This is a genomic window from Pseudophaeobacter leonis (assembly GCF_002087335.1).
Taxonomy (GTDB): Bacteria; Pseudomonadota; Alphaproteobacteria; order Rhodobacterales; family Rhodobacteraceae; genus Pseudophaeobacter; species Pseudophaeobacter leonis.
On record NZ_MWVJ01000122.1, the window covers coordinates 1 to 50,358 of the forward strand.

The window sequence follows — 50,358 nt, forward strand, 5'->3', positions numbered from 1 at the left end:
TGACCTGAGCCCCAAAACCTCCTGCAGTTTTGTGTAGAGTCCGCCCAATTGAAGGACGGACAAATGAAGACGAGATTCACCGACGAACAGATCATCCAGATGATCAAGGAACAGGAAGCGGGTGAGAAGACTGCTGACGTATGCAGACGCTATGGGATCAGCCGGGGCACCTTCTACAAATACAAATCGAAGTATGGCGGTATGGAGGAGTCGGATGCGAAGAAGCTCCGGGCGCTGGAAGCCGAGAACGCGAAGCTGAAGACGCTGTTGGCCGAACAGATGCTCGACAATCCAATGCTGCGGGATGAGAACTCAAAAAAGTGGTGACGCCCGATGACAAGCGGAAGGCGGTGGTTCACCTGATGGCAATTCATCAGGTGAGCCAGCGTCGGGCGAGGTCTGCTTTGAACGTGGATCGGTCAACGGTGCGGTATCAGTCGCGTCGGGACGATGACACGGATCTGCGTGATGCCATAAAGGCTGTCGCCAAGGAGCGTCGCCGGTTTGGCTATCGGCGATTGCATGTGATGGTCGAACGGCGGGGCTGGCAAGGGAACCACAAGAAATTCCGGCGGATCTATCGCGAAGAGAAGCTGCAAGTGCGGCGCAGAGGCGGTCGAAAGCGTGCTCAGGGCACCAGAAGACCGATGGTTGTGCCGGATGGGCCAAACCAAAGGTGGTCGCTGGACTTCGTATCAGACGCGCTAACGGATGGCCGCCGCTTTCGCACCCTGGCCGTGGTTGATGAACATGCGCGAGAGAACCTGGCGCTGATCGCCGATACGTCGCTGTCGGGCTTACGGGTCTCTCGGGAACTGGACCGGGTCATTTCCGAACGTGGGATACCGGGAACAATCGTTTCCGACAATGGCACGGAATTCACCAGCATGGCCATTCTGCGATGGGTGCAAGACAACGAGATCGACTGGCACGACATCGCACCTGGCAAACCACAGCAAAATGCCTTCGTCGAAAGTTTCAACGGAAAGCTACGAGATGAATGCCAAAACGAAACGCTCTTCGGATCGTTGGCCAAAGTCAGATCAACGCTGGAAGCATGGCAGGAGGACTACAACACCCACAGACCACACTCGGCGCTCGGAAACCTGATGCCCAGAGAATTCGCGGAGAAAAGAACGATGGACAAACTGGCCGCCTAAGGCCATCAAACCAACCCCAAGGACTCTCCGCGAGGTGGAAGAAACTTGGGGCTCAGGTCACTGGGTATCGATCTGACTGAGATCCACGGGATGGGCCTTCACTATCACTCAAACTGGTTGGCGAATGTGGGACTGCCCGCGCAAACTCTCAACATCAAAATGGTCCGCCTGCGTGCAACACAAACAGCGCGAAGCGAAGCAATATGGCAGCAACTTGCAAAAGAACTTCGCCCGCTTTCCAATAAGGAAACCCTTCTCCCTGAATGAGACAGCGCCTATGGGTCAGGGCCGATGCTGGGCTGGCTGGTTGGACGTGAAATAAATCCCCACATTCCTGTGCTGGACAAAGCAGGCCGGACAGACGGCACATGGTGCCGCACTGACTTTGAATGGGTGTGAGCGATGCGCAGTTAGCGGAGTTTGCAAAGTCCGGTCATTTTGCTTTCCGAAAATTCCACGAACGACCCTACCCTGTCCTTTCAGGCTTCTGGTAATGCCAAATCTCAGGAACCTCATAGCGGACGTTCACAAACCATTGTCTTTTGGGTTCAATCTCGCCGAATGCATGGGAGAGTACTTACTTAACTCGCATCAAGAAGGAACCCTGTTGGTGGCCTCCTCGCCATTCACAGACCCGTGCTTTTGGGTAGTCGACTACAGCTCTGCGACGCGTACCAATGTGAACGTTGCCCGAGTTCCATCGTCGCAATTGCCATGCTTGAAGGTGAAGGCTGCGGGACCGCACCGCAATACATCCGTGCTGTTTTAAATGTTTCAACAAATCCCCTATCTTCCAACGCGTTACGGAATGCGATGGCTGAACTGGGCAAGTCTAGAGTTACATCATAAACATCAAGGGATGCCGCAGCGGCGCTCAACAATGTGAGTGCTGTTGCTGTATCCGGGGCCGTAACTGGCCCAATCTTGGCGCCGTCTTGGCACAGGCGGATGGTTGCAAACCCTGAAATCTCTCCGCTTTGAGTATACACAACCGTTTTGCGAGTCGCAGCACCCTCTGACACCCATTCCGCCAGAAACCGAGCGCGGTCATATCCGTTTGCGCGCTGGTCGAGGGTTGCAATTGCTACAAAATCACGCGCGGCGTCAAAGTCGCGGATCCCGTCGGTCGCTCCCCTTGGGGCTTTCCCCTGCAGGCGCGTGGTGGCGCCGGTTCGGACAAAGCCGGATTTGGCATAGTTGGGTTCTTGTTCCGCAACCCCATCCAAACCGACACAGCGCTTCCCGGCGTGGCACAAGGCGTGACGCCACAGCGCAAACCCGACCCCCTGGCCGCGAAATTCTGGTTTACACAGGTACAGACCAAGGAAAGCCATTGTGTCACTGTGGTTCACCACACTGATTGCGGCAATGATTTCACCAGCGACACGCGCAACAAAGAAGCCGTTTGGGTCAGCGGCCAAGAAAGCCTGCGCATCTTGCAGGCCAGGGTTCCAGCCTTCTTGTGCGGCCCAGATAAGCACTGTTTCAAGGTCGGCCAATTTTGCGGTGTCAAAATGCACTCCCTTCATTGTGCCAATGCATCCTTGAGTGACAGGGGCGCCGAAGTCTTGTTGCGTAAATCCAAAGAGGTGACGAGATCAAGAAGATGGTTGCGCATCAATTCATCCGCACGTGGGCCGTCCTGATCCGCAAGAGCAGAAACCAAAGCATCATGCGCGTGACTTTCACACATTGCGGTCCGGCGCTGCCAATAGAGGGCTACAATGAGAGAAGACCGCGAGATCAACTGCGTGATGAAGGCCTCAATCGTGCTCTGGTCAGCGATGCGGGCAATTTCGATATGAAACTGACCAGACAGGTAGAGCGCCCGGCCATGGTTGCCGGCCGCCATGGCTTCGTGTTCGGCGTCGATATGCACCTGAAGCTTGGCAATGTCTTCTGCGGTGGTCCGTTCCGCGGCGGAATGGGCGGTTCGGGGCTCCAATAGTGCGCGGGCCTCAAACACTTCCCGTGCCTCCCGGAGGGTGGGTTGCGCCACATAGGCACCGCGATTGCGCTTGTGCTCGACCAGGCGCTGAAGCGAAAGGGCCTGCAAAGCTGAGCGCACCGTTGTTCGGCTAACGCTGTAGATGCTGGCAATTTCATCCTCGCCCAGTTTTGTACCTGGGGTTAGTCGATGTTCGTGAATCGCCAATTCCAACTGGGCAAACAATTGCTCTGTCGTAAGCGGGGCTGTGGTCAGTTTGGTCATGTCTCATCCTTCGGGATCACCTTGGGCTGGCCATGGGGAATAGGCAACCGATGATAGGCGTCAACTATGTTTTCAAGATTGTGTACAATTTTGCGCACAAAAAATAAGATCCCTCCGCCGCAGTCGCACAAATAACCGGCAATCTCAGTTTTGCCGTCCGCAAAGCAGCGGAAACGCTGGATGGAGGTGCTCATCCCAATCTTAAGCTTGTTTGAACACGGCGAATTCAGATGAGCGATGGGGTGGATATGCGCGGCAGATATGATCTTGAGTTGGTTGGTCTGACGAAGAAATACGGCGACACGCTCGCGGTAGATAACATCAACCACCTTTTTCAGGGTGGCTCCTATGTCTGCCTGTTGGGGCCATCGGGCTGCGGCAAATCCTCAACCCTGCGCATGATCGCTGGCCATGAAAAGGTGACAGAGGGAGCTATCGTTCTGGCGGGATCTGATGTCTCACATCTTATCCCGGCCAAACGCGGCACCGCGATGATGTTTCAGAACTATGCTCTGTTCCCGCATCTGAATGTCCGTGACAACGTGGCGTTTTCCCTGCGGATGAAGGGCGAGGACAAAGCCACGCGTGATGCCAGGGCAAATGAGCTGCTAGAGCTGGTCGACATGACGGGCTTTGCGGATCGCCTTCCGGCGCAGCTTTCGGGTGGCCAGCAGCAACGTGTGCGGCTGGCACGGGCGCTGATCACGCAGCCCAAGGTGCTTTTGCTGGATGAGCCGCTGTCGGCTCTTGATCCGTTTTTGCGCATCCGTATGCGGGCCGAACTGAAAAAGCTGCAGCGCGAACTTGGGATCACTTTTGTGCATGTCACCCACGGGCAGGACGAGGCGCTGGCGCTCGGCGATGAGCTGGTGGTCATGAACAATGCGATGATCGAACAGGCGGGCAGCGCGCGCGAGGTCTGGACTGCGCCAAAGACTGAATTTGTGGCCCGGTTTATGGGCGGCCATAACGTTATCGCGCTGGACGGGGGCAAAGTGGCCTTGCGGGCGGATGATGTGAAGCTGAGCGATCAGGGGCTGCCAGCAAGGGTGACGACCATCGAATATCAAGGCGGCCATGCGTGGATCGGTGTTGACCCAGGACGCGGCACACACGGCGCTCAGAAATCTTCATCTGGGTAGGCAGATGAAACAATGCAGGAATGTCGACGCGATGAGCTCAGAAGGTTCCCGTTGCGGCCTCCTTCCAGATCAATTTGTTTAGGGTCAGGTCAGAAACCGCACGGCGCAGGCGCCCATTCTCGCTCTGTAACCGCTTCAGTTCCTTGAGTAGTTCCGTGCCCCGTCGGTGCTTCAACTTACTGCAACTTACTGCAACTTGGCGACAATCTCTTCGAATTGGGGTCTCTTAATAGCCAACTCAGGTCCTTCGCTTTCCTAATCATAGAGGCGGACCACTTCAAAGAGGGAGGCTCAATACATCACCTGATCCTGAAAAGTCTCAAAGCTTGTGAACGATGCCTGTGTCCCTGTGGCGGGCTTGCCACCAAAGGGGTCACTGGGCATATCGCCGGCCCAGGTGTTTGATGATGCAAGCGCCGCGATTTATGTTGTGGTAAAAGTCATTTTACGCATTGTTTCTATTCTATTTCGGAAACTGGAAGTTGACACCAGCATAGACACCCCATTCCCTCTTTCCGTTTCCGCCGGATGCCACTGAATATTGCGGCTCGGCAAAGTAGTTGATGATAACGCCGGGATTCTTGACCACGCGCCCCAAGCCAAGACCAATCGGAATGTTGTAATTGTCGGTCTCGAAGTCATAGGTCCAGATCGCGGCCGAGCGCAGGTACCACCCATCTTGCAATTGCTTGATGATCATCGGTTGAAAGGCTGCGTTGTTGACATCTGCACGGCTATCCGCGCCGGCAAAGCTGGCCTGCCAGGTCAACAAATACCCCCACTGAAGCCCGGGTGTCGCTGTGTTAAACAGGACGTTGGCCAGTCCAGCAGACCATTTCCCGGTACCAAGAGCGTCGCTCGTTGCTGTCGGGGCTGTCAGCTGTGGCCCGATACCAAAGCTCAAATTCGGATTTCCGGTATCGATCAAATAGGCGGCAAAGACGTTGAAATCGCCAATCCCTGTCTTTTTGCCGCCAGAAACAGGGTCAGGGAAGTGATTGATCGGTAAAGTGGCCCGAACCAGCCAGTCACCACCAAAAGCGGTCACCGGCAATGCCCCTCGCAGGAAAAACGAATTGGCATTTGCGCCGGAGCCCGTCATCGACCCGGTAAACTGGTTCTGAAGATTGAATGCCTTCACGGCGGCAAGCGGGTTATTGGCCTGTGCTAATGCCGCCGAGTCCGTTCCCTGAGCGCTGGCCGGTATCGCAAGACCCAAAACGCCCAGAACCAAACTGGCTACCAACAGCGGTTTTCTAATGGATTGCATATTCTGGTTGCCTTCAAGGCAGCCCCACGGGGCCGGCAAGAAAGCGAACCCTGTATATATCATCGGGCACGCGTCCACCAAACTGTATCCGGCGCGCCCTCGAAAGATGCGCCGGATTTTCGAATTACTTTTTCAGAACAACTTCACCTGGCTGCCAGGCTTTGTCGAACCACGGCTGGGTCGGGCTATAAACGCGCCACAGGATATTCCACCCCTTACCGGGAATGGTTTGCAACCAATTGGCATCGCCTTTGGGTTTTTCGGGGCTAAAGGTGATATCGTAAGAGCCGTCGGCATTCTTGATGATGGCTTCATCAATGCTCGACACACCCGGATACATCTGATCCGTCTGCATTAACGACCGCGTCTGGTTGTCGTACAGGGTGACATCCCAGAAGTTCTCCATCGGCACGTCAGGTGCTACATGCATCGTATAGGTCTTGGCACCATCAAACGGATTTCCGTCCGCGTCGCGCGCACCGATTAGATACTGAGACCCTTTGCCAACGCCGGGGTTAACCATCGCAGGTGTTATGCCTGTTGCATAAAAATGGAACCGTGCGCGGTTGTTGCTCAGGCTCGCGTCATTGCGCAGGAACTCATAGTTGCCTCCGGCAAAGCCCACTTCCCATGTTTCGCTGTTCGGGTAGTATTGTACATCTTTGTCGCGGTTGTTGAAGACGATCGCGCGCATGGTGGCGGTGCCGATTTTCGCCGCATCGTCAAAGATTTTTGACATACGCGCGTCCGGTTCAAACGGCTTGCCCTTTTCGATACCAAGAGAGGCCAGCAGGCCAATGGTTTCACTGTCATGCGAAAAATGCGGCTCTTCCTGAACAATCTCGTTCACTTCTTCAAAGAAACCGGCGTCCTGAGCATGAAGCGTATTGAACGATTTTCCCGATACGTTGACCCAGTTCACGTCTTTTGGTTCGGAGCCCAACGGGTACAGTTTGAAGTGTTCTTTCATGTTGTCTACAACCGGCTCATGTTCGAAATTCTGCATGAAGCCGCGCATTGCTAACCAATGGCCATAGGTTTTGGACTGTTTGACGATGTACCCCTCTGGGATGTCACCCGTGTAGTCCGGTCCAACCAGAAGATATTTTCCGCCCTTGCCCTTGTCGTCACCCGCGTTGCCGAAATCGGTGAGATAGCGGAACCATGCGTCGTCGATGATGCCCAGCACATTCGGCGGTGTCTCCATCACCATCGGGCCGTCTTTCAGATCGATCCACATAAAGCTGTAGACCACCGTCGTGTTGCCAGTCAGCAGCAGCCCGCGGGGATCGAGGCGGCCTTCAAAAATGATCATGGTTTCGTTGTCAGGGCCGAACTCGCGGATACCCTTGCGGAACCCTGCCAGAGACGCAGCCGGCACATGGGCGATCATCATCTCGACGGCTCGGCTGAGGTCCTGGTAATCCCAGATTTTCTGCGCGGTCTCATTGGTGGGGATACCGTCAAAAAACTCCAAGGACCCGAGGCTGGACTACATTTTGTCAGGCGTCAGCACATTTGCGGGAATGTCCGTGGTCATTTTATAGGTCGGGGTTTCAGCAAATACCGGTGTCATGGCCAGCGCTGTTGCGCCTGCGGCCAGCCAGAGAAAATCGGGTTTCCTAATCGTCATTTTAGTCTCCATTTTTCGTGCCAGGGGCACTTAAAATACTTCTGATGTTGGTTTCTATTGTATCCTCAGGATTAACGGCGTTTTGGTCAGTTTACGCCAAATGCCCATATGCGATCAGGTCATGTGTTGGCTCAGCCATCGTCAAAGCGGCAAGCTGAAGGTCAGCATGAGGCCTTCCCCTTCGACGCGGTTTTTCACGTTGAATTCTTTGAAACCACGAAGATTTGCGAAAACCTCGTTGCCGCCAACATTGAAGGTATAGCTGATTTGGGAACCCATCCCGAACGTGCGGCCTTTGAAGTCCCCCAACAGAGGATTCTGGCCACGGTCGGCTGTGAGCTGTTGAAAGGCAAATCCCACCAGCCCGATCGACATCCTGTCGGAAACAAATTTGGAAACGCCCACGTCCAGGTGCGCATCGATTCCGTTTTGGTATCCCGTGTCTGAATTTTTGAAATTATAGGTAACTCCGACCGTCGCCGAAAATTCCCATCCAGTATTCGGATTAAGAAAGGTATAGGCCCCACCAATGTCGATCGCGCCATGCCCCAGCCCAAGGTTCGAAAGTCGGTTTGCATCATAGCTACCAACAGGGATGTTGCCGGTCAGATAGGCCATCCAGTTGTGGACGCCCTCGTTCCAGTACAATTGCGCGGTTGGATAAATATCACTTATGCCCGACACGCTGTGCGCCGCGGCCGAGGTTGTGCCGCCGATGGCCACATTCGCCGAGACATCGTTCTTGGCAGGAATAAACGCGAGCGAAAAGCTTGGGCGAGCCCCCCAAATCGTCGTGTCGGGTGTGTAGGACGGCACAATGAACTGCCCCAGATAATCCGCATCAACCCCCAGTTTTAAGTTGCCGCCAAAGCCAAGAGGCCGCGATCCACTGCCTTGGGCCGAGTAGCGATAAGTCACGAGCGCAAGCCGCCAGCCGGGTTCTGGCGCCAAGGCGGCGAAGCTGCCGTATTGGCCCGGTAGCCAGAAGCTCGTGCCGCCCTCGTCTGCCCAAGCGGCATCCAAATTGACAAACCAAATTGAAAGGACGGCGGCTTTCAGGCAATAGCGTTTCAGCTTTGACAACTTCATCATCTGCACAACTCCCAAACATCATCCCAGCCGAATTTTTTGCAACGCAAACTCGGGCTTTCCGCAAGAACGATAGCAAATCCAGACCGTCAGTTTGGTCAGATTGCGACACGATCCATCTGGCGGTCGCATGCGCTGGCCTTTTGAAGCCGTGTCGGGAAACAAAAATTCTCAGACTGGCGTGCTCTGACCAAACTGCAGTTTTATATCAGGTATCTTTGGAGTTAAGTAATTGATTGGGGGAGTGATTTGGGACGCGGAGCCAATAACTTAAGGCTCAGTACAATCGAGCAGATTGTGCAAGCCCATGGTCACGGCCGCATCCCTAGACTTGAAGATGTGGCAGAAGCTGCCGATACCAGCGCTCGATCGCTGCAACGCTTTCTTAAAAATAAAAATATAACTTTTACACAGGTTGTCGAGGCCATTCGTCAAAAAGAGGCAAAAGCCCTTTTGAGCGAAACAGATCTGTCTGTTGCAGAAATTGCCCGAAAAATTGGGCAGGGCGATGTAAGCAACTTTGGACGTTCTTTTCGAAAATGGACAGGTCAGTCACCAGCGAGGTGGCGCAAAAAACGTCGAAGCACGCAAAGTGAAAGGTGATATCTCGTAGGCGCAACTGATGTGGCGCAAAATGACCAACACCGACTGTCCTACCCGATTAAACACAAACCGACTATTTATGTTTTAGAACCTACAGATCAAGCAATATGCTATTTCGACTAGGGCAAGTGCTACAGTTGATCCGGGGTCTCTGGCTTGAGGTGACCTATGATCCGCACATTGTTTTTGGCCTTTTTCATTTTCCTGACCCACGCACTGGCCTTGTCTGGCCAGTCCCCCGATGATCCTGCAAAGACCGAGCACTCGGCCGTGACTGAGATCCTGAACACGGCCTCAACCGTTCAGATTTCACCGATCCTTACGGATAGCCCGCGGCGGACAATCGAAACCTTTTTTCGGTTACGCACAGATATTTAGAGAAGGCAGTGAGCAAATACACTGAGACCCGAACGGTTGAAAACTACGCTCAGGTTCATTTGCTGAACAACCAGTTCATTAGCTTGATTGATACCAGCCTTGAACCGGCAGCCAAACGACAAAAGGCGGGATCTGAAACCTCTTTCTACCTGCTGGATGCTCTTGGACGTGTCCCTGAAATCAACCTCAAAAACATTCCGGATATCGAAGCGCTCGACGATCCGGAAACCGCAAAATACAGGCTTCCGGGCACCCCTTTTCACATATCCATGGTTACATCGGGGTCTCGTACCGGGGAATTTCTGTTTGCTGCAGAGACCATCCGGTCAGCCCCCCGATTTTATGAAGGCATCCGTAGCATGAAACTGCGCAGTGCACTCCCGATCAAAAGCTGGAATGGCATGTCCCGACAGATATCAGGGCCACTCATTCCGGTTTCTGCACTCTCCGATTTACCGGCCATTTTTACTTTTGGGATATTGGATACTCCTGTGTGGAAAGTCCTCTTGGTCATGCTTTCAGCGGTCACTACGTATGTGGGGTTGCGTTTCTGGCACCGTATTTTGACACAAAAACTCCCACAAAGCGCACGTAATACACCGCGCTATCGCATCCTCAGTCCGGTCGCGCTGATGTTGACAACCCTTCTTCTGGAGAAGCTGTTTGAGTACCAGATCAATATAACGGGGCGGTTTTACGATCTGCAGATATTCCTGCTTGTCATCGCGTTCTACATTGCTGCCACATGGGCCTTCTGGCTTTCGTCACGGGCCTTTTTTGACACTGTCATTCTGGATCCGACCTTCCCCCGGCAGTCGCTTGATTCCAGCATGGTCAGCCTTGTTGGCCAGATCATCGGTCTGATCGGTGGCCTCCTCATAGTCGGCTATGGGGCAAGCGAACTCGGGGTGCCCGTCCTGAGCATGCTTACCGGTCTTGGGATTGGCGGGATTGCCGTTGCATTGGCCGTGCGTCCCACCCTTGAGAACCTGATTGGTGGGTTTGTGTTGTATCTGGATCGTCCCGTTCGTGTCGGCGACTACTGCACCTTCGGGGATCAGAACGGCACGATTGAATCGATTGGTGGACGGTCGACGGCCATCCGCGCCTCGGACCGGACGCTGATTACCATTCCCAACGCCCAGTTTGCAGATATGCACCTTATCAACTGGGCCAGATGTGACGAGATGCTGATAGAAGAGGTCATCGGGCTGCGGTATGGTACCGATCCTGACCAACTCCGGTTCGTTCTCGCCAAAATTCGCGAGATGTTTCATGCCCACCCCAGGATCAGCCCCGCCACCGTGCGTGTGCGCTTTTCTGGTTTTGGCCGATCTGAGTTGAACATTAGTATCCGGGTGTACGCCCAGACCCGCGAATGGAATGATTTCCATGCCATTCGTGAAGATGTCCTGTTTCGAATTGTTGATATTGTCGCAGGCGCGGGCTGCGAATTCGCATTGCCCACTCAGACTCTGTTTATGGAAAAAGAACCCGAGCGCGATACGGATCTCGCCGAAAAGGCCACAAAAACCGTTGCCTCGTGGCGGCAACACAAGACGTTTCCTTTCCCCAAAATGTCCGCCGAACGGGCCAAAAAGCTTGAGGGTACCCTTCAGTATCCGCCGCCGGGGTCGCCGGACTCGACCACATCTGATGAAATCATGGAAGAAGGGTCAGAACGCTTGTCTTTACACCTCGAAGACGTGCCCCCTTCTACGGAAACTGAAAGAGAAGGATCGCCCCCCTAAGGGGCCGCTGCGGACCCGGAGCATCAGCGCCGGGCAGGGGGGATGCAGGGATTCCTCCGGTTTTGCAGCCATCTGCAATACGAAAAATGGCCGAAGAGGAAACTCTCCGGCCATTTCTTTTGACGTTAACAGGCCTTAGTCCACCAGTTCGATCTCACCTGGCCGCCAAGTCTGATCAATCCAACTCTGTTCGGGTCCGTAGATGCGCAGCGCGAGCCACCAGCTTTTGCCCGGAATGGTCTGCAGCCAGTGCCCCTCTTTTCCCTTGGGAGCCTCAGGCGCGAAATAGATGTCATAGGATCCATCCGCGTTTGTTTCGATCCCGTGGTCTGGCTACCCAATGTCGGGAATTGCTGATCGGTTTGAAGTTGTGACCGGGTCTGCGTGTCATACATCGTCAACGCCCAGAAATCCTTGGCCGGAACGTCCTTTGGCATCGTCAGCTTATAAGTTTTGGACCCGTCCAATGCCTGCTTTTCCGAATCCACCGCGATCAAAGCGTAGTCTGACCCCTTACCCGCAACTGTGACGGCCATGGCAGGCGAGACAACGATATAGCCAAAGTGGAACAACGCACGCGCCTCAAGGTTGTAGGCCCCATCCTTCAGGAAGGCCGTGTCCTTGTTCGCATATGCCATGATCCACGCGCTGTCCTCGCCGTAGGTCATGTTGCCGGGATCGCGCGGGAAATAGCTGATTGCACGGGCGGCTGTATTTCCGATGGCCGCCGCGTCGGTCAGGATTTCTTTCATGCGATCATCGGGGGCAAAGGGCTGGCCTTTGACGATCCCAATCGCCGCCATCATACCTTTGGCTTCTGGGCCAAGATAATCGTCTGGTTCACCCTGTATCAGATCATGCAGCTTTTCAAAAAAGCTAAAATCGTTGGGCACAATTGTGTTCATCTCTTTGCCAGAAACATTGATGAATTCTGTCGTGGGCGGGCTATCCTTGGTCGACAAAGGATAGACTTTCATTGTGTCACGAATGTTGGCCGAGGCCGCCGGGATCGCCTCGTCCAATGGCAGGGTTTTGTCGAGATACCCGCGGGGAAAGACCCAAACGCCGTTGGTTTTGGATTTCACCACGAAATAGCCATCCGGTACGTCGCCGTCGTAATTGGGTGGCAGCACAAGGAATTTGCCGCCTTTGCCTTTGTCCGGGCCAGCGACGCCCAGATCGGTCATATAGCGAAACGCCATGTCATCCAGTACGCCCAGCATTCCGGGTGGCAGGTCGATCACGGTGGGGCCGTCTTTTTCGAGATCAAGGAACCCCGTCGCATACATGGTCGAGGTGTTGCCTGTCAGCAGCAGGGTTGTGGAATCCATCAGGTTGTCCCAGATGGCGATTTTGTTGCTGGTATCTGCCCCGATCTTCGCCTGACCTTCGCGCAGCATGTAGGCCGAAATCATCGGGATCGAGTTGATGAAGACATTGACCGCACGCGAGCGATCAAGAAAGTCATAGCTCGCCGCGACACTGGCCGCATCGGGCACACCATCAAAGAACTTCATCGTTCCGATCGAAGTATCAACACTGTCCGGCGCAGTGAGTGACGCCGGAATATCGGTGGTCATTTTCATCTGCGGCGCTTCAGCCAAGGCGGGCGTCAGTGTTAAAGTTGTCAGTGCTGTTCCGCATAGTATGTGTTTCAGCGTTTGTCTTATCTTCCTGCTTCTCCCTAAAATCCACAACGAGCATGTCTCAATCCAAGTATGCACCACCCCTAGCGCTCATTTTGGTCAGAACGCGCCAAGCAGGCCCCCCGGTCAGGTAACAGTGGCGAAATGGTCTGCCCTGTGGGAACTTGGGTCTCCCCAAAAAAAGAGGGCCGCAAAAATTACGGCCCTCTTCATTTGCACGGAGTCTGCGATCGGGATCAGTCGATTTTCTTGATCGGTGTCATCGGGAAGGTTTGATCGAAATAGCCCTGTTCGGGACCATAAAGCCGCAGATAGACGAAGAACGACTCGCCCTCGTTGGTTTGGACCCAGTTGATTTCCTTACCCTCTGGCGCCTGGGGGCCGAAATACAGATCAACCGACCCATCGTCATTGGAAATGAGACCTTCGGAACGGGAAGACCGGTCTGACCGTTGCTGTTCGTTACGGATGATCAGGCGGTTCTTGATGTCGTAGACCGTCACCGACCAGAAGTTCGCAGCAGGGGGATTTGGTCCAACGTTCAGCGTATAGTTTTTGCCGCCCATCAACGCATTTCCGTCCACATCATAATAGGACCCCAGATAGGCCGAGCCCTCGCCGGGAGTGCGTGACACCATGCCCGCTGATGTCGTGGTGGCCTCAAACCCATAAGACGCCCGCTCGTTGAACATCGAATAGGTTTCCAAATCAATCTTTGGGTCCATTCCTGCCATTGCGTCTTCAAACCTCGAGCTGTCGCCGTAAAGCGATGTTGGGAACATCTCGCGCGTCTTGTTAAAGGAAATCGCCTGCGACATGGCCATACCCACATCCAATGCGCTCTGTAGGATCTCTTTCTGCGCATCCGAAGGGGCGAATGGCTTGCCTTTTTCGATGCCCAAGTCCTTTAGCCACCCATAGAAGAACCGATCACGGTCAGCCATCGATTCACGCTGAACATAGGTGTTCACCAGTTCCCAGAACCGCATGTCGCGCGGCTGAGTATTCAGCTCGATATTGTCTCCCGGTTTGGGGGTGTATTTGACAAATGTCGTCTCAGGTGGGGTGCCGGCCTCCGACAGCTTATAGGCCTTTACTGCCGTCCGCAGGGCGGTGGCCTCGTCGCCGGTACCCAATGCGCGGTAAAAATAGGTCACCCGGAAGGTGTCAGACTGTACAATTTTCCCGTCAAAGTCTTTGGGGTAATCCTGACCGGGCCCCACCATAAGCAGTTTCCCCGGAGTTCCGTCAATCTCGTGGATTGGTTGCATCCATGCGTTGTCGATAACGCCATAAATGGCACCCGGGGGCAGATCCAGAACAATGGGACCGGTCTTGGACAGATCCGACAGTGCAATGGTGTATGGGGTTGTGACATTGGCGGTCATAAACGGGTAAACACCATTATATCCGTCATAGAGACCAAAGAAGATATCATCCTCGGTGAAATCCATGCCGTTTGAGGTCTTCATGTTGCTCAGCAAGGCTGGATACAACGTTTCGAAATTCATCATCGGCATCGCCCAGGTGACCAACTGGGTCGCGCGCTGTTCCAATATCCGGCGATGCAGGAACTGCGCCGTGTCCTTGGTAATGCTTTGCCCCTGAAACTCCAGCGCACCCGCATAGGTTTTTTGAACCGTGGTTTTGTGCTCCTCGGCAGTGGCAGGAAGCGCCAGCGCCAGCATGGCAGCGCCTGTCAGCAGACCCGCAAGGCGGGAAGGTTTGGTATGTGTCATCTAAAAATTCCTCTCAGATATGTTCGTTGCGAAGGCCCGCACGCGCCCATCTGTACATTCAGTCGACTGGTTCAATTTCACCCGGCACCCAGGTTTTGTTCAGCCAAGGTTCAAGCGGGCCATACATGCGTAAAATGATGAACCAACTCTTTTCGGGAACGGTTTGGATCCAGTTGCCTTCATGGCCTTCGGGGGCTTCGGGTGCGAAGTAAACATCATAAGACCCGTCCGCATTCTGCTTCATGTTCTCGTTGTAGCTGTCCAGAGCCGGGAAGGTCTGGTCGGTCTGCAACATAGAGCGCGTTTGGGGATCATAGGTGGTAACAGACCAAAAATCCTTGACCGGAACATTTGCCGGCAGGTGTAGTTTATAGGTCTTGGATCCATCCAGAACCTCACCACCTTTGGCCATTCCGGCGATCCCGTAATCGGAACCCTGACCCGGCTTAGTCACTGCCATGGCCGGTGTCACAACAACTGCGCTATAGCGCATCCACAAACGCGAGTCGTAGCGGCGTGATCCATCAACAAGAAACGTCGTGTCCTTGTCGGCAAAGGCCATAACCCATTCACTGTCCGGTCCATAGATGCGCTGATCTGAATCCTTTGGCAGCACCGTGTTGGCACGCGCATAGCCGTTGCCGATGGCGACAGCATCGGTCAGAATGGCTTTCATCCGGTCATCAGGTGTAAACGGCTTACCTTTGGCGATGCCCAATGATGTCAGCAACCCGCGTGTTTCAGGATCATGCGTTCCAATCGGTTCCTCCTGAATCAACTGGTTCAACATTTCCCAATAGCTGTAATCGTTCGGCGGAACCGCGTTGTAGCCATCGCGTCCCGACATGCTGATGAAATCTGGCGCCGGAGGATTGTCGGCCATAGACAGTGGATAGATGCGCAGATTATCTTTCACGCCCTGCGCGGCCTTCTCTACACCATCGCTGATATAGGCCCGCATGAATATCCAATTGCCAAATGTCGATGGGCGCACAACATGATAACCAGCAGGCACATCGCCATCATAGCCCGGAGGCAGGATCAGATATTTGCCGCCTTTGCCCTGATCAGGGCCCGCAATCCCCAGATCGGTCACATAGCGGAACCACATGTCATTAATTGCCCCCAGCATTCCAGCAGGCAATTCGATCACGGTAGGACCGTCATTGGCCAGATCGGTATAGGTCCAGGTATAAATCGTTGATGAGTTTCCGGTCAGAAACAGAGATTTAGAATCTGTCAGCTTGTCCCAGATCAGAATTTGGTTAGATTTGGTCGCGCCAATGTCGCGCTGCCCCTGTCGCATCGCATATTGCGACACACCCGGTACCGTCGAGACATAGACCTGCACGGCCCGGGCGGTGTCCATGTAGTCGTACAGTGTGTCGATTGTGGCGTTGTCAGGAATGCCGTCAAAAAAGTTCAGCGTACCAATAGAAGTGTCCACCTTGTCCGGTGTCATAATTTCAACCGGAATATCCGTGGTCATTTTCATCTTGGGGGCTTCAGCCATCGCCGTCGTCGCGACTAGGAAGAACCCTATGGCCGTTGTCGAAATTAGCCGCATAATTGGACTCCTTTTCGTTTCTAAACAGATTTTGGGTTTCCCGGCTCATACGAGGTTTCAGAGACGGGAAACTTGATTACGTGCTCGCAAGAGCAACGCGTGAAACCACAGAGAAATTGGGGAGCTAGGGTGGGCAACCTTCTTACTCCGCGATTTCCTCAACGAAGCTAGCACGCGATTTTAGTAAATTTTGGTCAGATTACGCCAAAATCTGTGACCTGGGCTTTGTTGATGGCGTGGATGCCCCACCATACGGATCGGGGCTCTCAATACTGTTCAGGTGACGATCAGAAACGTCTGAAGCAGCATGGCTTTCTGGTCTTAATCGCCTGCCAGGCCATGCAGTTTCGAGCCCTTCTTCAAATCGCTGAAAGCCGAGTTGATCCGGCGTCAGAAATGGGTGACCCACAGACAAGCAGAAAGAGCAATGTTGCAATACATCATTGGGTTCTACAGCCAGAGCGGACGGCATTCATCCCCTGTATTTCGAGAGACGGGGTGCTTGAGATGAGCTGAGAGACCGGACCTTTTTCGGGGCAAGACCAGTGTTAGAAAGGGAACTCCCCCCATTCCGGGGCTTGTCAAACGGAGGTCTGATACGCGTGACTTCCCGGCCAGAAAATTGAGCATGAAAGCCGACATCGGGCTGTGGGGTGTCCCCCCTACGGAGATTTCGGGCGCCTGACAGCAAACCGCAGGAGCTAAAGTGCCATAAGGGGAACGGGAGGAACGGTAATGAAACCGGGGGTCAGCCTACATGTCAGATTGACATTTGCGCACCATTTCGATGCCTTTTAGGGTTCCTGTTAGGTCCACGGTGAAGACATATTCTTTTTCTGGAAAAACGATCATTTTGTACTGGCGCTGGATATCTTCAATAAAGTGCGGGTTGTTTGTTCGAACGTAGCCACCGCTATATCCTGATGTAATGTTGCCTTTCATGCCAGTTGTTTCACCGGTATAAATATCGTTGCCCAGAACGATCGCGACGGCTTTTTCGTCGCCTTTTTTGATGTCGGTTTCTGCCTTCGTAAATACGCCGACATAGCCAAAATCTGTATCCTTAGTATAGCCCATCTGAACCACGTTTTCAACGGAATCGACTTTTTCCATTAGGCATGTGCTCTCTGTAACATTCTTGTAAACGGTCCACCCTTCGACTTTCCCATACTCCTCAAAGGTGTCGGAAGCTGTTGCAGCGGTGGCAAATGCGGCAGCTACGAATGTGCTGGCGACCATGCTTTTAAAGTTCATATGACGTTTCATGTTGGTTTCCTCTCAGGTGAAATCGTTTGGGTCGTGGCGATCTGGTCTGAACGCCATGCGCTGCGGATGCTTCGCGTCTTTAATGATACCGCTGAGCAGAGGGCTGTTTTGGTCAGATCGCGTCAAAACAGGTGGGTGGGGGCGGCCGACCATCTGGCGGCAACATTTTTCCAGGCTGTTCCCTGGCTGATCCCTGGCTGATACCTGGCTGATCCCGGCGATACGTCGAAAACTGCGTCCAAAACTGGACCAGTTCTCACAGTTTTCTATCAGGGGGAAGCCCAGGTCGACGTCGTCCACAAGCCACGCCTGCTCCGCGATATGGGTTCAAGCTACGTCTCAGGTGATCTGGCTGAATGGTTGCAGGAAAAAGGCATAAAGCACAGATGCGGAGCGCCTCATCATCTGTTCCCCGGCAGGTGATTGCCCAGCAATCTGCCGAGAGGGCTCAGACACAGGGCAGGATCGAGCGATGGCATCAGACTTTGAACAACGGCCGGTTTCGCAGAGGTCAATGCAGGCGGAATAGCTAAATGGTGAGATGCTTTAACCCGCGTCACCGTCTCTCAGGCCGACTTGCTCCGCATCACAACTGCGCACGGCATTTATGGCCTTTGAGGTTCCTTTAAGGCTAAGGTTCAAGGCAGAACCATTGCTGCCGGAAATCATCACCTCGTTCCGCTTACCGAGTTCGGTGACAAATTTTGGATTGTTGAAAAACGCATAGCCGCCATAGTGGGTTTTTGTGACGACACCGATATACTCTCCCCCAAAGAGTGTTGCGCCAAAATCAAACCGCAGGGTGCCAGTGACCTTGTCTTCTAAACTGGTCCATGCTGGGTTATACGCGGCAAAAAAACCGCCCTCCCTGTCCGGAACAAAACCAATCTGTACAAGGGTGCCGTCTTCAAAGGTTTTTTCCATGTAGCAGCCGTTCCCAACCTCCGGGTCGATCTGTATGGTCCAACTGTCCGCTCGACCCCACTTTTCGTGTTGGCTCTGGGCCGCTGCGATTTGCGTGTTTGCGAACACGACACCTGCCATCATGACGCCAGACATAAAATATCTTTTTGTTCTCATGAGTTAAATCTCTCGGTTCTTGATTTTGGGCAAGACGACTGGTCGTCGCCTACCGAAGTTGCAGAACATCAGGCACACATTTTCTGCGTCTCTCGGGCATGCTGGATGCACCATCCGCGCGGTGTATGCGGCGCGGTCCGTCTTTTAATTTGATCTGTGGTTTTGCAATTGGCCCAGCGGCGGTAAATGGCCATGGGCTCCGCGATAGTGGTTTGCCTATTTTGCGGGGCTGGCCCGCGACATCCAGTGTTTTACGTCGCATGTTGACGTTGCCATTCACCACAACTTGTACCAAGTCTGTTTCGACAACCGCCTGTTTGGTGCCGATGGTCCCATTTGCCACATTGATGGGCATGCGTAGGCAAACGATTGGGGCGGTGACACCCCGGTCTTTTGAAAACAGCCAGGGCAATATACCTAGACCGGCCAAATCCAGAAGTTGATTGTCAATGCTGCCATTTCTCATCGTCACCAAGCCTCCGCCTGACATAGTGGCAATAAATTCCTTAATCGAAGAATGATTGCCAGATATGTCAAAGCGGGCATTCAGGATACCGCTGGCAGCCTTGTCAAATTTCAACTCATGCAAAATATCGGCGAAATTCCAGCCGCCAGTTGATCCAGACAGCTGGAGGGCCTCTGGAGTCTCGGCCAAATTCACCAAGGCGGTGATGTCAAAGTGGCCCCCGCCAATTTCGAAATTTATTGGCCCCAGCTGTGCCATTTCATCTTTCATTACCAGATCACTTTGCAGGCTGACTTCGCCCCGCCTGCCTTCGATCTTGTGCAGATCAATCTTGACGTCCAAATCCATGCCAGACAGCAGTATCGCCTGGCCAAGCGGTCGCAGGGTAACTTTTTGAAAGGGACCGGGCTTTTCGAGTGTACTATCCGATGTCGACAAAGGCTCCGTCGTCCCTGTTGACGTACCCGTGGCTGACGGGTTTGGATCCTTAAGTACCAAAGGCTGCACAATATTTCCATGTTCTGGCAGGTTCTGGATCGATGCTGCGTTCTGAACTGCCTCTGGATCCAGATCATCCAGTTTCCCAAGCTGCACCGCCGAGGCAATAATGTGCCGGAGGTCGTCGACCCGGATCAGATCACTATCAATTCGTCCCGACAAAAATGGGTGGCTTTCATCAAGATCGAGCTGTGCCGAAAATTCGAGCTGCGATTGTTCGACTTTGATCGTAGCATCCCCATCCCACAACAATCCCTCACTTGCCAATGTGGCATCCAGGTGAACAGGCCCGATTTCAACGGGCTTAAGGTCTAGGGCGGTAAGAAGCGCCGTCCCCGAAGGAACCTCAACTGTGACGTCCAATGATACATCGTTAAAATCAATTGCATTTTCAATCGACCCTGAAACGTTTAAATCCCATAGATCGGTGTTTTGAGACATAGCTTTCAGGTCCGAAAGTTCTAGCTGTTGGCCAGTGCCACTCAAGTTGAACCCGCCTGACACTTTTCCCAGCGCAAGTGAGGTCTGAAACAATTCAGGAGCCAACAAAGAAGCTGCCGGGACATCCAGTATTGCCTCAACGTCAATTCCCTCCAGTTGCAGGGCATCTGCGATGCTCCCTTCAAGCACAAGAAAGGGGGCTTGGGGCGGGCCAATGCGTAGCTCGACGGCGCCCAGCTTCAATTGCCCTTCTGGTGAGCGGGAAATATCCGAGACGACAATCGGGGGAGGGCCTTCACCGTGTGTATCTATCACAAAGCCATTGGTTGCGATCACCATGTGCCGTTTCGGGATCCCACCGGGTTGGGCGATCAGCTGCATATCAATCCCGGTCAATTTGAGGTCCCGGCGCGCGCGGGCGGGTGCCGGGAGGTCATCAAGGGCGAACAAGCTGATCTTGGTGTCAACGCTGACATCATCAGGATTGCCAAGCTCCCCAAGATCCGCAGTCAATTCAAGCGATTGCCCGCCATCAAGTGCTACGCGTACCTTAATGTCGTCGATGCGTTTACTGGTGTCTGTTGTACTGAATTTTGCGCTTATCCGGCCAGTCCCCGTCAAGGTACTCTTCAGCTTGAGCAGGTCCAACAGTTGCCCCACCTCGTCAATATTGGCTGTGACAGAACCGGTGATCCCAGTCTGATCCGACACACCATCAACCTGAAGGTTTAGTTTTTCGAATTCGGCATTGAGCGCAAACCGATCCCCCGGCGAAAAGCTCCCTGTGAGGGAAAGGTCTTGTCCGTTTAGGCGGCCATCTGCCCGCAGTGCCAGAGGCACACTTTGATCCACATTCCCTATCCTCAGAGAGGTAAGGTGAAGGTCAAGATCTAACCCGTCCAGGGCATTTTTGTAGATCAAATTGCTGTCGATAAATTCGACTTTGTGACTTGTAAGAAAGCCATTCAGCTCAGCTTGAATTGTTGCTTTTCCAGCTGAAGGCGTTTTGATATCGGAATTTTCTGGCTCAAAGACAGGCCAGGATGCCTCCCCTTTTTCATCAACCAGTAGAGCAATCCGTGCTCTGGCTACTCGGATATTCTGAGGGTCGAGAATGCCTTTGAACAGGTCACCTGGGCTTACGTCAAAATGAAGGTCCCCAACTTCGGCGAGGTTGACCTCAGCTGGGGATTGGTTCGGAATTGCGAGGCCGCGAATAGACACTTTGATGACAGAGCCTAGATCCACATTTACGCCGTCGCGAATGAATACGGTTTGGCCAGTTTTTGCCGTAACCATCCTTGCAACCAGATGGCCACGAGGAGAATCGAGCAACGATGTTGAGAGCCCAAGCCAGACAACGGTAAATCCGAGTCCCAATAGGCAAGCAGTCAGAATGCAGATTTTCTTAAACCATTTTAGCATAGTGACCCATTTCCTTCAGTATTGACCGATCCATCATTATGCTAGTTAGAGGCTCGCTTCGCCAAGGACGATCGACTGGGACTACAGTGGGTACCTTGGCAAATCATGCCACGCCTCTCCCCTTTTGCTGACGGAATTTCGTGCCATCAATCCACATGTGATGCAGCAGTACAACGAGTTTACACGCAAAGGCGACAGGACTTGGTCTGCGACCCAGCCCCCTACTATTGCCGGTCAATGCATGGCGGGGGGCTTTTTCGCCTGGATCGTTCGAGTATCTGGGAAAAGGTCGTTCCTGTTCCATCAACAGACGTTGAAGCGATCTGGTGCCCCCCCCCCAAGCAGTGGCGACATCGCTCGGGCCGGGATTTTTAGTCCTGTCGGCATTGCAGACTGCGCATTCCATGGTCCAAATTTTGATTAAAAACCTTGTTCTGGATCAATTTTACTTTTTTAGTATCTGATACTCATTCTCTAACTATCGAGCAATTGTACACGGATTTTCGGTCCGGATGCGCCTTGCCAATCAAATGCAGTGAGTGGCGCGTGATAACCAAAATCGGCATCTCGCGCTGTAAAATTGACTTCGATACACTTGGTGCATAGGTTGCGAAGTGGCCCTGGGGGGGGAGATGGACAAGATTTCGACATGCCGAGCGGCCTACCTGATACCGTTCATTGAGGTCCTGCGCGATATTGGCGCCCCGGTCACCCGGGAGTTGGCAAAAGCAAAATTGCCGACAATGGTCGAGGAAATGCCAGAAGATCTTATCAGCAATACCCTTGCTCTGGAATTCCTCTCTGAAAATGAAAAGCGCCAAGGTCTCGATGACCTGGGCTGGCTTTGGGCCAAACAGTTTTCATATTCGACCTTCAGCTCTGAACTGCTGGCTTCCTTGCAGCCCATGTCCACTGTTAAAGCGCGTCTCGACCGCTTCGCCTGCCTGTCTAAACTGGAGGATTCCGATGTCAGTATTGGTGTTATCAAATCGGATGGCCGCGCTGAGGTCTTTTGCGACGCCGTTGCTCCCGATGGGCTGAACGGCATTCACATCTCGGAATGGACCCAGGTTATGGTTTTGATTGATTTGGTTCGCAGTATCACCGGTGAAAACTGGTCCCCTGACGAGATCAGGTTCAAGCTGATTTCAGCGTCTGCGATGAAGCGCGCGAAGCCAACCCGAATACACGGTTCCGCAAGCGATCGGCCCGCACGTCGATCATCATGCCCTTGTCGGTTCTTGCGGCCAGCAAGATCGCTTGTGGGGCGCCACAAGCGCCAGACCCGCGCACCCCCGTGGAATTGGACGGGGTCGAGAATCTGAAACGTCTGATCCGCCCCTATCTGCGTGCAGTAGCACCCAAAATAGAAGTCCTCGCCGAAATCACCGGAACAAGTCCAAGAACGCTGCAACGACAACTGCGGAACCATGGTGTGAATTTAAGACAGCTGATCGAAACCACCCGTTTTGAAGTAGCGAGCGAGATGTTGAGGGAGCCGGGCATTTCGCTGGTCGACGTGGCGATGACGCTTGGCTATGAAAACCAGTCGAATTTCGGACGCAGTTTTCGGCGTTACGCTGGGATCAGCCCAGGTAGATATCGCCGTGAGGTGACCTGTCGGGAATGTACTGCCTGATCTGACGCAAACGACCCCCAAAAGGCCCACGCTGTCTGGCGCCAGCGCTTAAGGACATTTCACCGCTTGTACCCTACGATCCGTGCTGGGATCGCTCCGGTTTCTAGCACGATGCTGATTGCGTAAAGGCGACTGCTACTGAACGTCATGTTTCAGGCTGCGCTAATGGCAAGTCATCACAATCCAGTCTTGAAACCACTTGCAGACCGGTTCCGCGCGGCAAGTAATGGGAACATCAGAATGAAATTAGAAGCGCCAGTTCCAGAAGACCTTGCCGCGAAACTCGGAGCTGAGACAGCTCAAATACGCGGAATTCTGCAAGGCAAAGCTATTGTGCGCCTTGAGGGCATTGCAAATCCTTTGGAGGAAATTAGTTGGCGACTTCGATACCTATAATCAAAGGGAATGTTCTACGCCAATCGCCATGCAAAACGCAAAGTCACTTGGGCGAGGTGACCGCCGCACAAGCCCAAATAGCGCTTGTTCATGGGCCTATTTACAAAAAAGTCAGGAAGACAATCACGCTGGATATCCTTGGGCGGTGAAGGTCCCCCAAGCGCATTGCCAAGGCGTAGCAAACATCACTTTACCCAGATATTCAACTCAACAGATGGCCGGAACCTGCAGCGTATTGATCTCGCAATGCTCGCCCACAGTCATCCAATTCCAATCGCGGTTATCGAAACGCCGAAGTGAAGCATTTTTGAAGCGCAGGTAGACAAGCATTTGTCAATCGTGGTGGTCGAAACATCCAGCGCCGCGCCCAAGAGGTTCTTGTTCACCTCTGCATTCGGCACACCCTTTGGGATCTGGGACGTCTTTGGGCATGGGGTGTTTTTGACCAACGCCCGTTCTTCACCGGCCAGCGGCGTTAACTCAGGAACTGGCGGTGTTTCATCCTCTGGCATAACAACAACCCCAACCCAAAAAGCCACCTTTCGGAAATCCCGCACCGCCCAAAACACCGGGGTGCGAATATACCCACGTGGCAAGGTGCCAGAAGGACCCGCGAGTGTATTTGGAGGGCCTAGCGGCGGCGGGTGGCGAAGGCCCTGGCCAGGGCGCGATAGAAATGGCGGGGAAGCGGCGGGGCCGGTGCGGCGGTTATTTTCGGGTAGAACTTGAAGGCCTTGCGATAGCTGGGGGGCTTATCGGTGAAGGCAAAGATCTTTTGGGGGGCTTTGCGGCCCTTGCGCTCATAAATGCCCGGTGTCATCCGCCCACCGGCCCGTGGAGTAAAGTAGCGCGCCGCATTAGATCGCCGCTTACGTCCGGGAGGTGTCTTGGGCTCATTCTGGGCGGCATCGCCCTGGGCCTTGAGGCCGGACAATACCTTTTGGATCTGCCCTGGCGAGACATTGCCGTGCTTGTTATTGCGGGCATGTTTGGTTGGCACAACGTATCCCGCATTCAGCAGACGTTCCAGCCCGGTCTTGTGCCTCGGCCCGCCTTCCACCTGGCGCAAGAGGTAGTCCTTACGGACGGTTGCAAACTTACGCTGGATCTTGATTTGCAACCGTCTAGTTGCGCGGCGAAAGTAAAAGGCGTTGAGCGTCCAGCGCGTCGGATTGTGGAAGGTCTGGCGCATATGGCACTTGTTCAGCTCTATCAAATCCACTTCCGGTGTCATTCAGGGCAACGGAGGTGGCAAACGGTAGTTGCATCCGAGCCGAGTCCGATAGATCACGCTCAACTTCGCGCAGGTTGGATTGAAGGCTCATTTCCATTTGGATCACAACGTATCAGACATGGGGATATGGTTGAAAGCAAGAGAAGGTCCTGCAATACTTAAAGTTGCTCAGGCAGCGAATTTTTCGGGTCCTGTTCAATCAGGAGAATGCCGCTGTATGCGAAATAGCTTGCAAACAATAAGTATGAATGTTGTGTCTGCACTTTTGACATCGCTTTGCCTCACAGTGTTGGCCTATGCGTTCAGCAGGTTTAATAGTGAAAGTAACGATAATTCCCTAATTGTAATAGGGCTTCCGATAATACATTACTCTTATTGGGAAGGTGGGGAGCTGCAAGATCAAATTATGAAAGAGGCGATTTCAGGGATAAAAGAATCGGGAGTTCAGGAATATGGCTTAGCTGGTTTGGAGTTGTATCCAATAATTTCCCAATTCTCATGTTCGTATTACATTGATCTTCACTTGGATGATGTTGGCTTTGACCAAGAAGCTTCAATGTCTTACTCTGGTTTGGGCGTAATTGGAGGTAGATATCGCGATATAAACGATAGGGAAGGTCAGATGTTTCTTGGGGAGTTTTCCAGATCAGAAAATTCTAGAGATGATGCTGTGCATCGGTTTGAAGCAAAGTCAAAAAATAGGGCTGTTTTGTACACCTATGATCACTGCGCGCAGAACGAAGGGAAGTTTCTTCAAAACTTCTCCCTAACGGGTGTTCCGAAGGATTTGAGGGTAAGGTACGATGTTGAAGAAAGCCCGTATGGTTTTTGGAGCCAAGCATCGCAGCCTATCGTCAATACGATTTACGCCTTTGCATTGACTGGTTTCGTTACGGCGATGTGTGCACTATTTGTTTTGATTAAGATGTTTGTTAGCTTTTGGGTGTCCAAGTTTTGGCGTTTAAACTCAAAACTCCCGGAATAAAAGTTCCAGCGGATTGATGGCAACGCAGGGCATGGTGCGGGATATGATCGGACCTCCCTCACGGATATTGCGATTTTGCGCAGCTCTTCGACGATGCCGAGGGGTATACATCAGGGTTTCGGGTTGTTGCGCAGATTTGTGCATGGGGTCGGTGCCTGCATGTAGCCGCAACAAAGGACTAGGCATTGCGCCATTTCGACTATGGCCAGTGTGGCGGCGTCCTGCGCGGTTTCATTGGATGCGGCGGCACCGGCATTCTGCAGCATCTCGGCTCGGCTCAGCTTATCGACTGCCACCCATTGGGCAAGCTGGCGAAAACTCACCCTTGCCAGACCATCAGAGCGGCGCAGGCGGCGGGCGTCTTTTCGTGGGACGACCATTTCGCCATCAGCAAGTGCGGCATTCATTTGGCGAAGGCGCGTTGCGGCGGTGAGGGCGCGAAGGCTGGGGCCGCGTGCACCGCTTCCACCCGTGCCGCCAGTTGGATCACTGGTGCCACCCGATGAATGCACGGTCTCGAATACCTCTGCATATTCCAAAACTGCGGCACGCGAGGCCGGGTTGAGGATGCGCAGGGTGGTGGGCGTCTTGACGCGCCAGACCCTTGCCCGGTTCAGCACCACCTGACCATCCACGTTCTGGCTGGGTCCGGTTTCAATCTCGGCCGTTTCGATGTCAGGTCTGGCCAGGCGGGTCACTGTGCCATCAGCCAGTTTCGCATGGGTGTCCCAGGTAAAGGGGGGCAGGGTGACTTTTGGTGTTGCTCGGGTTTTGCGCTTTCTGGCCATGAGTCTTTCCTTTCCGGGTGGCGGGGTGCGACGGGTAACCCGCTCCCCATTGTTTTCTATTTTTTTCGATACATAGTTTTTTGCACTTATAGCGCGGGCCTCACCCTCTTCTTCTTCTTCACTCCTCTCTTTTTTTTCAATTAGTTAGAAGGGAAAAAAAGGGAGATTTTGGGGGTGAAGAGGGTGAAGGCTTTGCGCCGAAATTGCGGCTTTTCTCCTATGTCTTCCCCGCCGGACCACGGCGGGGACCGCTTAATCCCTGCTTTGATTGGCCCGTTGGGTGAGTTTTCGCGCCTGTTTCACCTGGGGCGCGGGGTTGGCAGAGGTAGTGGGCACAAGGCAAAAGGGCATCAAAACGCCGGTCCTTTCTCAGCCGGGGGCGCGCCTTTTGGTCTGTTGCCGGTGACGCGCTCCACCAGGTCGGCGGCATCTGGCGCCCATTTTAGTCCTTTCCAATGGGATCTCCCACGCACTGGGCCACGCTCAAAACCCTTTTCGACCATGATATCGCCCACGGTTTTCATCTGGAAAAGCTGACGGCCTTCCTGTTCGCACCAGGCTTCATGCACCTTGTAAAATTCACTGACAGAGAGGCGACCCTTGGCGTCCTTGTGGGTCATTTCAGTCAGAAACACACCGACGGGATCAGCCGATTCAAGCAATTGGATCTTGAGACGGGTCATAGGCTCGGGCAGGGCGACGCCGCGTCGCAGGAAGTCCTGAAAACCTTCGATCAGCCAATTCAGAATGCCGCTGGCTTCCCTGCGTAATTCGGCCTCAACCTCGCCTTGGGAACGCTGTTTGTCCTGCGGCAGGCTGCGCAGGTTCACGTCAAAGGGCACAAAGACCAAGCGGCGGCGAGTGCCTTCGTCCTCATCTTTGATCTTGGGTGTATGGTGCTGGATTGCGCTTAGGAAACGCAACAGCGCGGGATTTTTGAGTTTTGACAACATGAGGGGTCATTCCTTTTGCAAGAATGACCCCTTTGTGATCCGAATGGTGTTTTATTGGCAGTGCGAATGGTGTTGTTCAAGTGCATATAATTAAAGCACAAACACACTATATTCACTGCCACGCACAACATCTGTGACTCATACTCGCAAGGCATCAGAATTCTCTCATATTTGGGTAATTCCCTCGCAATTGACCGAAAGACGGCAAAACTAGTTGTTTCGGGGTAATAAGAGTTGTTGCGCCGCTTGGTACGTATCATTCCAAATTGGTTAATTTGTTTCCCGCACCATTTAACAACCAGAAAGGGTGTCAAAATTATCGGACTGTTTATTGTGAGGGGAAGGTCATGCAGTTGATTTGCGATGGGAGTTGTGGCAATTTTCTTATGCAGCCGCAAAAAACGGTTGCCGGGATTGGAACCCCGCATGTTACACGGCGTCCAAACCGCGCCATTGTTGCGCGGTTTTTCTATGGGTTCGGGCGTTCGGGGCCGCTTCAGCGGGCCGCTCCGTGTGGCGGTATTGGTAACCCCGTTCGTCCGGCCTACCCAGGATTGCCAACTTGGCAGGCCGATGTTGCAGAACGCACACGGAGGTCAGCTATGACCAAGCAAAACACACAGGCGTACTATGTGCGCCGCTCACTCCCCTCAACGTGAACTCTTAACGCCTTGCGCCCCGGAAATGATCGCGCGCGGTCATATCAATTGCGCGCTGGACCGCGCGGTGCAGCTCGTTGACCGACACGGCACGATGTTTCTCCCCGTACATGGGTATCTCTACCAAGCCCTTGCCGCGCTTGATGAATTTGAAAGGACTACGCAGCAGACAACGCGGACTAGGAGGGTGAAAAAATGGAAGCGATCGTATCGGAGAAACAAGAACTTATGTCCATAGATCTGGCCGCGCGTACCTGGTCGGATATTACCAAAGAGGTCGAGGCAGGGTATTTCTCGCATGTTCTGACAAAGACCGGGGGCAATAAGGCCGAGGCGGCAAAATGCGCTGGCATGTCCGTTGAAACCTTCCGGCGAAGGGTGCGGACTTACAGTATTCACACAGTGTTTCACTTGGAATGAAGGCGACGGTCAATTTTTTGGTAAATATATCAGAAATACGGCTCAGAAGGGCGCACCAGAAACCAGCGATTATCGTTGCAAGTGGTCACACCGTTCTGCTGGCAATCTGTGAAGGGTTGGACCGCGAGGTTGAACGCCGCAGCTTTGGCTGCGCGCTAAACAAAGCCAAGGGAAACACGGTTGAAGCTGCCCGAATAGTAGGGATGGCTTTCCAGACCTTTATTCGCAAGTTGAGCCTTCCAGGCCAGCCGGTGACCCACCATGCAGAATGAGGCCCAACGCATGCGCACCGCCCTTCTGGTCGCCGCAAAAATAGTTGCACGAGATGGCGAAGTCTTCCTGCCTGTCTTTGTCAGGTTGGAAAAAGAGGTGCAGGCACAGGAAGAACGCAAAAAGGCTTTCAACCGGGCACTCGCATTGATTGCTGATGAAGCCTCAATCACTCACTAAAGTGCGATCTTTTCCAATGCCAACCGACGCCCTTCCAGCGCCCCACCGTCTCCATAGCGCGGTCGGTTGTATTTGTGCCCCAGAATGTCAGCTCTCACCCGGTCATCCACTTCGGCTGCCAGAAGCGCGGTTTTCCACGTGGTGGCGCAGGGAATAGGCGGCGTGCAACGGCGACTCTTTCAGGTCGTTGTTAGAGAGGTACTTATTCCCCGCCGCCGACCAGGCCCCTGCCTTGTGTCGATACCGGCAGATCCCGCCACGCTGAACGATCCGGCGCGCCGCCTCCAGTGAAACCCCCAGCAAGGGTATTTCCCGCCTAGTATGAGCCACCTTCAATTCCCGGCCATGCGCGGCAACCCGCAAAAACGGAATGTTATTGCTTGTCTCGAAATCTTCCAGGGGGGCATCGGTGATTTCACTTGGCCGCAGCCCTGTATTGATCATCATAAGAAATACGTCCCGCGCTTCATCGTTGAGCCGCGAGAAAGCATCTGGGGCCAGAATTTTATGCGCGATCCAGTCACGCGTGAACGGCGGAACACCGCGTTCGTCTCGGCCCTCAAGGCGTAGCTTGGCAAAGGGGTTGGAAATCTCAGTTTCAGTTAGTTCGGCCCAGGTTCCATAGATTTCTGACAGGTGGCCAAAATCCTTATTGGCGCTTTCGATTTTCATGCCCCCCTCTACGCGGGCAGACCACCACTTGCGAAACTTGAGTGCGTCGGCACGGGTGATTTTGTCCACTGGAACGGGAATAGGCTCCCCCTTCGCATCCTTTCGCCCGGTTACCTCAAGAAAATTCCTGACCGCCCGTTCGCGCGGCAACTTCCAGCGGTGCTTCTGGGCATCGGACTTTTGCAGATGGCGGGTTTTGGTCAGACTGTAATAGTCTTCCAGGATCTCGTTTAGGGTTGGCAAGGTCTCTGGTGCTGCGCCGAGGATAGCTTTGGTGACCACGGTTGGCTCTGTCAAACTGCGGCCATCAGCCAAGGACAAAACCCGGTTTACCAGGTCCACAATATCACCAGCTGCCAGGTCATCTATGGGCTTGTAGGAAAGCCCCCTTGCCTCGGCCAGCTTCCGGGCGATCAAGTAATTTTTGCGCGCACTTTCACTGTCTCCAAGGCGCAGGGCTTCCCATTCGGCCAATCGGGCAGCTTCCACTTGCGCCGCCTTGGCGAGGGGCTCCACCTTGCTATCAGTATGCAAGGCTTGGCGCACTTGCTCTATGGGCCTTCCATCCTCACCGACGACAAGCCCCCGATACCGCTTTGGCACGCGCTTCACCCAATAGAAACGGCCACGAACAGAAACTATCCCCATAGACCGGCCACAATCTCAAATAGAGTGGAGACAGCCCATAGGACGCCAGAAAGCCTTGCGACAGTATATAACATGGAGCAAACCATCAGCACCCCCAGCCCAAAAACGCAGACCGTAAAAACTACCCCGAACACATTCTTGAGAAAAGAGGTCAAACCCAATCGAGGCATACTGCTTAACATCACTACACAAACCGCCCACCGGTAAGCCCATCAAGAGCTGCCCCGGATAAATGTTGATGAATTTGTTGATGTAAATGTTGATGGATTTTGATTTAGGAATCAACGCTCAAGGTAGGGCCGCTTAGGTAAGCCCTTGAAAGCGTGATATTAAAAATCAAAAAACCCGGCACTCAGAGCGCCGGGCTTTTTATACTTTGGCTGGGGTGGTAGGATTCGAACCTACGATCTTCAGTACCAAAAACTGTTGCCTTACCACTTGGCCACACCCCATCAGTGAGCCGCGTTCTAGTGCTAGTTTCGGGGGGGCGCAAGAGGCTTTGTGGAAAAAGTGGGAACTTTTTCTTCGCCTCACTGCCTCCCCCGAAAAATCACTCTCAGCTCAATCCATTTTCCCCGGTTTGGATCAGGACAGCGCCCTGTCGTGCCCCTGCTTCTACTGCCTCATGGGCGGCACAAGCCTCTGATATCTGGTAGACTTTTCGATATTCAAAAGTCAGAGCCCCCGCCTGCAACGCCCTATGCAAACGTGCAATCGTCGCCTGCCTCTCTTCCTGCGTCAGCAGGTAGACCAAGATGATTTCAACCGTCACCGCCTTAAACAATAGTGGCAAAAATGGCAGGCTTGGAGACATCTCACGCGCTGATCCATAGGCCGCGATACGGCCGTTCTCGGCAATGACTTCAGCATCCGTGGCAATATTTGTGCCGAATTCCACCTCAACAATCAGATCCACCGGATTGCCGTCGTTTGCAGATAGGATCTGCGCCGCAAGATCACTGGCGCGGTAATCCAGCACCGCGTCTGCGCCCGCAGACAACGCCCGCTCGGCCCCCATAGCGCCACAGGTCGCTATGACCCGCGCGCCGCCCCATTTCGCCAGTTGCACCGCCAGAATACCAACGGTGCCGGCGCCGCCCTGGACCAGCACTGTTTTCCCGGCAACCTCCCCATGACCAAAAACGGCATAACAGGCCGTCAGGCCAGGGATGCCCAGAATGGCCCCCACTTCAAAGCTCACCTCATCCGGCAGCGTGACCGCCTGCTCCGAGGGGAGCGCGACCTGCTGGGCCGCAGTTCCCCAGGCGCGGCGAAACTGACCGTTCCAGATCCAGACCCTCTCACCAATACGGTTGCTGGAGACGCCCTGCCCAACGGCAGTGATAACGCCTGACCCGTCGCTATGGGGAATGATGAAATCCCATGGGAAACCCTGCAGACCCGGCTGCCCCCGTGTGCGGGTTTTGACATCCGAAGGGTTCACCCCGGTAAAGGCCACATCCACCAGAACCTCTCCTGGCTGGGGGACGGGGCTTGCCATCTCCTCAAGTTGCAATACCTCTGCAGCGGCGCCAAAGGCGCGGTAGGTGATGGCTTTCATTGTTGCTCGTTCCTTGTGAGGTCTGTTTCTAACCCACCGACATCCGCGCTTCTCTGGCTGACAAGCGGCCAGCGCGACGCCTGCGGGCTTAGGCGTCAGAATACAGGTGAATGTCGAGAAGGACAGAGCGGCTGCCACAAAACCGCCAGAGACAAGACAGGGCCACGCCACGTTCGTTTTGCTTCCAGAGCAGCAAGTCCACCGCGCGCAGCGGCGGCCATATGAAAACAGCCTGCCTTAGCCGCACGCCTTAGCCGCAGGAGGTCAAAATCTGCCTGTCCGAATTGCCCCCGCCCTGCGCCCCTGCCCGCCGGACGCGGGAGAGCCAGACGCGGGCCAGCCAGACTCGGGCCAGCCACGCTCTGGTCAGGCAGTTTCAGGCCAGCCAGAGCTCCCCAACATGGTGACCTCAGGGGGCGAGGTCAGGCCGCAGGCACCCCTGCCTGTTTCAGGGCATCAGACCATTCATCGCCGGCTTGTGGGGCCGCAGCCGCGTGTTCCTGGTGGTACTGTGTCAGGTTGAACTTGGGCGAGGCCACCATCAGATTTTGCACCACCTCGCGGGCCTCACCAGCACGACCAGAGAGCTGCAGCGCAATGGCCTTGGTGCGCAGGCTGGCAGGATAGCTCGCATTGGCCTGCAGTGAGCGCTCGGCCAGCTCAATGGCGCGGTCGTAGTTATGCGCCGAGAGATTGGCAAAGGCCGAGACCGAGTCAAAATAGTATTTTTGCGGCCCCAGCGGGGTCAGCCTGCGGGCTGCATCGGTCAGCTCAACCGCCTCTATCGTGCGCCCCTGATAGGCCCAGGTCACCCCCTTCAGCAAGATTGCCAAAGCCTCGTTCGGGTTATCCTTCAGCGCCATGTCATAGGAGTTTTGCGCCTGATCAAAATGAAACAGCAGATGGCTGGAGATCACGCCTTTCAGGGTATGCGCGAGAGAAAAGGAGGGATCAGCAACCAGGGCGGATCTGGCAAATTGATCGGCCAGTTCTGTATCCATCTGACGATTGCTGGAGAAGCCTTTTTGCACCCGCAAAACATGCCAAAAGCCCATCCAGGTCAGAACCAGCGGGTGTTGCGGGTCGCGGTCCAGAAGAACCTTCAAAATCTCCTGCGCCCGGCCAAAGCGGTCCGGGGTCATTTCCTGCATCATCGAAATCGCCGCCATCAAAAGCGTATGCCCCTCCAGACTGGAGAGGGGCTTAAATCCTGCAATCCGAACCGCCTCGCCGACAAGGGTTTGGCCTATCTGCCGGGTCCCCTCGCACAGGGCGCGGCTTTCACCCGCCATCAACTCGGACAGCGGACCTTCAAAGTGGCGGGACCAGATCACCTGCTCCCCTCCGCGTCGTGAAGTTCAATCTCTGCTGACAATTTCTGCCCATTGGCCCGCACAGATCCGGACACCAGGTATTTCACACCCGCAATAGCGGAAACCTCAGCGGGCCGCACCCGTGTCAGATCAAACTGGCGGGAGGCCAAATAGGACGTCACGGTAAAGGCCTGACTGCGCGCCAGGCTGCGCGACAGCTCTTCTGAAATCAGGGATCCCAACGGGGATGCGTCTTCTCCGGGCGCAAGTTGCACGAAGGGTAACACCGCAATCAATGGCAACAAGGGTTCAGGCCGCAGGCGTCGCCCCGCAAGCAGGCCATTGCTCTTTTTGGCGGATCTATTCTCAAACTCAAGGCGGGTCTGCTGCAACCAGCGGGCAAAATTGCCCTCGTAGGGCAGCTCAAACCCCTCCATGAATTCCGCACTGCGCGCACATTCATCAAAGGCGACCTGGTTCAGGACCAGTATGACGCGTTCACGGTTGGCACTTATGACTTCGGCTGCCACCGGCCCCAAATGACGCCTCAGTGTAGAGAGCGCAGTGCGCAAACTGGCCTTGGCCTGTTCAGGCTGCGCCAGGCTCCAAAGAGTTTGTTCCAGAAATGCGCGTGTTCGAACCCCGGATTCAGCGGTGCAAAGCAAAGCAAGTAGAGCCTGATGCTTAGCCCCCAAGGGGATTCCCGTACCATTGCCATTGGCAACACTAAAGGCCCCAGACTGGCCCAACCGAAGTAACACACCCATATCACACCTCAAACCAATTACTCTACGATCAAATTACAGCAATACTTCTGAAAATTGTAAACAGAAATGTGCATTAAGTAATCAAATAAAAATAATTCTCAGGTTTCGCAGGCGAATTAACTATTTTGCAACCTTTTGGTGAATAAGAATCAGATCTCTGAGGCAGCTGATTAAGTGAGGGGAATCCAGGGACTTAACCACCTAGATTCCCGGCAATCAAAATCTAGCCTTCAGACACAAACCTAAAGCTGTCTCCCTGCCGCTCGACCCTCCCAATTCCGCCCTGTGGCAGATGATAGCCAATGAGGCGCATGTGCCCGTGCGATAGCATATCCAGCAGGCGAATGCGGGTTTTAGCCGCCGCCTCCGCATCCTGATCCGTACCAATGGGCCAGCCAGGTTCAGCAAAGCTGACGTGGTGATTACCAATGGCATCTCCTCCGACCATAACGCTTTCGTTAGCTGTGCGCAATTCGAACGACATGTGCCCGGGCGTGTGGCCAAAGGTGGCGTGGGCCGCAACCCCTGGCAGGATCTCTTCACCATCTCTGAACAGGGCTATACGGTCTTCCAGCATCTCCATGCGTCGGCGTGCCCCGACGGCCATCGACGCGCGGTCGCCAGAAATTGCGGCAGTATCGGGATCAAACCAGTAGTCCCATTCAACCTGCCCCATCAGATAGTCCGCATTCGGAAACAACGGGTCGTCAAAGTCATCCAGAACGCCCCAAAGATGATCCGGATGGCAATGGGTAAAGACCACGTGACTCACCTCGTCCGGGGCGACACCAACAGCGTCCAGCGCGGCGCTCAACCGACCCGCTGTCGCCTGAAAGGCAGGCCCGGATCCGGTATCAAACAGAACCACCCGCCCCTGATGCCGCATCAGGGTCACATTGATCGGCGGCTGCATCGGCCCGGCAGCGATGCCCTGTGCCTGCAGGATCTGGTCAACCGCTTCCGGCTCAAGACCGGCAAACAGCATAGAGCGTGGCAGGGTCAGATGTCCGTCTGAGAGGGTCTGCAGCTGCATCTCCCCTAGGGTGAGGCTGCTGACGGCCGCCTCAGCGCCTGCCCAACTATAAGACGGCAGCACCAGACTGGCGCTCAAACCGGCAATGACGTCTCGACGTTTCACGTTCATATCTTCCCTCATGTGGCTTTGGGGGGATGATGCCCCAGATACATTCTCACATGCGAATTTATACCAAATCCACCTAATATACAAAGGGAACAAACGACGCGGTTCAAAAAGAGCTGACAGCACAAAAAGGGCCCGCTGCACGCGCTGTGCACCGGGCCCCTTGAGATTCCGCGCCGCCTCCCCCGTCAGGGAAAGGTCCGTTTGACGCGTCGCAGCTTACTGACGGCTCAGCTCTTTCCACAGGCCACCTTCGACAACCGAGATCACGATATCATCGGCACCACGGTGATCCGAAGCACTATACGAGATCTTGGTATCGGTCAGGGCATCAAAGTAGTCGAGGGTCTCCATACCTTTGACAAAGGCTTCCTGTGTGAGCTCGGGGCCTGCGGCTTCCAGTGCGCGCACCACGGTATCGGCGGCCGAATAACCCAACATGGCAAAGCCACCTGCAGGCTGACCAAACATGGCGTCATAATCCGCGATGAACTTGGCCGGAGCCTCGTCTTTGGCGCGGGCAATCAGGTCAAACCCAACCGGCAGCCGCATAAAGCCCTCGGTCACACCGCCAGGAACGGCGGCAACCACGTCAAGAAAGCCAGCAGAGGTGTTGAGGAATTTGACGTCGCTCCAACCCAGCTTCTTGGCCGTGCCAACCACGGTAATGCCCTGACGCACGCCCAGCGCCATTGCAACAACGTCACAGCCTGCCGCTTTCAGCTTGGTGAGCGAGCCGACAAAGTCCAGCTCGTCTGGCTTGTGGCTGGTTTCAGCGGCATAGCTCAGGCCCAGCTTGGCAGATGTTTCCTTGGCGCTCTCCTGGATTTCCTTGCCAAAATCGGAGGGGTTATACATGGAGCAGATTTCTTTGGCGTCGAATTCACCAGCCAGATAGGTCACACCGGCATCCACCTGATCGTAGTAGCTGGAAAAGCCGATGAATTTGTTCTCAACAGGATCCTGCAGCATCTGACGCGCCGAGGACAGCGGGCCGATATTTGGAATGCCTTTTGGGTCCAGCAGTTTGAAGCCCGCGATATTCATCGGGGTGCCAAGCGACAGCAACATGGCAAAGACCTTGTCGCGGTTCAAAAGCTTGTTGTAGCCCTGCATCGCACGCGGGATCTGATAGCCGTTGTCCTCAACCACAAAGCGGATCTGGCGCCCATGCACGCCGCCAGCCGCATTGACCTCGGCAAAACGCATATTGGCACCATTTGTGGCCGGAACGCCAACAGCTGCAAAGATACCGCTGAGGTCATTGACAGAACCGATTATAACTTCGCTATCGGTCACGCCCTGGCTTTCAGCCTGAACAGCAGAGCCCGCCGCAAGCGCCATCGCGCCCGCCATCAGTGTGCCTGCCATCACCTTGGATGTTAGTGTCTTCATTTCCATTTCCTCCCTGGATTGGTTCGCAGCGTGTTTAGACCACGCCGTCAATACATGTCGTCGATCAATGCCTTGTGCTTTTTCTCCACGAAACTGCGCTTCAACTTCATTGTCGCTGTCAGCTCGTCGTCTTCAGCGGTCAGCAGAACATTGATCAGGCGGAACGCCTTGATCTGCTCTACCCGGGCAAAGTCTTTGTTCACCGCTTCGACCTCCTGGCTAATCTGCTCAACCACCTCCGAGGCTGCGCAGAGCGACGCAAAGTCACTAAAGGGTATCTTCCGGTCCTGTGCAAATTTTTCAACATTTTCCTGATCAATCATGACCAGACAGCTGAGAAATTTACGTTGATCCCCAATCACCACCGCATCCGAAATGTAGTGGCTGAACTTCAGCCGGCTTTCGATCTCGGCCGGGGTGATGTTTTTGCCGCCTGCCGTGATGATGATGTCTTTGATCCTGCCCGTGATGGTCAGGTTGCCCGCGTCGTCCAGACGCCCCACGTCCCCTGTGCGCAACCAGCCATCCGCCGTAAAGGTCTCGGCGGTTTTCTCGTTGTTGCGCCAGTAGCCCTGAAAGTTGTTGTAGCCCAGGGTCTGGATCTCGCCGTCTTCGGCAATCCTGACCTCAACACCGGGAACAGGGCGCCCAACGGTTCCGGGCAGATTGTGTTCCAGCGTGTTGATGGTAGAGATGCCGGCGTTTTCGGTCATGCCGTAGCCCTCGATCAGAGGCACGCCAATGGACCAATACCATTTCAGCAATTCCGGCGAAATCGGCGCCGCGCCAGTGCCGCCACGCCGCATCCGGTCCATGCCCAGCATCCGGCGCAGATTGCGCAGCACCAGAAAATCCCAAAAGGCATAATTGGCCGCCACAGCCGCCGGGGGTTCTTTGCCATACATCACATAGGCCGCCCGCGCCTGCCCCGCCTTGATGGCGCGCCCAAAGGCCCAGCGCCCAATCGGCGTGGCCTCCTGGGCCAGGACCAGCACCCGCGAGTAGATCTTTTCCCAGACCCGTGGCACCGCAAAAAACGTCGCCGGAGAGACCTCCTGCATATTGTCAAAAACCGTCTCGGGGCTTTCGGCAAAGTTCACCGTGCTGGCGGCTGCCAGCGGGAAATAGACCGAGACATTGCGTTCCAGAATATGGCACAGCGGCAGGAAACACAGCTGCTCGTCATCGGGGTTAACGGCCAGAGCCCGCGCCCCGGACTCCATTGAGGCCATCACGTTTTCATGCCCCAGCATTGCGCCTTTTGGCATGCCGGTGGTGCCCGATGTATAGATCAGCATCGCGGTGTCTTCGGGTTTTGATTTGGCAATCTCGGCCTCAAAAGCGCCGGGATTTTTTGCCTCATAGGCCCGTCCCAGCGCGCAGAGATCCTCGATAAAGATACATTTATCCTGATCCAGATCATGCAACCCGTCACGGTCATAAATGATCAACTTGGCGAGGCCCGGCATCTCGCCCGCAACCTCAAGGTATTTGTCCAGCTGCTCATCGTTTTCAACAAACAGGAACCGGCTGTCGCTGTCATTGACCAGATAGGACAGTTGCGCGGCGGAATCGGTTGTATAGACCCCCGAAGCGATGCCGCCAACGCCCTGAACCCCCATATCCGTATAGAGCCATTCGCGGCGATCTTCGCTCAGGATCGAGACCACTTCGCCCCGTTGCAGCCCCAATGAGACCAGCCCCAGACCAATCCATTTGGCCTGCTCCCAGTAGGTGCTCCAGGAGTAGGATTTCCAGATCCCCATGTCCTTTTCACGGTGCGCAGTGCGGTCCTGCAACGCCATGCAGCGGGTTTGAAACAGCTTTGATATGGTATCACAGCCATCCACCAGAATGGGACGCTGGCCAGGTTGGGCATTGTAGGAAACGCCATTGATCTCGATCTGGGCAGGCCCGGTTTGTTTTGTGACATGCATATTCATCTCTCCCCCTCCTAGCGCCATGTTTTCTTGCGTTTCCAGCGTTTCTCACTGCGCTGACCCTCTTCCTGGTGACCCAGGTAAAAGGACTTGATGTCTTCGCTTTCCATCAGGCGGTCAGCAGAGCCATCCATCACGATGCGGCCAATTTCCATCACATAGCCCACATCCGCGAGATCCAGCGCGATACGGGCGTTTTGCTCAACCAGCATCATGGTGACATGCTCTTCAGAGTTGAGACGGCGCAGAATGGCAAAGATTTCCTGCACCAAAAGCGGCGAAAGCCCCAGGCTCGGCTCGTCCAGAAGCATGATCTGTGGCCGCAACATCAAGCCGCGCCCAATCGCCAGCATCTGCTGCTGCCCACCCGACAGGGTACCCGCCTCCTGATCCCGACGTTCCGCCAGTATGGGAAAATAGTCAAAGACCATTTCGCGGTCGCGCTCGATCTCGGCCTTGTCGCTGCGCGTATAGGCCCCGAGGCTGAGGTTCTCATTCACCGTGAGCAGAGGAAAGACCTCGCGCCCCTCGGGAACATGCACAATGCCCTGTTCGACAATGCGATGGGGCTCTTGGCCCTGAATGGGCTGGCCTTTGAACAGCACCTCGCCCTTTTCAGGATCCATAATGCCCGAGATGGTTTTCAGCAGCGTTGACTTACCGGCGCCATTGGCCCCCAGCACGGTGACGATCTGGCCTTTGTCGACCTTTAGCGACACGCCCCGGATGGCCATGATCGGCCCATAAAAGCTCTCGAGGTTTTTGATTTCCAGCAAAGGTTCACCCATTACACCGCCCCCGCGCCCAGATAGGCCTCAATGACGGCCGGATTGGCCTGCACTTCTGCCGGCGTTCCTTCGGCCAGTTTGGCGCCATCCGCCAGGGCCAGCACGCGGTCAGAAACCCCAGAGACCAGCCCCATGTCATGTTCCACCATCAAAACAGTGATCCCCATTTGCTTGCGGATGTCGTCAATCCACCAGCGCATATCCTGTGTTTCCTCAACCGAGAGACCCGATGCCGGCTCATCCAGCAGCAACAGGCGCGGCTGTGAGGCCAGGGCGCGACCCAGCTCAACCACCTTGCGCACCCCGTAGGGCAGCCCGGCGATCATCTTGTTGCGAAAGGGCTGCAGATCAAGGAAGTCGATCACTTCCTCCACCGCTTCCCGGTGGCGTTTCTCTTCGCGCTGCACCCGTGGCGTAAAGAACAGCTCTTCCAGCATGGTTGTTTTACGATGGCGATGCCGCCCGACCAAAAGGTTCTGCAGCACCGTGGCGTGCTCAAACAACTCGATATTCTGAAAGGTACGGGCAATGCCCAGATCCGCCACCTGATCCGCATCGCGGTCCAGCAGGTTGTTGCCGTCAAAGGTGAAGCTGCCAGCAAAGGGCTCGTAAAAGCGCGAGATCAGGTTAAAGGCGGTGGATTTCCCAGCGCCGTTGGGGCCGACGATGGCATAGACCTCCCCCTCCTCAACCGAAAAGCTGAGATTGTTCACCGCCACCACGCCACCAAATTTCAGCGTCGCATTTTTGATTTCCAAAAGGCTCATCTCAAACGCTCCGTCTTCAGGTAGGATTTCTGGCGGCGGAACATGTCCTTACGCGCAAAGGGAAACAGCTCGAACCAGGTGCGGATCTTCAGCCATCGCCCGTAGATGCCCATCGGCTCAAACAGGATGAACAGGATCAGGATCATACCAAAGACGCCGGTCTCCAGCCCCGGAATAGCCACGCCGCTGCCAACAACTGTGTCCTTTAGCATCGACAGAGCCTGCGGCAGGAAGGCGACAACAACAGCGCCAAAGAAGGCCCCATGGATAGAGCCAAGCCCGCCAATCACGATCATCATCAACAGGGTGATGGAAATCACCAGCGAGAAGGTTTCGTTGTTGAAGTTGCCGGCATAGTATCCCATCAAGGCCCCGGCCCAGCCGGTGATCATGCAGGACAGGCCAAAGGCCTTGCCCTTGGTGCGGGCGATATGCACGCCCATCGCGGTTGCCGAGACCTCACTGTCGCGCACTGCCGCAAAGGCACGTCCCAGAGGAGAGCGCAGCAGGTTGCGATAAAACAGGGTGCAGATGATCGTGACGGCCAGCACCAGATAGTAAAAGCGCGATGGCATCGACCAGCGTTCGATCTCAAAGCCAAAGATGGTGATCATCTCAGGGAACTTGCCCGAGACACCGCCACTCCAGGGTTCGGTCAGAACGATGATGTCATCGGCCAGAACCGACAGGGCAATGGTGGCAATCGCCAGCTAGATCCCGTGCAGTCGCAACACCGGAATTGCAATGATCACGCCGATCAGCCCGGTGATCACGCCCGCCAGCGGGAAGGCGATGATAAAGGGCACGCCCTGTTCGATCAGGATGGTATTGGCATAGCAGCCAATCGCCAGAAAGGCCGCATGTCCCAGGCTCGCCTGCCCCGTCTGACCGGTCAGAAGCATCAGGCCAAGGCCGGCAATGGCCCAGATCAGCACATTGGTGATCTCGCCCAGAAAGAAGTCATCCAGCAGGTAGGGCAGCGCAAAGGCCACAGCCAGAAGTGTTGCATAGACCGCCAGTGTCCAGCGATCGGGGAACAGCCGGATATCGTGTTCGTAGGATGTTTTGAAATGGATCCGCATGGGGTTATACCTTCTTCACGCGGACCTGGCTGAACAGACCATGAGGTCTGAAGATCAGCACGGCCAGCAACAGGGCATAGGGCGCAATTTGTGAATATCAGGCAGCGAGATAGCGCGCCGCAAAGGGCTCAATCACCCCAACGATCAGACCACCTGCAAGAGCGCCGGGGAGCGAGCCAAAGCCGCCGATGACCGCAGCTGCAAAGGCCTTGATGCCCAGCAGGCCCGCATTGGGATCAATCGCCCCCTTAGAGGCAAACAGAATGCCCGCCACCGCCGCCGTGGCGCCGGCAAGACCCCAGATCAGCCCCTGAACGCGTTTCACCGGAATCCCCATGAAATAGGCCGCCATCTGGTTCTGGCTTGCCGCCTGCATCGCCAGCCCCAGCTTGGTCCGCTGGAAGAACTGATAGAGGAACCAGGTCATCAGGAAGGTAACCACGATGATGGCGACATCCGCCATCCCCAGAACCACGCCGCCAATGTGCAGATCCCCCAGCGCCAGCGGACTTTCGAGTGTCTGCGGCTCATGGCCCCAGATCAGCCCGGCAATAAAGCGCAGCACGAAGCCCATGGCGATTGTCAGGATCACAACGGCGGGCTGGCTCTGACCAAACAGGTGCCGCAGCACAAACATGTCGAGCAAATATCCAAACACCGCCATGATCGCGATTGTCAAAGGTGCGGCGAGCCAGAACGGCAAATCCATATATTCCGCATTGGTAAGACCAAGGCTGACAAAGGCCCCAATCATCATAAAGTCACCCTGGGCGAAATTCACCGCCTCGGTGGCTTTGTAGATCAACACGAACCCAAGCGCGATCAGGCCGTAGACACAGCCGTTCGCAAGCCCACTGACCAAGAGCTGCAATACTTCCAAATTTTCCTCCCCCCGTTCCTAAAGAACGGTTCCCTGCCCTGTCTGATCCGGGCCTTTGCGCCTTTTTAGCGAATTTCCACGGCGCCTCCTCAAGCGGTGGAATCCCAAGCGTCTAAAAACAGACTAATGAGTATGTTTTTGACCTGTCAATCACCGGGACCCAGCGTCAACTGCCGAAAGAGCGCCTGTTTTTTACGCCTCTGCCCCTCTAAGCTGATTCTTGGGCCAGATGCGGCCCACACCCGCTAAGCGGCCTTTAGGGATGAGGTATTCAAGCCTGAGCTGCCTGAGTTTTTGGGGCAGGACTGTTCAGGCAGGACTGGTCAGTCTTTTTGCGGAACACGTGGTTTGACGGCAGGACCGCACAGCTGCAGTGCCCCAGGGGGATTGCCTCTCTTTAGCGCGGTCTGATAAGCGGGACAGCAACCTGAAGTGCAGGCAGAATTCTATGGTCGAACAAATCAGCCGCTCCAAAAGCGAAATCCTGGACGCCGCAGCCCATTGCTTCATGATGCTGGGGGCGGATGCCGCGTCGGTGGATGACATCGCAGCCCAGCTTGGATCGACCAAAGGGCGGATATATCATCACTTTTCCTCAAAAGGCGCCCTGCTGGCTGCGGTTCAGCTGCGGGCGGCCGGCTTTACCCACCGCGCCGTGGAACAAGAGATTGACCCCTCTCTGCCTGCGGCTGTCTCGCTGGACAACATGTCACGCAGCCATGTCTACACGGTGCTGGGCTCGCTGCCCTACCACAGGGTCATTTTGCAAACCTATTCCGGCGCAAGAGCCAAGGCTGTGACTGAGGTCGAGCGCGCCCTGCAGGACAAGCTCCGCTGCGGGCAGCGTCAGTATGAGCTGCTGTTTCGCCGCGAAGTGGAACGGGGCATGGCAGAGGGGAGCTTTGAGCCGCGCAATCTGACTGTGGCTGTCGCAGGCCTCATGCTGATTCTCAACTCGCCGGTCTTTTGGTTCCGCCCCGAGCGCGGCGCCTCACAGGATTTCCTGGACACCATCGCCCGCGATGTCAGTGGCATGGCGCTGGCCAGTCTGCGCGCCTGAGGCCTCGACCGGCCCTGTTTGCGACCCGCCCTCCGCGTCCGTCGCGCTGCACAGGTTGCGCAGGCAGGCGCAAAACCGCAGCCCCAGATCTGACAGCTGATGCTCGCTGCGCATGCAGAGCCCCACCGGCCCCTGGGTGCTTTTGGTGTCCAGCGGCAGCGCCTGCATCACCCCGGCCCGCAGGTCGGCACGGACAACCCCCTGGCTGATGATCCAGATCGCGCCGTGATCCAGCACAAAGCGCCTGCCAAAGGTGGCCGAGACCGTCTCAACCGGCGCCTGCGGCATCCCCAGCCCCTGCTCCAGAAACAGGCGCTCCACCAGCGGGCGGATGATCGAGCCCTTTGAGGGCATCAGCACCGGATAGGACTGCAAGGCCCCCGGCGGCAGATGCGCCAGCCCTGCCAGCGGGTGGCCTGCCGCGACCACCACAGCCACGCTCTCATGAAACAGCGGTTCAAAATCAATGCCCACCATATGTTCCGGCGCAGGCAGCCGCCCCACCACCAGATCCAGATCACCGCGGCGCAGCTGGTCCAGCAGGTAGCGGTTGTCCCCGGTGGTGACAGAAAACCGGCTGCGGGTCTCGCCCGCGCCAAGCTCGGCCAGGGCATCCGGCACCAGAGTGGCCGACACCGTTGGCAACGCGCCAACAGACAGCTGCGGCCCCTCGCCCGCCTCAAGGCCCTGCAACATCGCCACCCCGTCCCGCGCCAGCGCCAGACTGCGGCCTGCATGGTGGCGAAACATATCGCCATAGGGCGACAACCGGATACCGCGCCCATGGCGCTCAACCAGCGGCTTGCCGCAGACCGCCTCCAGCTCGCGCAGCGCCCGCGTGACGGCCGGCTGTGTCAGGCCCAGCGCCTCGGCGGCCAGGGTGACGCTGCCCTGACGGGCCACTTCGACAAAAACCTCGAGATGGCGTAATTTCAGCTAATCCGACAAAAGCATATCATTCTCGCTATGCAAACATGTTGTTATTCGCATTATACAGCTCATTTTTGATATGCGATACTGCCTAAAGACCAATCAGAAGATGAGGCTTGCGGATGAGTGACAGCAAATATGACCAGGGCATGGTGACCCGCCGCGCCGTTCTGGGCGACGCCCATGTGGACCGGGCCGAGGCCGCAAAGACGGATATGGACACAGCCTTTCAGACCCTGATCACCGAAGGCGCCTGGGGCACGGTCTGGGCGTCAGACGGCATTGGCCAGCGCGAGCGCTCAATGCTGACGCTGGCGCTGTTGGCCGCGATGGGCAATTTTGAGGAAAGCCCGATGCATATTCGTGCCACCGCCCGCACCGGCGCCAGCCGCACCGATGTGATCGAGGCCTTTCAGCATGTGGCAATCTACGCCGGAGTTCCGCGCGCCAATCATGCGCTGAAGCTGGCCAAACAAACCTACGCGGAAATGGATGCAGAATCCGCCGCGAACCCGACCTAGATTTCGGCCAGAATTTCAGCCTGAATTTCGGGCTGGATTTCGACCTGAGGAGGACAGACACAATGACCATAGCACCCCCAAAACAGGGCGAGTTCTACCAGCGTGACCGTCGCTGGCACCCGCCCGCCTTTCACCAGAACTACAAGACCTCTGTGGCGCGCTCGCCGAAACTCTCGATGATCAGCCTCGAGAACACCGTCAGCGAGATCACCGGCCCGCGCTTTGGTCATTCCGATCTGGCGCCCGGCGACAACGACCTGCTGACCAATTATGCCCAGCCCGAGCAAAGCCCCATTGGCGAGCGCATCATTGTGCATGGCCGGGTGCTGGACGAAAACGCCCGCCCCGTGCCCAACACGCTGGTTGAGATCTGGCAGGCCAATGCCAGCGGGCGCTATCGTCACAAGAAGGACGCCTATCTGGGCGCGATTGATCCCAATTTTGGCGGCTGTGGCCGCACTATGACGGATGAAAACGGCTATTACTATTTTCGCACGGTAAAGCCCGGCGCATATCCCTGGCGCAATTGGGTCAACGACTGGCGCCCGGCGCATATCCACGTCTCGGTCTTTGGCACCGGCTTTGCCCAGCGCCTGATCACCCAACTGTATTTTGAGGGCGACCCGCTGATCAAGACCTGCCCATCGTGGCGACGATCCCGGATCCCGACGCCATCGAGCAGCTGATCGCGCGTCTGGACATGAATGCCACCATTCCGCTGGACACCATCGCCTATAAATTCGACATCGTGCTGCGCGGCCGCCGCTCGACCCTGTTTGAAAACCGCCTGGAGGGGAACTGATGCCACAACAGCTTGAGTATCTGAAAGAAACACCCTCGCAGACCGCAGGCCCCTATATGCACATTGGCCTTGCCCCCGGTGCTGCGGGATTTGAGATCTACGACCCAGCAGCATTGGGTCAGGACATCACCGGTCCCAATGCTGCTGGTGAGCGCATCCGGATTGAGGGGCTGGTCACCGACGGCACCGGCTCTCCGGTGAAGGACGTGCTGCTGGAGGCCTGGCAGGCCAATGCAGCAGGCATCTACGCCCATCCCGAACATCCCGGCGAGGTCGAGGCAGGTTTTCGCGGCTGGGGCCGTGTCATCACCGATTTTGACAGCGGTGAATGGGGCTTTGAGACGGTTAAGCCCGGGGCTGTTATGGGCCGCAATGGTCAGATGATGGCGCCGCATATCAATCTTTGGATCGTTGCGCGCGGCATCAACGTCGGCCTGAACACCCGCCTGTATTTTGAAGACGAGGCCGAGGCCAACGCCGCCGACCCCGTGATCAATGTCATTGAGTGGGAAAAGCGCCGCAAAACACTGATCGCAAAACGCAGCGAACGGGACGGCCAGGTGGTTTATCGTTTTGACATTCACCTGCAAGGCGACGATGAAACCGTATTCTTCGATATCTGAGGAGCAACAGAGTTGAGCAAACCCTGCATTATCTGCGTCGCCATCACCGGTTCGGTGCCACGCAAGGAACATAACCCGGCCGTGCCGATCAGCATCGCCGAGCAAATCGAAAGCACCCAGGAGGCCTTTGAGGCCGGGGCCTCGATTGCCCATTGCCACGTGCGCACCGAGGATCAAAACCCAACCTCGGACCCCGAGCGCTTTGGCCTTTTGCTGGAAGGGCTGAACAAACACTGCCCCGGCATGATCGTTCAGCTGTCGACCGGCGGCCGCTCAGGCGCGGGCAAGGAGCGCGGTGGCATGCTGTCGCTGCGTCCCGACATGGCCTCGCTCTCGGTGGGGTCCAACAACTTCCCGACCCGTGTCTATGAAAACCCGCCGGAGCTGGTGGACTGGCTCGCCAGCGAGATGCGCCAGTATGAGGTCAAACCCGAGATCGAAGCCTTTGATCTGTCCCATATCCACCAGGCGGTCAAAATGAACCGCGATGGGCGTATTGCCGGCAAGCTCTATGTGCAATTTGTCATGGGCGTCAAAAACGCCATGCCAGTGGATCGCGAGACCTTTGATTTCTACATTGAAACCGTCAAACGTCTGGCCCCCGAGGCGGAATGGTGTGGCGCCGGCATTGGCCCCGGCCAGATCCAGATCAATGAATGGGCCATTGCCGCAGGCGGTCATACCCGCACCGGGCTTGAGGACAATCTGCGTCTGGACCGCGAGACTCTGGCGCCGTCAAACGCAGCCTTGGTGCAGCGCGCCGTTGATCTGTGCGAGAAATATGAGCGCCCCGTCGCCACCTGGCAACAGGCCCGCGAGATCCTGGAGCTGCGCCCAGTCTGAAACTGGCTGACACAGTCAAACACTGTCTAAAACTGTCAGATCCACTCGGGGCCAGACTTGAAAAACATTCAGAGGGCGAGCCTTGCGGCCTGCCCTCTTTTTTCCATCCGCCACAGGCCAGGCCGGGGCCATGTCAGCTGCGGTCAATCATTGCAGGCCTAATCGGGACTGGCTAGTCGGGACTGTGCCCCGACAGATCCTTTAGAATAGGACAGTCCGGGCGATTGTCGCCGGCGCAGCACTGCACCAGCTCTGTCAGCGTGTCCCGCATCGCCTGCAAATCGGCGATCTTGGTCTCGATCTTGCTCAGGTGCTCTTGCGCCAATTGCTTGACGTCGCCACTGGCGCGGCTCTCATCCTCATAGAGCGCCATCAGCATACGGCAGTCTTCAATGGTGAACTCCAGGGCGCGCGCCCGGTCTCCAAAAAAGCCAGTTTGTGCAGATCTGCCTCGGCAAAACAGCGATAGCCATTGTCGCTGCGATGCGGTTTGATCAGGCCGATATCCTCGTAGTAGCGGATGGTCTTGGCCGGCAGGCCCGAGCGGGTGGCAACATCACCGATATTCATGCGAACCTCCTCTTGCGCCAGCTCATACAACGGGGCTGGGGTTTTGAGACACGCCCCTGCGCACCTCTGCCCCCTCATCTAAGCTGGATTTCAGCCGATGCAAGCGCAGGGCGTTGCTGAGCACAAAGACGCTGGAAAGCGCCATGGCCCCGGCCGCCAGCGCTGGCGACAACAAGGGGCCGCCAAAAGGATACAGCGCGCCTGCTGCCACCGGCACCAACAAGATATTATAGCCAAAGGCCCAGCCGAGGTTTTGCCGGATATTGCGCATGGTGGCGCGGCTGATGCTCAGGGCATTCAGAACTCCGCGCAAATCACCTGACACCAGCACCACATCCGGCCGCCTCAATGGCCACATCCGTGCCGGTGCCAATGGCAATGCCCACCTCGGCTGCAGCAAGGGCGGGCGCGTCATTCAGCCCGTCGCCGACAAATGCCAGCGCGCCGAACTCTGCCTGCAGATCCTTGAGGGCCGCAACCTTGTCCCCCGGCAGGCACTCGGCCCGCCCCACATCAATGCCAAGCCGCGCCGCAATCGCGCGTGCCGTCGCCTCAGCATCGCCAGTGATCATTGCCACCTTGAGGCCACGCGCCTGCAGCGCCCGAATGGCCTCGGGCGTACCGGGTTTGATCGGATCCGCCACGGCAAGGGCTGCGGCAGCCTCCCCGTTGATGGCGACAAAAAAGGGTGTCTCACCTGCTGCGGCCCAGCACATGGCCTGTTGCTCAAGTGCGGCAAATGCAATGCCTTCGCGCTGCATCCGCCGCGCGCCCCCCACCAGAACCTCCTGCCCCTCAACCACGGCCCGCAGGCCATATCCGGGGATCGCCTCAACGCTATCCGCTTGTGCTAGCCCCTTGCCTGCAGCCGCGACCAGAGAACGGGCGATTGGGTGTTCGGACTGGGATTCTGCCGCCCCCACCAGACGCAGAACGGCCTCGCTCTCAAACCCTTTCGCGGCCATGAAATTGGTAAGCGCCGGGTGGCCCTGGGTCAGGGTGCCGGTCTTGTCGAGCGCCACCACCTTGACCTCTTGCAGCCGTTGCAGCGCGTCGCCCTTGCGAAACAGCACGCCCAGCTGCGCCGCCCGCCCTATGCCCACCATGATCGAGGTCGGCGTGGCCAGTCCCATGGCGCAGGGGCAGGCAATGATCAGCACCGAAACCCCGGCCACCAGCGCCAGTGGCACCGCGGGCGCCGGTCCCAGCAGCAGCCAAAGCAAAACAGTCAGAGCAGCCGTCAACATCACGGCGGGCACAAACCACAGGGTTATGCGATCCACCAGGCCCTGCACCGGCAGCTTGGCACCCTGCGCCTGCTCAACCATTTGAATAATCTGCGCCAGGGCTGTGTCACGCCGGACATGCGTGTCGCGAAACTCCAGCACGCCGCTGCCGTTGACAGTACCCGCTGAGACGCGGGAGCTGGCGCTCTTTTCCACCGGCACCGGCTCACCGCTCAGCATGCTTTCATCGACATATGACCGCCCCGAAATCACCTCACCGTCCACCGCAATCCGCGCACCGGGACGCAGCCGGATGAGATCACCGGCCGCGATATCATCGACCAGAGTCTCGACCACAGTGTCGCCGCTCACCACCTCGGCGGTCTTTGGTTGCAGCCCGGCCAGTTTGCGAATGGCCGCGCCGGTGCGACCCTTGGCGCGGGCCTCCAGCAGACGTCCCGTCAGGATCAGCACCACAATGACGGCAGCCGCCTCATAATAAACATCGGCGGCGCCAGGGGGCAGCAGGCCCGGCCAAAAGGTCGAGACCACCGAAAACCCATAGGCCGCAGAGGTGCCCAGTGCGACAAGCGCATTCATATCGGGTGCACCACGCACAAGTGCTGGAAAGCCCTTGCTGTAGAACTGCCGCCCCGGCCCGATCAAAACCAGTGTCGTCAGGACGAATTGCAGCAGATACCTGTTTTGCTGGCCGATGTTTGCCATCACCCAATGGTGCATCGCAGGCACCATATGGCCCCCCATCTCGATGACAAAGACCGGCAGCGTCAAAGCGGCGGCCATCATCACCTGGTGCGACAGCGTTTTGATTTCATCCGCCTTGCGCTGGCGTGTGTCCTCCGCGGCAGCGACCTCAACCCCGTGCAGACGGGCCGCATAGCCTGCGGCAGCGCTCGCCGCGATCAGGTCAGCCGCACGGCTGGCCCCCGTCAAATAGCTGATCTCGGCCCGTTCTGTCGCAAGGCTAACCTCAGCTGTCACCACCCCCGGCACAGCCCGCAACGCAGCCTGCGCCCGGCCCACACAGGACGCACAGCTCAACCCTTGGATATCAAGACTGAGATGCGACAGCGCCGCCGGATACCCGGCCTGATCCAGTGCTGCAACCAGCGCGCTCACCGGCAGCTCAGCCGCAGCCTCAACCTGTCCTTTGCCGCTGGCCAGATTAACCGAGGCAGCACTGACCCCGTTCACCTGCACCAATGCGCGCTCAGCCCGCGCAGCGCAGGCCGCACAGTTGAGACCGGTGATTTGCAGTGAAATGTGGCGCTGTTGCATCGGATACATCCAAAAAGAGAGTCGTGGTGTGGATAGGATATGGGGCTTCCAGTCAGGGGAAGGTCAAGGGCTGAGCCAGACAAAATTTGCCGCCACAGAAAGCCACCACAGGAAACGGCGCCTTTCAGCGGCATTGCCGCCGATGTGGTCGCTTTTGGCACGGGTCAAATCATTGGGGAAACTTCAGGCAGACAGCTTGCGCTTGCCTGCCAGCGCAAGCCTCTGTACCCCTAGGCTAGACCCCTAGGGCAGCCCCCTGAAACAGGGGAGACATATTGACACGAGACCCATTTTGACAGGGACCCACGTCGGGCCCGCTCCAGTCAGGGCCTCAGGAACAGAACAAAGGATCAAACATATGATGCGCACACGTGCAGCCGTTGCAGTTGCTCCGGGCCAGCCGCTCGAAGTAATGGAAGTGAACTTGGAGGGCCCCAAGGCGGGCGAGGTGCTGGTGGAAATCAAGGCCCCCGGCCTGTGTCACACGGATGAGTTCACCCGGTCCGGCGATGACCCCGAGGGCATCTTTCCGGCGATCCTTGGCCCTGAGGGGGCAGGCGTCGTGATCGAGGTCGGCGCAGGCGTCACCAGCCTGGTAGTGGGCGACCACGTGATCCCGCTTTATACCCCCGAGTGCCGC

Annotated in this window: 43 protein-coding genes, 1 tRNA gene and 9 pseudogenes; 19 read left to right on the plus strand and 34 right to left on the minus strand. The window is 55.9% G+C overall.

All coding sequences use genetic code 11. From position 1 onward, the window contains the following. The first annotated feature begins 63 nt into the window (after positions 1-63). Positions 64-1,236 (plus strand): annotated as a pseudogene (locus B4968_RS22060) (IS3 family transposase). Between the two features lie 550 nt (positions 1,237-1,786). Here the strand turns inward: B4968_RS22060 and B4968_RS22065 are convergent. The 3 genes from B4968_RS22065 to B4968_RS22075 are packed head-to-tail and all read right to left on the minus strand — an operon-like array spanning position 1,787 to position 3,566. Continuing rightward, entirely contained in the window at positions 1,787-2,689 is a 903-nt protein-coding gene (locus B4968_RS22065) for a GNAT family N-acetyltransferase (protein ID WP_083101340.1), read from the minus strand. Beyond that, positions 2,686-3,372 carry a GntR family transcriptional regulator gene (locus B4968_RS22070; protein WP_083101341.1) on the minus strand — a complete coding sequence of 229 codons (687 nt, stop codon included), beginning with the start codon at positions 3,370-3,372 and terminating at the stop codon, positions 2,686-2,688. The genes B4968_RS22065 and B4968_RS22070 overlap by 4 nt, the downstream gene beginning before the upstream one ends. Further along, positions 3,369-3,566: a hypothetical protein gene (locus tag B4968_RS22075; protein ID WP_083101342.1), complete on the minus strand. Its 198-nt coding sequence runs from the start codon at positions 3,564-3,566 to the stop codon at positions 3,369-3,371. Before B4968_RS22075 ends, B4968_RS22070 begins: the two co-directional genes overlap by 4 nt. Before the next feature lie 36 nt (positions 3,567-3,602). Here B4968_RS22075 and B4968_RS22080 point away from each other — a divergent pair, with 36 nt between their 5' ends. Next, on the plus strand, positions 3,603-4,514 hold the full coding sequence (locus B4968_RS22080) for an ABC transporter ATP-binding protein (protein ID WP_241525927.1): 912 nt from the start codon (positions 3,603-3,605) through the stop codon (positions 4,512-4,514). On the opposite strand, the pseudogene B4968_RS26340 reads toward B4968_RS22080, so the two are convergent. From B4968_RS26340 to B4968_RS22095, 5 genes and pseudogenes are all read right to left on the minus strand, one after another. After that, positions 4,453-4,662 (minus strand): annotated as a pseudogene (locus tag B4968_RS26340) (IS3 family transposase); the annotation flags it as partial. The gene B4968_RS22080 and the pseudogene B4968_RS26340 sit on opposite strands and share 62 nt — an antisense overlap. 315 nt (positions 4,663-4,977) lie before the next feature. Beyond that, positions 4,978-5,784, minus strand: coding sequence for a hypothetical protein (locus B4968_RS22085; protein WP_083101343.1), 807 nt, complete (start codon positions 5,782-5,784; stop codon positions 4,978-4,980). 124 nt (positions 5,785-5,908) lie between these two features. Continuing rightward, on the minus strand, positions 5,909-7,261 hold the full coding sequence (locus tag B4968_RS22090; RefSeq protein WP_206601132.1) for a DUF1254 domain-containing protein: 1,353 nt from the start codon (positions 7,259-7,261) through the stop codon (positions 5,909-5,911). Positions 7,262-7,276: 15 nt separating this feature from the next. After that, complete coding sequence (locus tag B4968_RS23890; protein ID WP_206601133.1) at positions 7,277-7,417, minus strand: hypothetical protein; 141 nt, start codon at positions 7,415-7,417, stop codon at positions 7,277-7,279. Positions 7,418-7,558: 141 nt separating this feature from the next. Next, entirely contained in the window at positions 7,559-8,509 is a 951-nt protein-coding gene (locus B4968_RS22095) for a SphA family protein (RefSeq protein ID WP_139792980.1), read from the minus strand. A 246-nt stretch (positions 8,510-8,755) separates the two neighbouring features. Here B4968_RS22095 and B4968_RS22100 point away from each other — a divergent pair, with 246 nt between their 5' ends. The 3 genes from B4968_RS22100 (at position 8,756) to B4968_RS22110 (ending at position 11,238) form a co-directional block, all read left to right on the plus strand. Then, positions 8,756-9,109: a helix-turn-helix domain-containing protein gene (locus B4968_RS22100; RefSeq protein WP_161492642.1), complete on the plus strand. Its 354-nt coding sequence runs from the start codon at positions 8,756-8,758 to the stop codon at positions 9,107-9,109. 168 nt (positions 9,110-9,277) lie between these two features. Continuing rightward, positions 9,278-9,487 carry a hypothetical protein gene (locus B4968_RS22105; protein ID WP_083101346.1) on the plus strand — a complete coding sequence of 70 codons (210 nt, stop codon included), beginning with the start codon at positions 9,278-9,280 and terminating at the stop codon, positions 9,485-9,487. Positions 9,488-9,495: 8 nt separating this feature from the next. Continuing rightward, complete coding sequence (locus tag B4968_RS22110) at positions 9,496-11,238, plus strand: mechanosensitive ion channel family protein (RefSeq protein WP_139792981.1); 1,743 nt, start codon at positions 9,496-9,498, stop codon at positions 11,236-11,238. Between the two features lie 125 nt (positions 11,239-11,363). On the opposite strand, the gene B4968_RS22115 is transcribed toward B4968_RS22110, so the two are convergent. The 3 genes from B4968_RS22115 to B4968_RS22125 form a co-directional block, all read right to left on the minus strand. Further along, complete coding sequence (locus tag B4968_RS22115; protein ID WP_206601134.1) at positions 11,364-12,824, minus strand: DUF1254 domain-containing protein; 1,461 nt, start codon at positions 12,822-12,824, stop codon at positions 11,364-11,366. 296 nt (positions 12,825-13,120) lie between these two features. Further along, on the minus strand, positions 13,121-14,623 hold the full coding sequence (locus B4968_RS22120; RefSeq protein ID WP_083101348.1) for a DUF1214 domain-containing protein: 1,503 nt from the start codon (positions 14,621-14,623) through the stop codon (positions 13,121-13,123). Between the two features lie 58 nt (positions 14,624-14,681). After that, positions 14,682-16,190 carry a DUF1254 domain-containing protein gene (locus tag B4968_RS22125; RefSeq protein ID WP_139792982.1) on the minus strand — a complete coding sequence of 503 codons (1,509 nt, stop codon included), beginning with the start codon at positions 16,188-16,190 and terminating at the stop codon, positions 14,682-14,684. Positions 16,191-16,551: 361 nt separating this feature from the next. On the opposite strand from B4968_RS22125, the pseudogene B4968_RS26345 reads away from it, so the two are divergent. After that, positions 16,552-16,701: pseudogene (locus B4968_RS26345) on the plus strand (hypothetical protein); the annotation flags it as partial. Positions 16,702-16,943: 242 nt separating this feature from the next. Here the strand turns inward: B4968_RS26345 and B4968_RS22130 are convergent. Both B4968_RS22130 and B4968_RS23620 read right to left on the minus strand, forming a co-directional pair. Continuing rightward, positions 16,944-17,456 carry a hypothetical protein gene (locus tag B4968_RS22130; protein ID WP_241525928.1) on the minus strand — a complete coding sequence of 171 codons (513 nt, stop codon included), beginning with the start codon at positions 17,454-17,456 and terminating at the stop codon, positions 16,944-16,946. Positions 17,457-17,468: 12 nt separating this feature from the next. Continuing rightward, positions 17,469-17,756: a hypothetical protein gene (locus B4968_RS23620; protein ID WP_161492644.1), complete on the minus strand. Its 288-nt coding sequence runs from the start codon at positions 17,754-17,756 to the stop codon at positions 17,469-17,471. Between B4968_RS23620 and B4968_RS25005 the strand changes: the two are divergent. Then, positions 17,730-17,950: pseudogene (locus tag B4968_RS25005) on the plus strand (hypothetical protein); the annotation flags it as partial. The gene B4968_RS23620 and the pseudogene B4968_RS25005 sit on opposite strands and share 27 nt — an antisense overlap. Before the next feature lie 52 nt (positions 17,951-18,002). Here the strand turns inward: B4968_RS25005 and B4968_RS22140 are convergent. Together B4968_RS22140 and B4968_RS22145 are read right to left on the minus strand one after the other, a co-directional pair. Next, complete coding sequence (locus B4968_RS22140) at positions 18,003-18,515, minus strand: hypothetical protein (protein ID WP_083101352.1); 513 nt, start codon at positions 18,513-18,515, stop codon at positions 18,003-18,005. 70 nt (positions 18,516-18,585) lie between these two features. Continuing rightward, positions 18,586-21,366 carry an AsmA family protein gene (locus B4968_RS22145; RefSeq protein WP_083101353.1) on the minus strand — a complete coding sequence of 927 codons (2,781 nt, stop codon included), beginning with the start codon at positions 21,364-21,366 and terminating at the stop codon, positions 18,586-18,588. 743 nt (positions 21,367-22,109) lie between these two features. On the opposite strand from B4968_RS22145, the gene B4968_RS22150 reads away from it, so the two are divergent. Continuing rightward, on the plus strand, positions 22,110-22,691 hold the full coding sequence (locus B4968_RS22150) for a hypothetical protein (protein ID WP_161492645.1): 582 nt from the start codon (positions 22,110-22,112) through the stop codon (positions 22,689-22,691). After that, entirely contained in the window at positions 22,664-23,005 is a 342-nt protein-coding gene (locus B4968_RS22155; protein ID WP_161492646.1) for a helix-turn-helix transcriptional regulator, read from the plus strand. The genes B4968_RS22150 and B4968_RS22155 overlap by 28 nt, the downstream gene beginning before the upstream one ends. A 656-nt stretch (positions 23,006-23,661) precedes the next feature. Here the strand turns inward: B4968_RS22155 and B4968_RS22160 are convergent. Together B4968_RS22160 and B4968_RS22165 are read right to left on the minus strand one after the other, a co-directional pair. Beyond that, positions 23,662-23,940: a hypothetical protein gene (locus B4968_RS22160; RefSeq protein ID WP_139792983.1), complete on the minus strand. Its 279-nt coding sequence runs from the start codon at positions 23,938-23,940 to the stop codon at positions 23,662-23,664. Between the two features lie 92 nt (positions 23,941-24,032). Then, on the minus strand, positions 24,033-24,623 hold the full coding sequence (locus tag B4968_RS22165) for a hypothetical protein (RefSeq protein ID WP_139792984.1): 591 nt from the start codon (positions 24,621-24,623) through the stop codon (positions 24,033-24,035). Between the two features lie 109 nt (positions 24,624-24,732). On the opposite strand from B4968_RS22165, the gene B4968_RS22170 reads away from it, so the two are divergent. Continuing rightward, positions 24,733-25,620 (plus strand): STAS domain-containing protein, encoded by an 888-nt coding sequence (locus B4968_RS22170; protein WP_139792985.1) that lies wholly within the window; start codon positions 24,733-24,735, stop codon positions 25,618-25,620. Positions 25,621-25,730: 110 nt separating this feature from the next. On the opposite strand, the gene B4968_RS22175 is transcribed toward B4968_RS22170, so the two are convergent. Continuing rightward, the gene (locus B4968_RS22175) at positions 25,731-26,408 is read right to left on the minus strand and encodes a hypothetical protein (protein WP_083101359.1); all 678 of its coding nucleotides are present in this window, start codon (positions 26,406-26,408) and stop codon (positions 25,731-25,733) included. A 350-nt stretch (positions 26,409-26,758) separates the two neighbouring features. Beyond that, positions 26,759-27,361 carry a hypothetical protein gene (locus B4968_RS22180; protein WP_083101360.1) on the minus strand — a complete coding sequence of 201 codons (603 nt, stop codon included), beginning with the start codon at positions 27,359-27,361 and terminating at the stop codon, positions 26,759-26,761. 854 nt (positions 27,362-28,215) lie between these two features. Between B4968_RS22180 and B4968_RS22185 the strand changes: the two genes are divergently transcribed. The 3 genes from B4968_RS22185 to B4968_RS23625 are packed head-to-tail and all read left to right on the plus strand — an operon-like array spanning position 28,216 to position 28,890. Next, positions 28,216-28,440: a helix-turn-helix domain-containing protein gene (locus B4968_RS22185; protein WP_083101361.1), complete on the plus strand. Its 225-nt coding sequence runs from the start codon at positions 28,216-28,218 to the stop codon at positions 28,438-28,440. Next, complete coding sequence (locus B4968_RS22190; protein WP_083101362.1) at positions 28,437-28,712, plus strand: helix-turn-helix domain-containing protein; 276 nt, start codon at positions 28,437-28,439, stop codon at positions 28,710-28,712. The genes B4968_RS22185 and B4968_RS22190 overlap by 4 nt, the downstream gene beginning before the upstream one ends. Positions 28,713-28,722: 10 nt before the next feature. Further along, complete coding sequence (locus tag B4968_RS23625) at positions 28,723-28,890, plus strand: hypothetical protein (protein ID WP_161492647.1); 168 nt, start codon at positions 28,723-28,725, stop codon at positions 28,888-28,890. Positions 28,891-28,992: 102 nt separating this feature from the next. Here the strand turns inward: B4968_RS23625 and B4968_RS22200 are convergent, their stop codons facing one another. From B4968_RS22200 to B4968_RS22250, 12 genes and pseudogenes are all read right to left on the minus strand, one after another. Next, the gene (locus B4968_RS22200) at positions 28,993-30,210 is read right to left on the minus strand and encodes a site-specific integrase (RefSeq protein WP_139792986.1); all 1,218 of its coding nucleotides are present in this window, start codon (positions 30,208-30,210) and stop codon (positions 28,993-28,995) included. A 377-nt stretch (positions 30,211-30,587) separates the two neighbouring features. After that, positions 30,588-30,662: transfer RNA gene (locus B4968_RS22205), tRNA-Gln, on the minus strand. Between the two features lie 104 nt (positions 30,663-30,766). Further along, positions 30,767-31,771, minus strand: a complete 1,005-nt coding sequence (locus tag B4968_RS22210; RefSeq protein WP_083101365.1) for an NADPH:quinone reductase — start codon at positions 31,769-31,771, stop codon at positions 30,767-30,769. A gap of 422 nt (positions 31,772-32,193) precedes the next feature. Then, positions 32,194-33,105: a tetratricopeptide repeat protein gene (locus tag B4968_RS25980; protein WP_338153335.1), complete on the minus strand. Its 912-nt coding sequence runs from the start codon at positions 33,103-33,105 to the stop codon at positions 32,194-32,196. Further along, on the minus strand, positions 33,102-33,851 hold the full coding sequence (locus tag B4968_RS25985) for a hypothetical protein (RefSeq protein WP_338153336.1): 750 nt from the start codon (positions 33,849-33,851) through the stop codon (positions 33,102-33,104). The genes B4968_RS25980 and B4968_RS25985 overlap by 4 nt, the downstream gene beginning before the upstream one ends. A 223-nt stretch (positions 33,852-34,074) precedes the next feature. Next, positions 34,075-34,995, minus strand: coding sequence for an MBL fold metallo-hydrolase (locus B4968_RS22220; protein WP_083101366.1), 921 nt, complete (start codon positions 34,993-34,995; stop codon positions 34,075-34,077). Between the two features lie 216 nt (positions 34,996-35,211). Next, entirely contained in the window at positions 35,212-36,387 is a 1,176-nt protein-coding gene (locus B4968_RS22225; RefSeq protein ID WP_083101367.1) for an ABC transporter substrate-binding protein, read from the minus strand. A 47-nt stretch (positions 36,388-36,434) separates the two neighbouring features. Beyond that, the gene (locus B4968_RS22230; RefSeq protein WP_083101368.1) at positions 36,435-38,330 is read right to left on the minus strand and encodes an AMP-dependent synthetase/ligase; all 1,896 of its coding nucleotides are present in this window, start codon (positions 38,328-38,330) and stop codon (positions 36,435-36,437) included. A gap of 11 nt (positions 38,331-38,341) precedes the next feature. Continuing rightward, complete coding sequence (locus B4968_RS22235) at positions 38,342-39,115, minus strand: ABC transporter ATP-binding protein (RefSeq protein ID WP_083101369.1); 774 nt, start codon at positions 39,113-39,115, stop codon at positions 38,342-38,344. Then, positions 39,115-39,882: an ABC transporter ATP-binding protein gene (locus B4968_RS22240; RefSeq protein ID WP_083101370.1), complete on the minus strand. Its 768-nt coding sequence runs from the start codon at positions 39,880-39,882 to the stop codon at positions 39,115-39,117. Before B4968_RS22240 ends, B4968_RS22235 begins: the two co-directional genes overlap by 1 nt. Next, positions 39,879-40,964, minus strand: a pseudogene (locus B4968_RS22245) (branched-chain amino acid ABC transporter permease). The gene B4968_RS22240 and the pseudogene B4968_RS22245 overlap by 4 nt, the downstream one beginning before the upstream one ends. A gap of 4 nt (positions 40,965-40,968) precedes the next feature. Then, a pseudogene (locus B4968_RS22250) lies at positions 40,969-41,844 on the minus strand (branched-chain amino acid ABC transporter permease). Positions 41,845-42,292: 448 nt separating this feature from the next. Here B4968_RS22250 and B4968_RS22255 point away from each other — a divergent pair. Beyond that, positions 42,293-42,904: a TetR/AcrR family transcriptional regulator gene (locus tag B4968_RS22255; protein ID WP_083101371.1), complete on the plus strand. Its 612-nt coding sequence runs from the start codon at positions 42,293-42,295 to the stop codon at positions 42,902-42,904. On the opposite strand, the gene pcaQ is transcribed toward B4968_RS22255, so the two are convergent. Further along, complete coding sequence (pcaQ, locus tag B4968_RS22260) at positions 42,836-43,840, minus strand: pca operon transcription factor PcaQ (RefSeq protein WP_277620982.1); 1,005 nt, start codon at positions 43,838-43,840, stop codon at positions 42,836-42,838. The two genes, B4968_RS22255 and pcaQ, sit on opposite strands and share 69 nt — an antisense overlap. Before the next feature lie 116 nt (positions 43,841-43,956). Here pcaQ and pcaC point away from each other — a divergent pair, with 116 nt between their 5' ends. From pcaC to B4968_RS22280, 4 genes and pseudogenes are all read left to right on the plus strand, one after another. Further along, positions 43,957-44,355, plus strand: coding sequence for a 4-carboxymuconolactone decarboxylase (gene pcaC / locus B4968_RS22265; protein ID WP_083101372.1), 399 nt, complete (start codon positions 43,957-43,959; stop codon positions 44,353-44,355). 62 nt (positions 44,356-44,417) lie between these two features. Further along, a pseudogene (gene pcaH / locus B4968_RS22270) lies at positions 44,418-45,157 on the plus strand (protocatechuate 3,4-dioxygenase subunit beta). Beyond that, positions 45,157-45,780 carry a protocatechuate 3,4-dioxygenase subunit alpha gene (pcaG, locus tag B4968_RS22275; protein ID WP_083101373.1) on the plus strand — a complete coding sequence of 208 codons (624 nt, stop codon included), beginning with the start codon at positions 45,157-45,159 and terminating at the stop codon, positions 45,778-45,780. Before pcaH ends, pcaG begins: the two are co-directional and overlap by 1 nt. Before the next feature lie 12 nt (positions 45,781-45,792). After that, a complete protein-coding gene (locus B4968_RS22280; protein ID WP_083101374.1) occupies positions 45,793-46,623 on the plus strand; it encodes a 3-oxoadipate:acetyl-CoA acetyltransferase in 831 nt (276 codons plus the stop codon). A gap of 172 nt (positions 46,624-46,795) precedes the next feature. On the opposite strand, the pseudogene cueR reads toward B4968_RS22280, so the two are convergent. Both cueR and B4968_RS22290 read right to left on the minus strand, forming a co-directional pair. Beyond that, positions 46,796-47,193, minus strand: a pseudogene (gene cueR, locus B4968_RS22285) (Cu(I)-responsive transcriptional regulator). A 22-nt stretch (positions 47,194-47,215) separates the two neighbouring features. After that, positions 47,216-49,718 (minus strand): annotated as a pseudogene (locus B4968_RS22290) (heavy metal translocating P-type ATPase). Between the two features lie 361 nt (positions 49,719-50,079). On the opposite strand from B4968_RS22290, the gene B4968_RS22295 reads away from it, so the two are divergent. Beyond that, the coding region (locus B4968_RS22295) for an alcohol dehydrogenase catalytic domain-containing protein (RefSeq protein WP_148664073.1) at positions 50,080-50,358 on the plus strand (279 nt) is incomplete at its 3' end.

Excerpts from the sequence above, each read along its gene's own strand:
- B4968_RS22105 (WP_083101346.1), top strand. The coding sequence starts at position 9,278 with ATGATCCGCACATTGTTTTTGGCCTTTTTCATTTTCCTGACCCACGCA.
- B4968_RS22145 (WP_083101353.1), bottom strand. The coding sequence starts at position 21,366 with ATGCTAAAATGGTTTAAGAAAATCTGCATTCTGACTGCTTGCCTATTG.
- B4968_RS22075 (WP_083101342.1), bottom strand. The coding sequence starts at position 3,566 with ATGAGCACCTCCATCCAGCGTTTCCGCTGCTTTGCGGACGGCAAAACT.
- B4968_RS22085 (WP_083101343.1), bottom strand. The coding sequence starts at position 5,784 with ATGCAATCCATTAGAAAACCGCTGTTGGTAGCCAGTTTGGTTCTGGGC.
- B4968_RS22095 (WP_139792980.1), bottom strand. The coding sequence starts at position 8,509 with ATGATGAAGTTGTCAAAGCTGAAACGCTATTGCCTGAAAGCCGCCGTC.
- pcaG (WP_083101373.1), top strand. The coding sequence starts at position 45,157 with ATGCCACAACAGCTTGAGTATCTGAAAGAAACACCCTCGCAGACCGCA.
- B4968_RS22130 (WP_241525928.1), bottom strand. The coding sequence starts at position 17,456 with ATGAAACGTCATATGAACTTTAAAAGCATGGTCGCCAGCACATTCGTA.
- B4968_RS22200 (WP_139792986.1), bottom strand. The coding sequence starts at position 30,210 with ATGGGGATAGTTTCTGTTCGTGGCCGTTTCTATTGGGTGAAGCGCGTG.
- B4968_RS25985 (WP_338153336.1), bottom strand. The coding sequence starts at position 33,851 with ATGGGTGTGTTACTTCGGTTGGGCCAGTCTGGGGCCTTTAGTGTTGCC.
- B4968_RS22175 (WP_083101359.1), bottom strand. The coding sequence starts at position 26,408 with ATGGCCAGAAAGCGCAAAACCCGAGCAACACCAAAAGTCACCCTGCCC.
- B4968_RS22115 (WP_206601134.1), bottom strand. The coding sequence starts at position 12,824 with ATGAAAATGACCACCGATATTCCGGCGTCACTCACTGCGCCGGACAGT.
- B4968_RS22240 (WP_083101370.1), bottom strand. The coding sequence starts at position 39,882 with ATGAGCCTTTTGGAAATCAAAAATGCGACGCTGAAATTTGGTGGCGTG.
- B4968_RS22180 (WP_083101360.1), bottom strand. The coding sequence starts at position 27,361 with ATGTTGTCAAAACTCAAAAATCCCGCGCTGTTGCGTTTCCTAAGCGCA.
- B4968_RS22120 (WP_083101348.1), bottom strand. The coding sequence starts at position 14,623 with ATGACACATACCAAACCTTCCCGCCTTGCGGGTCTGCTGACAGGCGCT.
- B4968_RS22065 (WP_083101340.1), bottom strand. The coding sequence starts at position 2,689 with ATGAAGGGAGTGCATTTTGACACCGCAAAATTGGCCGACCTTGAAACA.
- B4968_RS22190 (WP_083101362.1), top strand. The coding sequence starts at position 28,437 with ATGAAGGCGACGGTCAATTTTTTGGTAAATATATCAGAAATACGGCTC.
- B4968_RS22125 (WP_139792982.1), bottom strand. The coding sequence starts at position 16,190 with ATGCGGCTAATTTCGACAACGGCCATAGGGTTCTTCCTAGTCGCGACG.
- B4968_RS22220 (WP_083101366.1), bottom strand. The coding sequence starts at position 34,995 with ATGAACGTGAAACGTCGAGACGTCATTGCCGGTTTGAGCGCCAGTCTG.
- B4968_RS22225 (WP_083101367.1), bottom strand. The coding sequence starts at position 36,387 with ATGAAGACACTAACATCCAAGGTGATGGCAGGCACACTGATGGCGGGC.
- B4968_RS22080 (WP_241525927.1), top strand. The coding sequence starts at position 3,603 with ATGAGCGATGGGGTGGATATGCGCGGCAGATATGATCTTGAGTTGGTT.
- B4968_RS22230 (WP_083101368.1), bottom strand. The coding sequence starts at position 38,330 with ATGAATATGCATGTCACAAAACAAACCGGGCCTGCCCAGATCGAGATC.
- B4968_RS22255 (WP_083101371.1), top strand. The coding sequence starts at position 42,293 with ATGGTCGAACAAATCAGCCGCTCCAAAAGCGAAATCCTGGACGCCGCA.
- B4968_RS23890 (WP_206601133.1), bottom strand. The coding sequence starts at position 7,417 with ATGACGATTAGGAAACCCGATTTTCTCTGGCTGGCCGCAGGCGCAACA.
- B4968_RS22070 (WP_083101341.1), bottom strand. The coding sequence starts at position 3,372 with ATGACCAAACTGACCACAGCCCCGCTTACGACAGAGCAATTGTTTGCC.
- B4968_RS22210 (WP_083101365.1), bottom strand. The coding sequence starts at position 31,771 with ATGAAAGCCATCACCTACCGCGCCTTTGGCGCCGCTGCAGAGGTATTG.
- B4968_RS23625 (WP_161492647.1), top strand. The coding sequence starts at position 28,723 with ATGCGCACCGCCCTTCTGGTCGCCGCAAAAATAGTTGCACGAGATGGC.
- B4968_RS22235 (WP_083101369.1), bottom strand. The coding sequence starts at position 39,115 with ATGGGTGAACCTTTGCTGGAAATCAAAAACCTCGAGAGCTTTTATGGG.
- pcaC (WP_083101372.1), top strand. The coding sequence starts at position 43,957 with ATGAGTGACAGCAAATATGACCAGGGCATGGTGACCCGCCGCGCCGTT.
- B4968_RS22150 (WP_161492645.1), top strand. The coding sequence starts at position 22,110 with ATGGTCGAGGAAATGCCAGAAGATCTTATCAGCAATACCCTTGCTCTG.
- B4968_RS22185 (WP_083101361.1), top strand. The coding sequence starts at position 28,216 with ATGGAAGCGATCGTATCGGAGAAACAAGAACTTATGTCCATAGATCTG.
- B4968_RS22140 (WP_083101352.1), bottom strand. The coding sequence starts at position 18,515 with ATGTCTGGCGTCATGATGGCAGGTGTCGTGTTCGCAAACACGCAAATC.